This is a genomic window from Klebsiella sp. H-Nf2 (genome assembly GCF_002806645.1).
Lineage (GTDB): Bacteria > Pseudomonadota > Gammaproteobacteria > Enterobacterales > Enterobacteriaceae > Klebsiella > Klebsiella variicola.
Genome location: NZ_PIBL01000011.1, coordinates 1 through 57671 on the forward strand (window position 1 = coordinate 1; position 57671 = coordinate 57671).

The 57671-nt window shown below is 52.8% G+C and carries 43 protein-coding genes and 2 pseudogenes (1 of these 45 running past the window's edge); 16 read left to right on the plus strand and 29 right to left on the minus strand.

What is annotated here, in order from left to right:
- From rfbB to CWM58_RS21545, 15 genes are all read right to left on the minus strand, one after another.
- The coding region (gene rfbB / locus CWM58_RS21475) for a dTDP-glucose 4,6-dehydratase (RefSeq protein ID WP_100681736.1) at window positions 1-874 on the minus strand (874 nt) is incomplete at its 3' end.
- Between the two features lie 195 nt (window positions 875-1069).
- Window positions 1070-2476, minus strand: a complete 1407-nt coding sequence (gene gndA, locus CWM58_RS21480) for an NADP-dependent phosphogluconate dehydrogenase (RefSeq protein WP_000043542.1) — start codon at window positions 2474-2476, stop codon at window positions 1070-1072.
- A gap of 180 nt (window positions 2477-2656) precedes the next feature.
- Entirely contained in the window at window positions 2657-3673 is a 1017-nt protein-coding gene (locus CWM58_RS21485; RefSeq protein ID WP_100681737.1) for a polysaccharide pyruvyl transferase family protein, read from the minus strand.
- A 1-nt stretch (window position 3674) separates the two neighbouring features.
- Window positions 3675-5210 carry an MATE family efflux transporter gene (locus CWM58_RS21490; protein WP_100681738.1) on the minus strand — a complete coding sequence of 512 codons (1536 nt, stop codon included), beginning with the start codon at window positions 5208-5210 and terminating at the stop codon, window positions 3675-3677.
- 20 nt (window positions 5211-5230) lie between these two features.
- On the minus strand, window positions 5231-6322 hold the full coding sequence (locus CWM58_RS21495) for an EpsG family protein (protein WP_072042529.1): 1092 nt from the start codon (window positions 6320-6322) through the stop codon (window positions 5231-5233).
- A gap of 21 nt (window positions 6323-6343) precedes the next feature.
- Window positions 6344-7306 (minus strand): cellulase family glycosylhydrolase, encoded by a 963-nt coding sequence (locus CWM58_RS28210; RefSeq protein ID WP_133122433.1) that lies wholly within the window; start codon window positions 7304-7306, stop codon window positions 6344-6346.
- A gap of 26 nt (window positions 7307-7332) precedes the next feature.
- Window positions 7333-8283 (minus strand): glycosyltransferase family 2 protein, encoded by a 951-nt coding sequence (locus CWM58_RS21505; RefSeq protein ID WP_100681739.1) that lies wholly within the window; start codon window positions 8281-8283, stop codon window positions 7333-7335.
- Window positions 8284-8306: 23 nt separating this feature from the next.
- Window positions 8307-9428 (minus strand): glycosyltransferase family 61 protein, encoded by a 1122-nt coding sequence (locus CWM58_RS21510; RefSeq protein ID WP_100681740.1) that lies wholly within the window; start codon window positions 9426-9428, stop codon window positions 8307-8309.
- 17 nt (window positions 9429-9445) lie between these two features.
- Entirely contained in the window at window positions 9446-10465 is a 1020-nt protein-coding gene (locus CWM58_RS21515) for a glycosyltransferase (protein ID WP_165785834.1), read from the minus strand.
- A 47-nt stretch (window positions 10466-10512) separates the two neighbouring features.
- Window positions 10513-11310 carry a glycosyltransferase gene (locus tag CWM58_RS21520; RefSeq protein WP_100681742.1) on the minus strand — a complete coding sequence of 266 codons (798 nt, stop codon included), beginning with the start codon at window positions 11308-11310 and terminating at the stop codon, window positions 10513-10515.
- A gap of 50 nt (window positions 11311-11360) precedes the next feature.
- Entirely contained in the window at window positions 11361-12788 is a 1428-nt protein-coding gene (gene wbaP, locus CWM58_RS21525) for an undecaprenyl-phosphate galactose phosphotransferase WbaP (RefSeq protein WP_043520406.1), read from the minus strand.
- A gap of 106 nt (window positions 12789-12894) precedes the next feature.
- Entirely contained in the window at window positions 12895-15057 is a 2163-nt protein-coding gene (locus CWM58_RS21530) for a polysaccharide biosynthesis tyrosine autokinase (protein ID WP_100681743.1), read from the minus strand.
- A 14-nt stretch (window positions 15058-15071) separates the two neighbouring features.
- A complete protein-coding gene (locus tag CWM58_RS21535; protein ID WP_072042526.1) occupies window positions 15072-15506 on the minus strand; it encodes a protein tyrosine phosphatase in 435 nt (144 codons plus the stop codon).
- 5 nt (window positions 15507-15511) lie between these two features.
- Complete coding sequence (locus tag CWM58_RS21540) at window positions 15512-16645, minus strand: polysaccharide export protein (RefSeq protein ID WP_043520403.1); 1134 nt, start codon at window positions 16643-16645, stop codon at window positions 15512-15514.
- A gap of 144 nt (window positions 16646-16789) precedes the next feature.
- Window positions 16790-18229 (minus strand): capsule assembly Wzi family protein, encoded by a 1440-nt coding sequence (locus tag CWM58_RS21545; protein ID WP_100681744.1) that lies wholly within the window; start codon window positions 18227-18229, stop codon window positions 16790-16792.
- 330 nt (window positions 18230-18559) lie between these two features.
- On the opposite strand from CWM58_RS21545, the pseudogene CWM58_RS29345 reads away from it, so the two are divergent.
- Window positions 18560-18643: pseudogene (locus tag CWM58_RS29345) on the plus strand (hypothetical protein); the annotation flags it as partial.
- Between the two features lie 545 nt (window positions 18644-19188).
- Here CWM58_RS29345 and CWM58_RS21550 read toward each other — a convergent pair.
- Entirely contained in the window at window positions 19189-19818 is a 630-nt protein-coding gene (locus tag CWM58_RS21550; protein WP_100681745.1) for a phosphatase PAP2 family protein, read from the minus strand.
- 315 nt (window positions 19819-20133) lie between these two features.
- Window positions 20134-21108: pseudogene (gene galF / locus CWM58_RS21555) on the minus strand (GalU regulator GalF).
- A gap of 770 nt (window positions 21109-21878) precedes the next feature.
- Between galF and CWM58_RS21565 the strand changes: the two are divergent.
- A complete protein-coding gene (locus CWM58_RS21565; RefSeq protein ID WP_100681747.1) occupies window positions 21879-23462 on the plus strand; it encodes a TerC family protein in 1584 nt (527 codons plus the stop codon).
- 401 nt (window positions 23463-23863) lie between these two features.
- Here the strand turns inward: CWM58_RS21565 and asmA are convergent, their stop codons facing one another.
- The 4 genes from asmA to alkA form a co-directional block, all read right to left on the minus strand.
- The gene (asmA, locus tag CWM58_RS21570) at window positions 23864-25711 is read right to left on the minus strand and encodes an outer membrane assembly protein AsmA (protein ID WP_100681748.1); all 1848 of its coding nucleotides are present in this window, start codon (window positions 25709-25711) and stop codon (window positions 23864-23866) included.
- A 30-nt stretch (window positions 25712-25741) separates the two neighbouring features.
- The gene (dcd, locus tag CWM58_RS21575; RefSeq protein ID WP_004151145.1) at window positions 25742-26323 is read right to left on the minus strand and encodes a dCTP deaminase; all 582 of its coding nucleotides are present in this window, start codon (window positions 26321-26323) and stop codon (window positions 25742-25744) included.
- A gap of 90 nt (window positions 26324-26413) precedes the next feature.
- On the minus strand, window positions 26414-27055 hold the full coding sequence (udk, locus tag CWM58_RS21580; RefSeq protein ID WP_002912442.1) for a uridine kinase: 642 nt from the start codon (window positions 27053-27055) through the stop codon (window positions 26414-26416).
- Window positions 27056-27169: 114 nt separating this feature from the next.
- On the minus strand, window positions 27170-28018 hold the full coding sequence (alkA, locus tag CWM58_RS21585) for a DNA-3-methyladenine glycosylase 2 (protein ID WP_100681749.1): 849 nt from the start codon (window positions 28016-28018) through the stop codon (window positions 27170-27172).
- 137 nt (window positions 28019-28155) lie between these two features.
- Here alkA and yegD point away from each other — a divergent pair, with 137 nt between their 5' ends.
- The 5 genes from yegD to CWM58_RS21605 all read left to right on the plus strand — a co-directional run bounded on the left by yegD (window position 28156) and on the right by CWM58_RS21605 (window position 33475).
- Window positions 28156-29508 (plus strand): molecular chaperone, encoded by a 1353-nt coding sequence (yegD, locus tag CWM58_RS21590; RefSeq protein WP_023322982.1) that lies wholly within the window; start codon window positions 28156-28158, stop codon window positions 29506-29508.
- Window positions 29509-29797: 289 nt separating this feature from the next.
- Window positions 29798-31654, plus strand: a complete 1857-nt coding sequence (locus CWM58_RS21595) for a sensor histidine kinase (protein ID WP_100681810.1) — start codon at window positions 29798-29800, stop codon at window positions 31652-31654.
- 14 nt (window positions 31655-31668) lie between these two features.
- Window positions 31669-32370: a response regulator transcription factor gene (locus tag CWM58_RS21600; RefSeq protein WP_100681750.1), complete on the plus strand. Its 702-nt coding sequence runs from the start codon at window positions 31669-31671 to the stop codon at window positions 32368-32370.
- A 237-nt stretch (window positions 32371-32607) separates the two neighbouring features.
- Window positions 32608-32748, plus strand: a complete 141-nt coding sequence (locus CWM58_RS28830) for a small membrane protein (RefSeq protein WP_046621842.1) — start codon at window positions 32608-32610, stop codon at window positions 32746-32748.
- Window positions 32749-32863: 115 nt separating this feature from the next.
- Window positions 32864-33475, plus strand: a complete 612-nt coding sequence (locus CWM58_RS21605; protein WP_074388080.1) for a helix-turn-helix transcriptional regulator — start codon at window positions 32864-32866, stop codon at window positions 33473-33475.
- 275 nt (window positions 33476-33750) lie between these two features.
- Here the strand turns inward: CWM58_RS21605 and CWM58_RS21610 are convergent, their stop codons facing one another.
- Window positions 33751-35025 carry a dicarboxylate/amino acid:cation symporter gene (locus CWM58_RS21610; RefSeq protein WP_100676375.1) on the minus strand — a complete coding sequence of 425 codons (1275 nt, stop codon included), beginning with the start codon at window positions 35023-35025 and terminating at the stop codon, window positions 33751-33753.
- A gap of 300 nt (window positions 35026-35325) precedes the next feature.
- Between CWM58_RS21610 and CWM58_RS21615 the strand changes: the two genes are divergently transcribed.
- The 8 genes from CWM58_RS21615 to yegS all read left to right on the plus strand — a co-directional run bounded on the left by CWM58_RS21615 (window position 35326) and on the right by yegS (window position 49218).
- Window positions 35326-36564, plus strand: coding sequence for an MdtA/MuxA family multidrug efflux RND transporter periplasmic adaptor subunit (locus CWM58_RS21615; protein WP_100681751.1), 1239 nt, complete (start codon window positions 35326-35328; stop codon window positions 36562-36564).
- Window positions 36564-39686, plus strand: a complete 3123-nt coding sequence (locus CWM58_RS21620; RefSeq protein WP_100631173.1) for an MdtB/MuxB family multidrug efflux RND transporter permease subunit — start codon at window positions 36564-36566, stop codon at window positions 39684-39686. Before CWM58_RS21615 ends, CWM58_RS21620 begins: the two co-directional genes overlap by 1 nt.
- A complete protein-coding gene (gene mdtC / locus CWM58_RS21625) occupies window positions 39687-42764 on the plus strand; it encodes a multidrug efflux RND transporter permease subunit MdtC (protein WP_100681752.1) in 3078 nt (1025 codons plus the stop codon).
- A gap of 1 nt (window position 42765) precedes the next feature.
- Window positions 42766-44181 (plus strand): MFS transporter, encoded by a 1416-nt coding sequence (locus CWM58_RS21630; protein WP_100681753.1) that lies wholly within the window; start codon window positions 42766-42768, stop codon window positions 44179-44181.
- Window positions 44178-45680: a two-component system sensor histidine kinase BaeS gene (gene baeS, locus CWM58_RS21635; protein WP_061153901.1), complete on the plus strand. Its 1503-nt coding sequence runs from the start codon at window positions 44178-44180 to the stop codon at window positions 45678-45680. Before CWM58_RS21630 ends, baeS begins: the two co-directional genes overlap by 4 nt.
- On the plus strand, window positions 45677-46399 hold the full coding sequence (gene baeR / locus CWM58_RS21640) for a two-component system response regulator BaeR (RefSeq protein ID WP_004201558.1): 723 nt from the start codon (window positions 45677-45679) through the stop codon (window positions 46397-46399). Before baeS ends, baeR begins: the two co-directional genes overlap by 4 nt.
- Window positions 46400-46717: 318 nt before the next feature.
- On the plus strand, window positions 46718-48079 hold the full coding sequence (yegQ, locus tag CWM58_RS21645; RefSeq protein WP_008804076.1) for a tRNA 5-hydroxyuridine modification protein YegQ: 1362 nt from the start codon (window positions 46718-46720) through the stop codon (window positions 48077-48079).
- A 242-nt stretch (window positions 48080-48321) separates the two neighbouring features.
- Window positions 48322-49218 carry a lipid kinase YegS gene (gene yegS / locus CWM58_RS21650; RefSeq protein ID WP_165785835.1) on the plus strand — a complete coding sequence of 299 codons (897 nt, stop codon included), beginning with the start codon at window positions 48322-48324 and terminating at the stop codon, window positions 49216-49218.
- A gap of 262 nt (window positions 49219-49480) precedes the next feature.
- Here yegS and CWM58_RS21655 read toward each other — a convergent pair whose 3' ends face one another.
- The 4 genes from CWM58_RS21655 to dalD form a co-directional block, all read right to left on the minus strand.
- Complete coding sequence (locus CWM58_RS21655; protein ID WP_100681754.1) at window positions 49481-50143, minus strand: HAD family hydrolase; 663 nt, start codon at window positions 50141-50143, stop codon at window positions 49481-49483.
- 48 nt (window positions 50144-50191) lie between these two features.
- Entirely contained in the window at window positions 50192-51469 is a 1278-nt protein-coding gene (gene dalT, locus CWM58_RS21660; RefSeq protein ID WP_100681755.1) for a D-arabinitol transporter, read from the minus strand.
- 70 nt (window positions 51470-51539) lie between these two features.
- Window positions 51540-53003: a xylulokinase gene (gene xylB, locus CWM58_RS21665; protein WP_100681756.1), complete on the minus strand. Its 1464-nt coding sequence runs from the start codon at window positions 53001-53003 to the stop codon at window positions 51540-51542.
- Between the two features lie 9 nt (window positions 53004-53012).
- Window positions 53013-54380, minus strand: coding sequence for a D-arabinitol 4-dehydrogenase (gene dalD / locus CWM58_RS21670; protein WP_100681757.1), 1368 nt, complete (start codon window positions 54378-54380; stop codon window positions 53013-53015).
- Window positions 54381-54586: 206 nt separating this feature from the next.
- Between dalD and CWM58_RS21675 the strand changes: the two genes are divergently transcribed.
- Window positions 54587-55528, plus strand: a complete 942-nt coding sequence (locus CWM58_RS21675) for a sugar-binding transcriptional regulator (protein ID WP_100681758.1) — start codon at window positions 54587-54589, stop codon at window positions 55526-55528.
- Window positions 55529-55609: 81 nt separating this feature from the next.
- Here CWM58_RS21675 and fbaB read toward each other — a convergent pair whose 3' ends face one another.
- From fbaB to thiM, 3 genes are all read right to left on the minus strand, one after another.
- Entirely contained in the window at window positions 55610-56662 is a 1053-nt protein-coding gene (gene fbaB, locus CWM58_RS21680; protein WP_004201578.1) for a class I fructose-bisphosphate aldolase, read from the minus strand.
- A 147-nt stretch (window positions 56663-56809) separates the two neighbouring features.
- Window positions 56810-57610, minus strand: coding sequence for a bifunctional hydroxymethylpyrimidine kinase/phosphomethylpyrimidine kinase (gene thiD / locus CWM58_RS21685; protein ID WP_023323018.1), 801 nt, complete (start codon window positions 57608-57610; stop codon window positions 56810-56812).
- Window positions 57607-57671 carry the 3' portion of a hydroxyethylthiazole kinase gene (gene thiM, locus CWM58_RS21690; RefSeq protein ID WP_100681759.1) on the minus strand. It continues 709 nt past the right edge of the window, so the window shows 65 of its 774 coding nt (coding positions 710-774); the start codon falls outside the window, past its right edge; it ends in the stop codon at window positions 57607-57609. Before thiM ends, thiD begins: the two co-directional genes overlap by 4 nt.

Below are 57671 nucleotides of genomic sequence, written 5' to 3' on the forward strand. Positions count from 1 at the left end.
CGGTGACAAAAGTGATCAGGTCGGCGAAGTGGGCGATGTTGCCCGGCTTCTGCGCCACCACCTTGTCGAGAATGGCGCAGATGGTGCGCACCACGTCGATATTTTTACGCTCGTTATGACCGCCGATATTGTAGGTCTCGCCGCTTTTGCCTTCGGTCGCCACTTTGTACAGCGCACGGGCATGGTCCTCGACATACAGCCAGTCACGGATCTGCTCCCCGTTGCCATATACCGGCAGGGGTTTACCCGCCAGGGCGTTGAGAATGGTCAGCGGGATCAGTTTCTCCGGGAAGTGATACGGACCATAGTTGTTGGAGCAGTTGGTCACCACCACCGGCAGGCCGTAGGTGCGGTTCCAGGCGCGAACCAGATGGTCGCTGCCCGCTTTGGAGGCAGAGTACGGGCTGCTCGGGGCGTACGGGGTTTCTTCGGTGAACAGGTCATCGGTGCCGTGCAGGTCGCCGTACACCTCATCGGTGGAAATATGGTGGAAGCGGAAGGCCTGCTTCTGCGCGTCCCCAAGGCCGGACCAGTAGTGACGGGCCGCCTCCAGCAGAGTGAAGGTGCCGATCACGTTGGTCTGGATGAAGGCGGCCGGGCCATCAATGGAGCGATCCACATGGCTTTCTGCCGCCAGGTGCATCACGATATCCGGGCGGAACTCGCTGAACTGGGCCGCCACGGCAGCGGCATCGGTGATATCAGTCTGGGAAAACGAGTAGCGTTCGCTCCCGGCCACCGGCGCCAGGGATTCGAGGTTTCCGGCATAGGTCAGGCAGTCCATCACGCGGACTTCATCCCGGGTATTTTCAATGATATGACGAACCACAGCTGATCCGATGAAGCCTGCGCCCCCGGTGACAAGAATCTTCATAGTTTTATACCTTTAATTACTCGAATTAATAAAATAATAAGAAGCGTATGACATTAACACCGTTAAATAGATTTAACAGTTTATAAACGAAGAAAGAAGAATAAAAAAATGGAAGGTTACGTTAGAGCTAATTAAAAAAATAACTACTGAAGAATCAAACCCTCGGAGATATCCGAGGGTTTGATTAACATATGACTAATCTAACCACTCTGTATGGAAAACGCCTTCCTTATCTGTACGCTTATAGGTATGCGCACCAAAGTAATCACGCTGAGCCTGAATCAGGTTAGCTGGCAGAACCGCGGAACGGTAGCTGTCGTAGTAAGCAATTGCGGCAGAGAACGTCGGTACCGGTATACCATTCTGCACAGCATAGGCCACCACATCACGCAGCGCCTGCTGATAGTCATCAGCGATCTGTTTGAAGTATGGCGCCAGCAGGAGGTTAGCAATGCCGGCATTTTGTGCATAAGCATCGGTGATCTTCTGCAGGAACTGTGCACGAATGATGCAGCCCGCGCGGAAAATCTTGGCGATCTCACCATAGTTCAGATCCCAGTTGTACTCATCAGAAGCAGCACGCAGCTGGGAGAAGCCCTGAGCATAGGAAACGATTTTACCGAGGTACAACGCTCGACGAACTTTTTCGATAAATTCAGCTTTATCACCGGCAGGCTGAGCCTGCGGGCCGCTCAGCACTTTCGATGCTGCTACACGCTGGTCTTTAAGCGAAGAGATGTAACGAGCAAATACGGACTCGGTGATCAGAGACAGAGGTTCGCCGAGATCCAGTGAGCTCTGGCTGGTCCACTTGCCGGTACCTTTATTTGCGGCTTCATCAAGAATAACATCAACGAGGTATTTACCCTCTTCATCCTTCTTGGTGAAGATATCTTTGGTAATGTCGATCAGGTAGCTGCTCAGCTCGCCTTCGTTCCATTCAGTGAAGGTTTGTGCCAGCTCTTCATTGGAGAGCGCCAGACCGCCTTTCAACAGTGCATAGGCTTCGGCAATCAGCTGCATATCGCCATACTCGATGCCGTTATGAACCATCTTCACATAATGACCCGCACCGTCAGCACCGATATAGGTGACGCAAGGCTCGCCGTCTTCAGCAACCGCCGCGATCTGCTTCAGAATCGGAGCAACCAGCTCATAGGCTTCTTTCTGGCCACCGGGCATGATGGAAGGCCCTTTAAGAGCCCCCTCTTCACCACCGGAAACACCGGTGCCGATAAAGTTAAAACCTTCGGCAGACAGTTCACGGTTACGACGGATGGTGTCCTGGAAGAATGTGTTGCCACCATCAATGATGATGTCACCTTTATCGAGGTAAGGCTTGAGGGAATCGATGGCGCTGTCGGTGCCAGCCCCGGCCTTCACCATCAACAGGATACGACGTGGTGTTTCGAGGGATTCAACAAACTCTTGTACTGTGTAGTAAGGGACCAGTTTCTTGCCTGGGTTTTCGGCAATCACTTCTTCGGTCTTTTCACGGGAGCGGTTGAAAACGGAGACGGTATAACCACGGCTCTCGATGTTCAGCGCAAGATTACGCCCCATCACTGCCATACCGACAACCCCGATCTGTTGCTTGGACATTACATACTCCTGTCTGGTGTTATAACTACGATACGTTCGTAGCCTAATTACTAGTATTATTTTAACCCAAAGCTAAAAAAGTGCCTAGTACTAAAGCAAAAGTCAAGAGAATGCGATATGTTTAAGACATTCATACAACCCTCAAACTATACAAACTCAAAACAGGTGATCTATTAAAAATCATTTATGTTGCTTAAGGATATCTAACTTGGATAGTAAGCCATCGACATTATTGAAAAAAACAACATCATCGCTTAAAAAACCAGAGCTATTTTTAACTTTAATCAGACGTTCTGCTGCAGATTCAGTATAAACCAAATTTTTATTTTTTATTTCAGAATCCTTAAGAGAAGACAAGATCTTATATGGCAAATTATAAGTCAACCTTCTTGCAATGCGGCTATAAGTCGGCCATAGCTTACTGCTTTTATATTTTCTTTTAAAATAAAAATCTTTTATTGCTGATTCAGGTGAGATATCAGATAACTTATATTTCTCACCATAGTACTTTAAGGTATTACTTCTCAAACTTTCATGAAAATGTGATGGCCCAAGATCAATAGGGCTGTATGGTGTATTAATTGTGAGAGCCCAATCCAACCATTTAAATGTATTTATCTGAGGTGAGGTTATAACAGGAACCCATGGAACCCTCATAGCATCAGCTATGATTGCAGCATGCATAGCATCTGCAATTACTAATTTAGCATTTCTTATCTTATTGATAACGTCAACGGCATTCCACTGCGGACTTACATACTCTACCCCTGCCAAACGACAAACTTCCTCCCAGTTACCAACTGAGATGGCATGATGATGAGGGATAAATATCACACCACTTCGCTCATTTTCTGGTAACGGCTTAAATTCAGCTAAAGTATTTAATAATGCTGCGCCATCAGTAATATATTTATCACTTCCTAGACCTAATACTTTAGCTGATAAAGGCCCTCGCACGCTCAGTATTTTCCAGTTATCATTACCAAATCCCTCAGGTAAATGTCCATATCCCACCCCACTAGTTAAAACAAACCATTTATCAGCCTTAGGCATTACCTCGTTAATAATTGTCCCAATTACAGAGACGCGAACACTGGCATCACTATCAAAAAAATTAGGCAGTAATCGATCCCAGAGCCAACCATTAAGATCATCGCCAAAGTTGCCGACAGAATCTTTATAATAATAAATTTGCATTTTATTTATTCCTAAGTAGCTTTCTGAAAATTTTCGAAACAAAGTTATTAATCATCATTTTTTCCTTCCTATTGAAAATAAGAATGTAAAAAATAGAGATCGTAATTATATCAACACATATAGAAGATATTATAATATGAAATATACCATCATCAAGAAAAAAGCGATGACAAGAGAGAATTAATAAAGAGGAAATTGCAGCGCCAAGAAAGCATGGGATGATAGCTTTTAAATAGAGCGTTTTTTTCTTTACTGATGTCAGTAAGTCAAGCAAATGTACACGAATGCATAGAGTTAGTATTGAAGATGCAATTAAAACAACACCCAGAATATAAAGAGAAAAACCAAAATTAAACAGAAAATATATAACAGGAATTGATAGAATTGTTATTGAACTTACAATAAGTTGATAAGTTTTTATTCTTCCTGTTGCTTGTAATGCCGCCATTAAAGGAAATGAAAGACTGTCTATTAACGAAACCAGCAGCACAATAAAAGTAAGTAAATACGTATAAACTGGTGGGTTAATCAACCAAAAGGTCAATATTCCATGCAGATTAATAAAAATTGGCATACACAATAAAAAGAGGAATAAAAAAGTCAATTTCGATCCATGAATAATAAGTTGAAAATATCTATCCATATCCCCTGTTGCATATGCTTTATAAATCTGTGGTTTAATTGCAATGTTCAATGAAGTACTCAATGAATTAAGAGCACCATTAATGGAATTAGAGACAGCATAGGCAGCGTTCGCAGTTGTAGAAAAAAACAAGTTAATAATAATATTAACCCCTTGAATTCTCAAAACAGTTGAGAAATTACCCAAAACATTCCAGAATGAAAAATAGAATAATTCTTTGGCTTTATTACGATCAGCATTACCAAGGAAGATAATATTTTTAAATTTAACAAAAACAAAGATAGAATACGTGAGGAAGATAATTATACTACTTATTAACAATAGTATTGAGTAATAAAATAACTTCTCATGTGCTATTAGCGTAATACCAATACTAGCGAAAAGTTTCAATATGGATTCGAAAATTGAAACGTAGGCGTAGAATGACATTCTCTCAGCTGCAAGAACCAAAGAATTAGAAGGCGTTTGCATAACAGAAAATAAAATACCTATTACGGCGACAATATAAATATTACTTGCAACGTCTTTCTTTTCGTTCGCAATGTTCAGAAAATCAAAAATAACATAATGCCTCAATGAAAGCATAAATATAAAAAAGAATAATGCGATGAAAAAATATAAATAAATACTACTTTTAAAAAAAGCTCCTAAATCTTTATATTCTCCCCTGCCATAATGAACTGCAAAATAACGTTGAACGGATTCGTTCATTGACGTATTTATAAATGTAAATAACATTACCACGCCATATACTAGCGAAAACACCCCATAATCTTCTACACCAAGCTCCTTCAAAACTATACGCGTTGTATATAGAGTGATAAGTAAGGATATAATAGTTCGAACAACCAAAAAAAATGTATTTTTTGCTATTGCTTTATTTTTAACATCCATAAAATCTTGCCTTAAATTACTTATAACAAGTCGTTTAGATAGGGATTTACAGTGTATGGCAGCAATCCATGAGCATTTGCCACATATAACATAAATATTATAAATGAAACGCAAAATAAAATCACAAAGTAATAAGATAGAACCCTGAATGATGTTTTTAATCTTGACAGTGCAATTGGGAAAACAAAAATACTTGAATATGAAAAATAATTAATTATTCTACCTGCGCCTTCATAGCGAAGACCCAAAAATGATATGCAAAAGTTTATTACCACGCTTGTAAAAAATAAATATAAGAAGAAGGAATCTTGTAAGTCTTTTATTTTAAATTTGCAATACAATGCAATAAATATAAATAACAACATTACATTGAGGAAAAATAATTTCCCAGCCGAATCACCAGCTGAAAGATCAGCATAATTACTATAACGACTAGCTCCTGTTGCAGAACTTAATAAGACGTAGATTTGATTACTAGTATAAGAAAAACAAATTAATATAATAAATGTAAATGCATATAATACCAATGGACGCGAATTTAATATTTTTAATAATATAGGAAATGTAACTGTGCATATTGCACTGTAATGAAAAAGAGATGCAATAGCAACTACCATATAAAATTTTAAATAATTAGCTGTAAATAAGTACCGCAGAGAAAATATAACAAAAGCAACTGCCATACTTTGTCTTAATACATTGAAATGGAATATATATAAAGCACTATACGAAAGAAATATTAAAAGTGACAAAGGAATGTTTTTTGATAGTTTAAAAATAGAATTCACTATCAAATAATTAAAAATCAAAGAGAAAAAAAGAAAGAAATAGAAATAATTATCGGCACCCAGAAACTGCAATAGTTTTATAGAAGAAACAAAGGCTGGTTCAGTTCCATTACTCAACCATTCCGAATATGTCTGATGTAATGAGAAAAAACCAACATACATCTGTGAATCAGTACCGACATACTTACTTTTTATTGCGGGGAGAATAGAAAGCCCTAACACAAGAATAAATTTAAAAAGCATATGAGCTTTTTTATCTCGTGTAATAACGCTCAAAAAAGAAATAAAACTATTAAATAACATACTAAGTATGTACATTGACATAGCTGAAGTCCATATTTTAATCTATTTTAAAAACAATTGAGATATCTCTTTTTGTTTCATGTCTTGCGTCAATATACCATAATTATGTTCTGAATTACTAATTTGATTTCCATCATCAACGAGATCGTACCACCATATGCCTTGGATATAACTACGTTTAGAAGCTTCATTAATGAACCTTTTAGCAAGAGTATAAGTATATCGTTGAGTATATTTAGTTCCAATCCTATTAGGAATCCCATATTCAGTAATAAACAAAGGTACAACATTACCGTTATTGTTAGCGGTGAACGAAGCTTGCATTCTATCCATAATTACGAAACTATCCTCAGGATTAAGATCAGTATACGGATGTACTGAAATTCCGTCTATATATTTCATAATGCCCATTTTTATTAACTGACTTCCCCAATTTTGATCATTTTTATCTGTAGGGTTAAATCCTCCGGCAACTATAATGAAATTTTTACCACCATATTTTCTTATTTTTGGCGAAACAATTCTAACAAGATTATAATATGCTGTTGCAGAATCTAAATTTTTAAAGTCAGATAACTTAGGATCATAATTGTGCTTTAATGACCACTCATTCCAGATCTCAAATATTACTTTTCTATTGGAATAATGCTGAGCTATGTTTTCTGCATATTTTGCAAAAGCTAATTGTGTTTTATCATCCCAAGGCCTTCCTTTACCATAAAGATGGTTAGATCCACCCAAAATGATTAACGGTGTAATATTATTTCGAAGAGCTAACTGTAAAATATCCTCAGTAACACCTTCAAAACGATAATTGCCATAGTGAGTTTCTACATCTGACCATCTATAATCCATTCTAATAGACTTGAAATTGAACTTAGTAACCAAAGATATAATATTACTAGGATTTGTTTTCATACTATCAGGATGCACGCAGATTCCCATTGTTGCACTAGTCGCGTAAGACATCCAGAAAAATAATAATAGAGCAGAATTTTTTTTCACTCTTCACTCCTTATTATATTATAGTGCTAAACATTTTTTTTGCCTTTAAATGAACGATAGATAGAGGGAACTACAAAAGCTAAAACTAATTTTATGAGACTCTTCTTTCGTAATAATATTCTTTTCCTTTCACAAAGCAATCTTAAACCTTGGATTCGATTCCTGGATAAGAAATTATTGACGATGATATAAGTATAATTTTTATCAATCAATTGGGTAACTGAATTATTCGCAAAGAATGTGCAACGCTCGATCTGCAATAATTTTTTGACATGTATCTCGACATCTAGTGGTAATTTTGAAGATAACTGGTTGACAACACCTTTTCTATATATAACTCCTACTTGATCAAGGAACAACACTCCAGTGAGCTTTCCCAACTCAAACCAAACAAATTGGTCTTCTCCAGAATTATATCCTTCTGGAAATTGTATCTTGTTGTTAATTAGGAAATTTCTAGATATACATACTGATGTAGTATAAAAAAACTGATGCACGCTCCATGCATTAAACAAGTCTTTTATATAGTAAATATGATCAAATGCAATTTCTGACGAATCACTATTTTTCAAAAAATGATCATATGATGGGTTATTTTCTTCACTATAATTAACAGCTATTACAGGTTTTTTTATCTCTTGTTCAGCTGCATATTTTATAAATGAGATATATTTTGGTAAAATAATATCATCAGCATCAACAAAAATAACATATACTCCAGAGGCCTTGTTAAGCCCATTATTTCTAGCAGCCGATGGCCCTTGGTTTACTTGCTTATAATATTTTATAGCATTACTAGCAATATAGTCTTTAATACTCTCATAACTATTATCAGTTGATTCATCATCAACAACTATAATCTCATAACTTTTGAAGTGGTTAATCAAACATGAATTCATGATTGAATTTATTGTTTCCCTTATGTAATCCTCTTTATTATACATTGGAATTACAAATGAGATTAAAACATTTCCCATAAAAACCTCATGTTTCTATTTCATTATCTTCTAATATTTGATATAGCGCGTAAACAGCTCTTTATGAGTTTAATCATCATAAGGCTACAAAGTCGCTTTACAAAAAAACAGAATTCTTTAGCTTTATATATTATCGTTTCATTCTCGAAAACATTTTTTTTATTATTCAGGACATATAACTGCATTTCCTTTGTTAACTTCAAAATAAAAGGGCCATTGCCAAGAGATTTGACGTATCTGTCATATTTATTCGAAAAGCAATCGAAATAAACTATGTTAGGCAAGTCAAATATCTTTTGAAAATCAAAAAGATTAGTATGTGGTATCGATGATTTATTTAATACAATGAGTTCAATGTTTTTATTTCTGCAGAAACAAATGTTCAACGGAATAGTTCCGTTGATACAAGCAATAGTTTCGCATGTATTCCACATTCGTACCTGTTCTAATAAAGACATTTTCTCCGGATAGTATATTGAATAGCCATTGTTTAAAAAAAACTTCTCAATCCTTTCCTCACCATATTCTTTACTTTTTGCATCCTTAAATGACAATCTCGAAAGATAGATTTTTTTGGGAACAGCATCATTGACAATTTTATCATTTGATAGAATAGTTTTTACTATTTTATCAAAAATATGTGTAAAATCATCAGAGTATGAATAATCATTTTTTGAATATTCTGGGATAAATATAGTTTTAAATTTTGTAGGGATTCTAATAGGAATTAACCTGTCCTCATTTATACCTAAAGCTTTGAAGAACTCAATAAAATTGGAGTCCATATCCTTACTCTTAGGCACATACGCAATTTTATGATTTGTATTTTGCAGTACATACCACATCCGACTAACATTATCGACCAGAAAATGTCCCCAATGATATGTGAATATACCAAACCATATTACTTCCTCATCTTGATAAATTACAGAATCTGAATCAAATTCATATTTTCCTCCAAATGGAAACCAACCATCATAACCTGATACAGGTATATAGTTTTGATTACTATCTAATACTCCGCCTATACCCCAAACAGTATGATCTTTTCTATGTGGAAGTATGAAACCATCTTCAACTATCATTAAATCAGGTGGGTTTGTAGCTACTTTAATTTTTGAATGTTCAAAATTTTTATTTAACATCTACTATTCACTCTCACTTAATGAAGTTCATATGCTTTTTCGATTTTATCTAAAAAAATATTTTTATTAAATTTATTAACCGAATCATAGTGAGCTTGCGAGGCTAATCTATCTCTAAGATGAGTATCAGATAATACTTTATGAATTTTATCATATGCATCCTTTTCACTTCCATCAAATAGCAAACCATTTAAACCATCTTCGATGAGATCAACATTTCCATCACATGCGTTCGCGACTACGCAATTCATGCTAGCCATTGCTTCAATCATTGCTACTGGAAGACCTTCCCACTGCGATGTTGATAGGAAAATATCAGCATTTTTATAATATGCCAAAACCTGATCTTGTTGTAACCAACCAGTGACTAATGTTCCTGAGTCTGTTAATTGACGCTTTATATCTTCATCGCCATCACCTATCCAAACAAACTTTATTTTTTCACTAGACAACTTAGCAGAAAGTTTTGAAAAGAGCACTGGGTCTTTTTGAGGTCTCAAGCCACCAACATTGAGTATGGTAATATTACTCTCAGTTTTTTTTTGGTTTCTATTTATGTCAATTATTTTATCTATATCAATTCCATTTTCAATTAATATTGCATCTTCATTTAATTTGTTTCTGATAGCCAATAATTCACTTTTTGAACATGCAATATATACACTCCTCCGAACGCATGAGATTTTTTCCAGGAAAGTAAAAAATCTTTTTTTGATTACCCCAACATCCTTCCTCATAAATGAAATACAATGTGGGCTATAATATACTTTAAATTTAGGGTCAAAGAACAAGCTAATACGCCCAAGAAAACCTGCTATCGAGGAATGCAAATGAACGACATCAGGATTAATTTTTACTATTGTCTTCCTCAATAAAACTAAAGCGTTAAAACTTTTTTTGGGATTCATAGGAATGTAATGCATTTGAACACCATCAAAAAGTTCAACGATATTTTTTGGGGTATCACTACGAACAGAATATATCAAATGTACTTGATGGCCTTTTTGTAGCATTCCTTTTGCAATTGTATGAACCATAGCAAGAGTCCCTGTAGCAGTTGACTCACAAACTAGGCAAATTATCATTAACCTCTCCTAACCTTTCTTAGCAATGTTGATAATTTCCTGCTAACAAGTAACATAGCAATATTTCTTAAAAGCCCATAATATGGATATACACCATTTCTAAATAATGTGAAATTATTAATTATAATTTTGATTCTATTAATGATTTGTTTTTTTCTTTTCTTCGATGAAATACTATTGTAATCAACTGTATAGTTGACCAGTGGCATATCGATATTAGCAACTTTACCAAATTTCATTAATCTAAAAAATAAATCATAATCTTCACAAGCAGGATATTTATTACTATAATTACCAGCTTTTAATACACTATCAGTTCTCATCATAACTGACGGATGTACAAAAATATTGTTAATAAACATCTTTTTCCTAATATTTTTATCATCAATATCGGGACGATGTATAAATAGTTGATTACCCTCAGTATTTACGAAACGAGCCCAAGTGCCGACTAAGACAATATCCTTGTTATTATTCAGGAAATCTTTACATATTTGGAATCTATTTTCACTTCCATCGTCACCTATATCTAACCGTGCAATGTATTTGTATTCCTTTGCGGCAGATTCGACTCCTAACTTAAGGGCCGTTTCGATCCCAACATTTTTATCCAACCGCAAAATACTTAAATTCTCTCTTTTAATACTACATTTAATATATGTATCTTGAAAAGGAATAGCACTACCATCATCAACAATTAGAATATTTGCTTCTAATGGTGTACTAGCAAGCGTTTTCTCTATTTCATTTTGTGATGAATTGAAGGAAGGTATTAGAATGATATAATCTTTTTCCATTATATATCCGTAAAAAAATGCACAATTGTTATTAATTACGCATATATAATTTAATATGCACCGTCTCTCTTTAGTACTACGCCCACTGTTTTAAATAAAATAGCAATATCATTCCACATGGACCAGTTCTTTACATACCAAGCATCAAGATAGACCCGGGTCTCATAATCAACATCGCTCCTACCACTTACTTGCCACAAACCTGTCATACCAGGTTTACTAAGCAAATAGTAATCTACTTCGTCATTGTAACGCTCTAATTCAGCTGTAATAATTGGTCTGGGGCCAACCAAGCTCATTTCTCCTTTAAGAACATTAAATAACTGTGGTAATTCATCTAAACTTGTTCTTCTTAAAAAAGCTCCAATCTTGGTAATGCGAGGATCTTCTTTTAACTTAAATGTAGCTTCCCATTCTTTTCTAGCTTCTTCATCATTTTTTAACAATTCATCTAGAACTTCTTTAGAGTTTATTACCATAGAACGGAATTTTAAACACTTGAATGGTCGCCCACCTTTCCCTATTCGCTCATGACCATATATTGCTGGTCCTCCATCTCTTTTAACTTTTCTACATATATAGATTAATGCAGGTGATAATAAAATTATTATGGCTACTGCCCCAATAATATCAAACGCTCTTTTTAGTATTCTTGAAGACAATTTAGCCAAACTATGTTGCACACGAAATATCATGACTTCATGACTAAATATAAATGACATGTCCGTACTGTCTAGAGGCATGCCACGTAATGTTGGTATGACCGATACGTAGCGATACCCCCTGATCATGAAATTTCTTAACCACGCATTACGAATATCACCTTGATTAGATTCTACTGCAACAATGAATTGTGTTTGCTTACTTTGATTGGTTAGCCAATCAATGTCATTCGGTAATACTGGTAACCCATCAATAAAATTTTCTTTATTGCTACAACCATCTATCGAGATAAATCCAACTATTTCCAAGCCTAAGTTTCTTTCGCTTTTTATTGCTTTATATGCCTCTAGTGCATTAAGAGCATTTCCAATAATCCATGTATCTCTTCTCCAGAGTCCAAAAATATCTAATATCCATTTACTAAACATTCGAGTAATTGGTACTAATAACAACACTAACATCCAAGTTAGCACCCATAAATACTTTGGGAATGACCATGTCGTAAAAGCCATAACAGCAATTTCAATAACTGAAAAAATAACAAGTGTTCTTAATATTTCTTTCAATTCAAACCAAAAAGTTTTACGATAAAAGTAATGCCGTAATCTAATAGAGTACCATCCAACGCAGCAAAGAGCTAATGAACAATGAAGAAGCAGCCATCCTTCAAGTTGTTCCCCAGGAAATAAAAGAGCATAATCATGAATAATAAGTGAGCAAATCCCCATTGCGAGATATGCTGATATTGCAAAGCTCAGAAAATCAGAAAGTGCCAGCGTTAAGCTGACTATAATATTTCGGCCTAATGGCGTCATGATTTCCTCTCCATAATATTTTTTGAATATTATTAATATGTACTTGAGTTACATACAGAAAGGCGACTGACTCAAATCAGACGCCTTTTTTATGTTTTATTTTATTTTATTTATTATCTGTGTATGAATAACCATAGTGGTTATAACCATAGCCATAATAACTGCTAGCTTTTTTCACGACACCGTTAAGAATACATCCTTTAACCAAGACACCACTCTGTTCAAACCGTTTAATACTTACCTCAATTTCTTTAGGTGTATTAAGTTCAAATCGGGCAATAAGTAGCGTTGTGCCTGCATAGTTACCAATAATCGCCGAGTCCGTAACTGCAAGAATTGGAGGGGTATCTAATATTACAATATCATAATGATTATTAGCCCAATCAATCAATTCTCCAAAACGCTTATGCATTAGTAGTTCAGCAGGGTTTGGTGGAACTGCACCCCTGGTGATGAAATCGAATTCCACGCCATCGATTTTCTTAATGACTTTCCCTATTTCAACCCTACCTGAAAGATAGGCCGATAATCCATTTTCGTTATTCACCTTAAATATTTTGTGCGTATAACCCTTACGCATATCCGTATCTACGAAAAGAACTTTTTTCCCTGTCTGTGCAATAACACTAGCTAAATTTGAGCTAATGAAAGTCTTACCCGCATTAGGACTAGCCCCGGAAATCATGAGAACATTATTTCTTGACTCCATCATTGCAAAATGCAAACTTGTTCTAAGTCCACGTATAGCTTCTACAGCCAGATCTGCGGGATTGTCTATTGCAAGTAATGATTTTATATCATTATCTTTCGACTTAAGTTTATTCGGTTTAGAAACGTTGTTTTTCATGAACGTTTCTGCCACTGGAACACTTGCGTATACTGTGATACCCAGCTCTTCAAGTTGCTCAGGACTTTCAATTCCGCGACGCAAGAATACCCTGATGAGAACCAGCCCAGTAGAAATTAGCAATCCAAAAATAATACCTAATAATACAATTAAAACCTTTTTAGGCTTAACCGGTTTTGGTTGCGTAATTGCATTGTCAATAATCCTAACATTACCTATCGCGCTAGATTTCGCAATGTTCAATTCTTGTTGACGATTCAAGAGCTGCATATAAACGGCTTGCCCTGACTCGACATCACGGCTTAACCTTAATATTTCTTGTTGAGTCTTCGGCATCGAAGAAACTCGCTGATTTAACTTAACCTTTTCATCTTGCAAGGTTTTGCGTTTTTCCATCAGCGCTTTGTAAGTTGGGTGTTCTTTGGTGTAAAGCTGTGATATTTCTGACTCTCTAAATGTCAATTCATTAAGTTGGTTATCAACATTAACTATTTGATCAAGCACCGATTTGGCTTCAAGAGACAAATCAACCGAATCACTCTGGCGACGATACTGGTTTAATTTATCTTCTGCAATATCAAGATCATGGCGTACTTGTGGTAATTGTTGATTTAAAAAATCGAGACTTTTAGCGTCTTGCGCTGCTTGTCGAGAAATATTTTGAGCCAAATAATTATTACTGATGCTATTAATTATTTTTTCTATTTGTAATGGATTATCACCAGTCAATGATAGCGAAAGCATACCAGTATCTTTGCCAATATCTGCTACACTAAACACATCTAAAAGATCGGTAATAGCCTGGAGCCTACTAACATATGAAATAGTAAACTCTGTGCCTGGCATAGCGTTTATTTTATCAACCTTTATCGCTATGTCATTTTTATTAATTAACTCACCCACTACTCCATTGATATTATCACCATCAAATTCGATCTTGAAATGATTATCATCAATTACTGTTAAGTTAATTTTAGGCTGCTCATTTTCCCCAGCCTTCAAATAAAACCGTGATACATCAATTTCGCCCGGTACTTTCCCCATTAATCGAGATAACCCTTTACCCACCACAGGAAAGTAATTTTCTCTAATCCTTGTTTGCAAGTTTAAATCATCTACAGTTTTACCGATCACCATCCGTGATTGCAGAAGGGCTATTTCTGGTGCTGATTGTGGCTGACTGTCAGGCAACATCTGACTTAAATTGCTGAGAATGGCATTTGCCTGCTTTTGCTCTACTTGTATCAAAGCGTTTGCCTGATAAACAGGTGTAGCGAAAATCGCATAAACTAGAGCCAAAAGGGTAAACAATGATGTAACAGATATGATTAATTTTCGATGATCAATGAATTCGCCAATTAGACGTCCGAGATCAACTTGTTCTGTGTTTTCCGATGATGTTTTATTTTTCATTGAAGCCATGAGTAAATTCCTAATTATGCACCCAGCTTTTCTATCCAGCGCTGTGCTGATTGCTCGATTAATTTATAAACTGATGCAAATGCCTCATCACTTTTCCTATAAGGATCGGGGATTTCTTTTTGGTTTAACCAATGACCAAAAAGCATTGTTTTGCCACGCACCTCAGGAGCTATTTTACTCAAAAGTTCTTGATGGGATTTTTCCATTACTAATATCAAATCGAACTGACGGCCAAGAGTTGAAGTAAATTGAGTACCTTCATGCCCCTCTAGGGATAATCCGTGCTCTAAAGCAATTCTCACAGCGGAAGCATCCGCAGCATGGCCAACTAAAGCATTAGTTCCTGCAGATTTGATTATTTTACCAGGCATAACTGCTTGCAAATAGCGCTCACCTATAGGTGAGCGACAGATATTCCCAGTACATACGACTAGAATAGAGTCAAACATTACTGTCACCAAGTCCTAATAAATTTACCAGTTTCGGTCATATCATGCACCCCGGTAATAGTCGGTACTAATTGGGAAATAACACGATTCCAACGTACCAGCGGAGCAGTTGTGACATAAACAATATCATAGGGCTGTAACTGGAATTCTGTGCCCAATACCATTGCTGAAGCATCTTGAGCATTTAATTGATAAATATTAGCAATTTTACCCTGCTTGTCATCTTTTAACTGACGGATCACAAATACTCCAGTAGCGTCACTGAATGCTTGCGACATTCCTTCTGCATTGCCTAGTGCCTCTGCTACAGTCATACCGCTTCGATCCATTTTCAAAGTACTTTGTTTACCCACCTCACCCATGACAAATACTTTCAAATCATCATTTCTAGGTACAAAAAGGATATCGCCTGGATAGAGCAAGTGGTTTTGTGTTAAGTCTCCTTTTTGCATTAATGCATACAATGAGACTTTTATATCTTTTCCGTTATGTGTTAATACAACATTTCGCCAGTCAGCATCAGGTGCAAGACCGCCAGCATTATTAATCGCATCCATCACTGTCAGCGGGATATTCGTAATAGGTTGCTGCCCTGATTTTGTTACTTCTCCAGTAACATATGCTTTTTGCGAACGAAATGCAGCAATACTAACGTCTACCTGTGGGCTTTCGATATATGTGGTTAGACGGCTGGCAATATCTTGGCGCACCTGACTAAGCGTTTTACCCGCTACCTGTACCTTACCGATATAGGGATAGAAAATAGTACCATCAGCGTTGACCCAGTTGCCGGTGTCGCTGGCGCTACGATACTGGCCTGCAGGAGTAGTCAACTCCGGGTGGTCCCATACAGTAACCATAAGTACGTCACCAACGCCAATGCGATACTCATAACTACGAAGTAAGTTATCCAGCTGCGGATTTGGGCGAGCAAGAACGGTTTCCGGCCGAAGCTGATCAATAAGGCCCGGCGTCATCGGGTAAACATTGACCAATTTATCCAAATCGTAATCACTGTCTGGAAGCTCAACCACGTTCTTACGCAGACTGTTTAATCCCTGACCAGGGATGATCGTACAACCAGATAAAAACCCAATTGCCAGTGCTAATGCCGAAAATCTAACAATTTTTTTCTTCATAATGTCACATCATCAGTAAATCAAAATTTGCCAATTCCTGAGCAGCTGTCATAGCCGTTGCTTCCCTGCCGGCTTATGGAGAGATAAAGCTGACTGCGTCCTGCAGCGCTACCACCCTCTCTCCCCTGTTTTCAGCATTCAGCCTTATAAACTAAACGGTATTTCTATCCCTGCGCTGGCCCCAACGTCATCGCTATCGCTGTTGTTAGCGTTGGTGTACCACAACGAGGTATTCAGACGAACTGACTGGTAAACATCCCCGCTCCAGCCCAGCTGTACACCTTTAAGTGTGTCTGAATGAGGGAATGCTTTATTAATTGATTGATCTTTTGGGTTCACCTTGGCGTACACCAGACGCGTGCTCCAGCGCTGATTATCCTCTGTAATCAACTCCACCTTACCAGCGAGCAACTGACCATCCCCACCCATTGCATCACCAAGAGGGTAGCCCTGCTGATAGTAACCATCCGTATAAATATGGTGAGTGTAACTGTAACCAACGCTATTCATATTGGTCCGCGTGTCGTGCGCTTCAATATACCAGTTCACCGCGTCCTTACCCCAGCCGTGGTGCCCTTCCACCCCACCTAGGAACATGTTGGCCGAGGGCAGATAGCCGGACTCATCCTCGCCAATCATCTGCCCGTAGAAGCTCACCGGCCAGCCAAGGGTCGGTTCCAGTTTGAACTTAAAGTCAAAACCGGCCAGTTGGTTGCCCGGTTCATTGGGATCATTCGCGGCGGTGTTATCTTTGCCTGTTAAACCATCCCAGAAGTTGCTGAGTGATTCAGGACGCCCTTCCCCGCCCCACTGCATAATGCGCGATGCGCCTAGTTCAAGTGACTGGAAAGGAGAGAAGGTAAAGCGGCCACCAATAATTTTGGCATGCGGCACAGCGGTGTACTGATTCATCTGGCTGGCAGAGATCTGGTACTGCCATGGTCCCACCCAGCGCAGCCACCAGGTTTCCGGCGCCGCCTGCTCGGCTCGCTGCAACAGAAAGCCGGTCATCGGCCGCATCGCATCTCCGCGGATCAGGCTCCCTTCATATCCAGGCCCCCACCACTGCGGAACCTGACCAAAAGAGAGCCACTGGTTCCAGAACTTCACCGCGCCGTAGGCGCCGTTGGCATTGAAGCGCGAACCGTTGCTGATCCGCTCTCCCCCCTCAACGTTGCCCTGGAGGTGGACATCCCACCACTCGCCGCTGTTGTTGAACGCCAGGCCTAAGGAGTTATCTGCCGGCTGCGTCTGACCAAACCCCTGCGGAGTGCCCGGCTGGTCGGTTGAGGTGTAGCCGGTGACCCGAAAATCGGCTTTTAACGCTGACAGTCGCTGATTGATACGGGCCAGCACCACTTGCTCAGAAGAATAGGACGGTTTAGCTTTTTTTAACGCCCGGGTGATCTCTTCCTGGCTCAGCGGCCAGGTTGACAAGCTCAGATGGATAACCCCGCGATCGGAAAGCCAGGCAAGGTCGTTTCGCAGATCGTTATCATTTACTACTAACCCGGCCGCGTAAGCCTGGGCTCCCAGTGAGGAAAGCAAGCCCAATGTCACGGCAATGCGCGCAATTTTTATCATTGTACAAGATCCATTTTCAGCCCCGCTGTCGTATCTCAATGAGAATGAGGGGAATACCAAGATAGAAAGCGCTCGCGGCACCAGCTGACTTCACTGTGCAACACCGGCGAGGCAAGTACAGTTACCCTAAGCTGCTCGTAACCCTTATCACATCCACCCAGCTCACAATGTAGGCGAATTTTACCGTACAGGCTATCGATGAGACGGGAAAGTTGGTGTACGGGTGATATCAGCAGCCGCTCCTGACCCCTTTATGAGGATATCTGATGAGCATCATAGATATCTTATGGCGTTAATCACCCACAGTGCATCGATTTTTATAGACGTTCAGAGAAGGTATTTTGTGCAGCAACAGGTGGTTTTAGCGACGCTACCGCCCCTGGCTTAACAGCTACCAGCGCACTGACTACCTGAACGGCGTAATTAATCGGCCTGCGGGTGATAAATTGGTCAGGCCTTTATTTTTTGCGGCGTTAAGTCTACGGGATTTCGGTCACAATTGGGAGTCTTGCTGCCGAATATCTGCCAATTAATCCCATCCGCTGTTTTATTGGCGAAAAATAAGCGGCTCGCCAATGAAGATTATTTATTGTTCTCAACTATCGAACATCTGCCTGGCGCTGCCACACCAGCACAGATACAGCTAACCATTTGAAAAAACTAAAATTTCTCGCGACACTGACGTCATTCTAAAATCAGATGATGACGCCATAGTCAACTACAATTTCTAATAGTTTCTCGTTGCTGGGTTATTCATCCAAGGTGGAACAGGTGCTTTCTGAACGCATTTAAGAAACGTCTGACCACGGCTATATCCAGGAAAATTGACAATAACAATGTAGTAGCACTGCGTTATTTCATAAATATGAATTATCAATTACCTGGCATATAGTAGATTATTTTCTTATTTGTCTAATTAACCGGCGAAAACTTAATTTCCCCTGTAAAACAAATGGCAATTACCAGGCCTGCTTATGCAGATCAGTTCGAGTAAAGGGTTTATCCAACGGCCCCACCGCGGTGGCGATTTGCCCCAGCAGGGACTGAGTCGGCGCTTTATTGCCGCTATGCAACAGGATAAGAGGAACCATCACCAGGCACGCGACGCCGCCCCACGAAATACTCACGTTTTCCGAATGGGTGGTACGTTTTTGCAGCAGCAGGAACAAAGCGCTGCCAGCAGCACCGAGCAGCAGGCCAGCGATCACTTCCGAGACGGAATGCGCATGGATGGCCAGCCGTGAATAACCCACCACTGCGGCCAGAATATAGCCGGTGGCGACGGCTGCTTTTTGCAGCCCCGCAGAGAAACGGGTACTGAGCAGCCATAAGAAGATAGGCCAGAAGGCTGCGGAGAGCGCTGAATGGCCGCTGAAGCCGGTGTAATCCAGCTCGCGAATGCCCAGGCCCCAGCCCATAAAGGCCAGTTTGGAGGCGCAGACAATGGCGCCAGTGATGCCGAACAGCAAACTCCACTGCCACGCCAACAACCGCGACGTTTTACGCAGTATCAGGACAATAAACAACGCCGCTGCGCTGGGCAGCAAAACGGTGCTATCGCCAAAAAATGAGATGAGTTGCCAGTTCATATACCTGTGATCCTTCGATGATGTCCACTGCCGTGCTCAGGGATTATCCGTAATGTCTGTACCAGCTCGCATGCCAATTCATTTCACATTTTTATGCATGCAAGTGAGATGTTTAAAGCGGAAACATGATCGCAGTCAAGTTTTATTTTCTGCTGACGTTGACCGCTTTCCCTGCGCTTTAAGAATTGTCGCACTAAGTGACTATTCACAAAGCATTATTGCCGCTACTCCGACCATTGCACCACAGAGACCAGAGACAAACTACCAGAAGTCTCCGAAGCCATACGTTTCTTTACAACCGTTATAACATTCACGTTATGAATAATTTCTGCATAACGTTATGAGCGGCATGGCGAAATCCCCCTGCCCTGCCGCTCACCCTTATGCCGGCACTCAGGCCAGTAGTTTTTTAATGCTTTCGCGGAATTTGGTACCTTCTTTCAGGTTACGCATTCCGTAGGTAACGAAGGCCTGCATGTAGCCCATTTTCTTACCGCAGTCATAGCTTTCGCCGGTCATCAGCACCGCGTCAACGGACTGCTTCTTCGCCAGCTCGGCAATGGCGTCGGTTAGCTGGATACGGCCCCAGGCGCCTGGCTCGGTACGCTCCAGTTCGGCCCAGATATCTGCCGACAGCACGTAGCGGCCCACCGCCATCAGGTCAGAGTCCAGGGTCTGCGGTTCGTCCGGTTTTTCAATAAACTCGACGATACGCGCCACCTGCCCTTCGGCCACCATCGGCTCTTTGGTCTGGATCACGGAGTATTCGGAGAGGTCCCCCGGCATGCGTTTCGCCAGCACCTGGCTGCGGCCGGTCTCGTTAAAGCGGGCGACCATGGCAGCGAGGTTATAGCGCAGCGGGTCCGCAGTGCCGCCGTCGAGAATGATATCCGGCAGCACTACGACAAACGGGTTGTCCCCGACTACCGGGCGGGCGCAGAGAATGGAGTGGCCCAGACCCAGCGGCTGTGCCTGACGCACGTTCATGATGGTTACGCCCGGCGGGCAAATGGCCTGGACTTCCGCCAGCAGCTGGCGCTTCACACGCTGCTCAAGCAGGGCTTCCAGCTCGTAGGAGGTATCAAAGTGGTTTTCCACCGCATTCTTCGAGGAGTGCGTCACCAGGACAATCTCTTTGATCCCGGCGGCGACGATTTCGTCAACAATGTACTGAATCATTGGCTTATCAACGATCGGCAGCATCTCCTTAGGAATTGCCTTTGTGGCCGGCAGCATATGCATGCCTAGTCCTGCGACCGGAATAACCGCTTTCAAATTCGCCATATTCATCTTCACCTGTTTGGTTGCAAAACACGCAGCTTTGCAAAATTGTACATGTCACAAATCCATTGGAACTGATAATACACGGATACTGCCCGGGCATCTGCCCGCCAAATTCTTAAATTCACTGTCACCTAAAAGAATACACACAACTTTCTTTTATCAACAGGTCGAAGTGAGAATAATCTTATTCTCCATCAGGTTATTCAGCGGCCCGCTTCCCTGCACAGCGCGATGTCGCCGCGAGGCCCGTACATCGCGGCCTTTGGCACGCAGCCCCTGCCAGCTGCTGGCTGCGGCGTTCATATGTCCGGAAAGAATAGATATAGATAATTAATTTCTCCAGGCAATATATTTCAGCATAAACAGCCAGATATGGCAGGATAATAACCGTAAACCACAGTAGGGAACTGCGATCGGCGCTATTCTGCACTCACTTCATGATATGAATTATGCCGATTTTGTGAGCGGGCTTCGCACTTCACGCGGCGATGAGGAAGGGTGCCTACCGTGGAGAACGATGGGACTGCCCTCGTTTTTGCGCCGGGTAAAACGCAGCGGGTTATGGTTCTGATATCAGCAAGCTTATTCCAGCGCGTTCCGCCATATTGTTATTTTTCCGCTGATCTTTTCTGGAACATAATTCTTATCTGTTCACCTAATTTGCTGGAAATATATCCACCTCCGGCGGAGTGATATCCGCGTCGTTATTGCATTTTAGACTCATCTTATCCATGATCGTGGTAACACATACCGCAGTCGTACAGGTTTTAATACATATGGAATGGATTGCCGATCCGTCAATCTGGGCAGGTCTCGTCACGCTGGTGGTTATCGAACTGGTGTTGGGTATCGATAACCTGGTTTTTATCGCTATCCTCGCCGAAAAGCTGCCGCCCGCCCAGCGCGACCGCGCCCGTATCACCGGTCTGCTGCTGGCGATGGTGATGCGTCTGCTGCTACTGGCCTCTATCTCCTGGCTGGTGACCCTGACCAAACCGCTGATTGTTTTTCACGACTTCAGCTTCAGCGCCCGCGATTTAATTATGCTGTTCGGCGGCTTATTCCTGCTGTTTAAAGCCACCGTCGAACTCAACGAACGGCTGGAGGGGAAGGACAGCGATAATCCCACCCAGCGCAGAGGGGCGAAATTCTGGGCCGTGGTGGCGCAGATCGTGGTGCTCGACGCCATCTTCTCCCTCGACTCGGTGATCACCGCCGTCGGCATGGTCGATCACCTGGCGGTGATGATGGCCGCGGTGATCATCGCCATCAGCCTGATGCTGATGGCCAGCAAGGCCCTGACGCGCTTCGTTAACAGCCACCCAACCATCGTCATCCTCTGTCTGAGCTTCCTGCTGATGATCGGCTTCAGCCTGATTGCTGAAGGCTTCAGCTTTATTATCCCGAAAGGCTATCTGTACGCGGCAATTGGCTTCTCGGTCATGATTGAAGCCCTTAACCAGCTGGCGCTGTTTAACCGCCGTCGCTTCCTGTCGGCCAATCTGACGCTGCGTCAGCGCACCACCGAGGCGGTGATGAACCTGCTAAGCGGTCAGAAGGAAAAAGCTGAACTGGATGCTGACACGGCGTCGCTGGTCGCCGATCAGGACCATCATCCGCTGTTTAACCCGCAGGAACGGTTGATGATTGAGCGGGTGCTGAACCTTAATCAGCGCAGCGTCAGCAGTATTATGACGTCACGCCATGATATCGAGCGCATCAACCTCAGCGCGCCGGAGGAAGAGATCCGCAGCCTGGTGGAGAAAAATCAGCACACCCGGCTGGTGGTGACCGGCGGGAAAGATAATGAAGACCTGCTGGGAGTGGTTCACGTTATTGACCTGCTCCAGCAGTCCCTGCGCCAGGAGCCGCTGGATCTGCAGGTGCTGGTGCGGCAGCCGTTGGTCTTTCCGGAGGGGTTACCGCTCCTCTCCGCGCTTGAGCAGTTCCGTCAGGCCCGCACCCACTTCGCCTTTGTGGTCGATGAGTTCGGTTCCGTCGAGGGGATTGTGACCCTGAGCGACGTGATGGAAACCATCGCCGGTAATCTGCCCAACGAGGTGGAGGAGATCGACGCCCGGCACGATATTCAGCATCTTCAGGACGGTTCGTGGACGGTTAACGGCCATATGCCGCTGGAGGACCTGGTGCAGTACGTTCCGCTGCCGCTGGATGATAAACGGGAGTACCACACCGTTGCCGGTCTGCTGATGGAGTATCTGCAGCATGTGCCGCAGGTGGGAGAAACCATTGAGATTGATGGCTATACCCTGCGCACGCTGCAGGTCGACAGCCATCGGGTGCAGAAGGTGCAGATCGTCCCGCCGGTAAAACAGGATGAGCTGGATTATGAGGTGTAATCGGCAGGCATAAAACTGGCCCGGGGTATCTCGGGCGGTGGGACGGATAATCAAACCCATGCCTGATGGCGCTGCGCTTATCAGGCCTACATGGATGGCAATGCAGACCGGGGTATTACCCCCACCGCGCAACCCAGGCCGGGTCAGGCGCAGCCGCCACCCGGCGTCAACGGGGCTCCACACTTTGACGACATTCTCTCATCACGGGGAATTGATGCTCTACAGCAGCCACACTGCCTGATGGCGCTGCGCTTATCAGGCCTACATGGATAGCGACTCAAGCCGATGATATTGCACAAAACGTAGGCCGGGTCAGGCGTAGCCGCCACCCGGCATCAACGTGGCACACCCTTTGACGACAATCTCACAGCCCGGAAGCCCCGGGCTGCTGGCGTGGACGATTACAGCTTATCGAGCAGCTTTTTGGCGTCTTTGCTCTCTTTGCTGCCTTTATTACGTTCGACCCAGTCGTTGAGGCGCTGCTTCGCTTCATCCTGTAGCTGTTTCCGCAGGATCTGATCGACCTGCAGGCTGTAGCTCAGCGACTGCCAGTCGCCGTAGATGCGCAGCGGGATGGCGGTCTGTTTCAGGCGGTCGATAAGTTTGCCCTCCCCTTTCCAGCCGCCGAGCACGCGCACGTTAAAGCGCATATCGCAGTTCTCTTTCTTCAGATCAAGCTGACCTTCGCCGGTCATCGCCATCATGTCGGACTGCCCCTGCAGGCGGTTCAGCGTCACCACCCCGTTATCCAGCGTCAGCTGGCTGCTCACGGAATCCAGGCGGGTGGCATTGTCATAATTCTCCTGCGCCCGCACGTTGGTGCTGCGCTCCACGGCCTGCTGCACCAGCTGCTGGAAGTTCAGCCCCTCGGTACGAGTATCGGCCATCTGGAGCTGGGCCTGTCCCTGCCAGTGACGACGGAAATCATCCGCGTCAATGCGCGTTCCGGAAAACTCGCCGGTCAGCGACAGCTTGCCAGTCAGGTTTAATGAATAGTTAAAGGCTTTGATCAGCGAACCGATCTCCACATTCTGCAGCGCCGGCTGGAACGTCGCCTGCGGTGTGTCGCCACGGGCATCGAGGGTACCGGGGAGGGAAAGCTGCCCGCCGTCGAGGTTACCCTGCATTTTGCTGACCGTCAGCAGCCCCTGCTGGTTGCTGATTTCGCTCTGCACCTGGGTGAAGTTTAAACCCCGCCATTGCAGCTGGTCGGCGCTCAGGGCCATCCGGCCGTTAAAGCCGCGCAGGCTCTGGTAATCTTCGCGCTCATCGCTGTCGGCGATCACCGGGCGCAGCGGTCGCGTCTGGCTCTGGCCCTGCTGGCTGGCGCTGCTGTCGGTCGCTGGCGAGGAGGGCGCCAGCAGGCTGTCGAGATTCAGGGTGGTCGCGTGGAGATCCAGCGACCAGTCCGGGCGATCCCCCAGCACCACGCTGCCGTTGCCGGTAAGGGTGCTGCCGCTGGCCATCAGATTCAGGTTGTCAAAGCGCAGGGTTTTGCCATCTTCCTGCCAGCTGGCCTGCAGACTGCCCTGGCCATTAATACCATCAGGAGGCAGCTCGGCGCCGCGCAGCTGCCAGCTTAGCTGGCTAAAGTCGGCTTTTAAGGAGTGGGGATAGTCGCCGCCCTGCACGGTAGCGGAGAAGTTGAGTGCCAGGTCGCGCTGGTCGCGGTTGATCCGGCCGGAGAAGTCGACGGTGGCCCGGTGATTCTCATCCTGCTCCATTTGCAGGCGGATATCACGCACGGTCACCTGCTCGCCGTTCTCATGCTGGAAGAAGAGCACGCTGTCGGCCACCTGCAGCTGGCGCACGTCGTAGGACCATCCGCGGTCCTCCGGAGCCTGCGGCAGGGTGTTGTCATGAGGTACCACCGGCGCAGCGCTATCGCGAACCGCCTCGGTTTTCGGGGTCAGCTGGATCACCGCGCCCTTAAGCATCACCTGCTTCACCTGCAGCTGGTGCGAGAGCAGCGGCAGCAGCGCCACGTCGAGGCGCATGTTGTCGGCGCGGATCACCGGCTCTTCGGCGCCCCGGGCGGTCAGCGTCATGCGTCCGCTGAGAATGCTGAGCTGCGGCCAGACGTGCCAGCGCAGCGGGCCATCGAGTTCAAGCTGATAACCGCTGCGCTCTGCCACCTCATGCACCATATAGGCGCGAAAATCGTTGGGATTGACCAGCAATACCAACGAGGTAAGCCCGGCGACAATGACCGCCAGCAGGATCATCAGCGTTGTCAGTATTCGTCTCATGGCACCCTCAGCAACACCCCGTTGACGTTATCAATCCTTGTCGATTCTGCTCGCCACCGCGCCCTGCTGGTCGCGATATTTGGCGTCTTCACGGCGGTTATACGGCCGGGCCGCCGGGCCCGATAATGGCTCAAAGCTCAGCGCGCCGATAGGCATGCCCGGACGCAGCGCCAGCGGCAGTTTGCCGGAGTTGTAGAACTCAAGCACGATGCAGCCGGACCAGCCCGGGTCGATGCGGTGCGCGGTAACGTGCACCATCAGCCCCAGCCGCGCCAGTGAGGAGCGTCCGTCCAGCCAGCCCACCAGATCGGCTGGCAGAGTGACTGATTCATAGGTCACCGCCAGCGCCAGTTCGCCCGGATGCAGGAAAAAGGCCTCCCCTTCCGGCAGGACAATCTCTTCGCTCATCACGCGGTCCAGCGCGGCGCTGACCTCGGCCTTCGGTCCGCTTAAATCGATAAACGGCGCCGTGTGGCCGCGGAAGGTGCGGAATTTATTACCCAGCCGTACATCAACCGTCGCGCCATTAATACGCTCAACGGGTGGGCGCGGATTGATGGCGAGTCGCCCTTCATCCAACCAGGCTTCGATATCTCGGTCACACAGACGCATGGGCTTTCTCCTTATAAGGCTGCTTCCCGCACGCTTCGCGGCGGACAGGGCAACAGGGCTACTCTTTGCACGTTACACAATTCGGCCAGGTTATTCAAAGAACTGACTGATTTTGGCCTTCAGAATATCAATCGCGATGCGGTTTTTGCCGCCGCGCGGCACGATGATGTCGGCATACTGCTTCGACGGTTCAATAAACTGCAGGAACATCGGGCGCACGGTCTTCTGGTACTGGGCCATCACCGAGTCCATAGAACGGCCGCGCTCGTTAACGTCGCGCTTAATACGGCGCATCAGGCAAATATCGAGCGGGGTGTCGACGAAAATAGAGAAGTTAAGCTCGTTACGCAGGCGCGCGTCGGTCAGCAGCAGGATCCCTTCAAGAATGATCACCTTCTTCGGCTCGACGTGAATGGTGTTCGGCGTGCGGGTATGCTCGACGTAGCTATAGACCGGCAGTTCAATCGGCTGGCCGCTTTTCAGCATCTGCAGGTGCTGGAACAACAGACTGTGGTCCATTGAGCTCGGGTGGTCATAGTTGGTTTTGACGCGCTCTTCCATCGACAGATGACTTTGATCTTTGTAATAGCTGTCTTCCGGAATGACGCCAATATGTTCGTCGCCAACTTGTTCACGCAATTCGCGATAGAGAGTACTGGCAATAAGACTTTTGCCAGAAGCCGATGCGCCGGCGATACCTACAATGACGCACTGATGGGACATATCAGTCATAAATTTTTGCGACCTGATTAACCTGGATAGAGATGGAGGGTGGCGGCGGACCGCCAAACGCGGCAATTATAGGGATTTCAGCGTCCCGATACCAGTGGTATGCGCCCCGGACGGCTATTCCGCCGCCGGGATCCAGTCATCGGTATACCAGATATGCAACAGCGCATACGATCGCATCGGCTGCCAGCGACGGGCATAGCGGGCGATGGCGGCCGGGGTCATTCCCGGAAAGCGCTGTTTAATCAGGTAATCATCCGGCAAAAAGATATCTTTCGCCTGCCAGCCGCGCAGAGCAAAGTAGTTTGCCGTCCAGCGGCCAATGCCGGGCAGGCTCTGCAGTTGACGCAGCCCGGCGTCGATGTCCGCTGGCGCCGTCAGGGGCAGCTCGCCGCTGAGTGCCTCCCGGGCGAGGTGGATCAGCGCCTCCGCGCGCCGAAGCGGCATTCCCAGCGCCTTCAGCGCCTGCGGGTCGGCCCGGGACAGCGCCTCTGGCGTCGGGAATAACACATAGCCGGGCGCGTCCGCCAGCGGTTCGCCCCAGCCAGCCGCCACTTTGGCGGTGAGCCGGGCGGCCATCGCCACGCTCACCAGCTGGCCCAGCACCGCACGCACCGCCTGTTCGAAGGCATCCAGCGCCCCCGGCAGGCGCAGCCCCGGCCGCGCCTGGGCCAGAGAACCCAACGCCCCGGCGACCTGCCGCGGGTCACAGGCTAAATCAAACAGCTGGCCAATTCGCGCATAGCAGATCTCCGCCACCGGTTGCAGCCCCGGGGAGAGGGTCACCCGCAGGGCCTGCGCCTCTTCGTCCGGCGCCAGATGAATCAGCCCGCGATGCCCTTCAACGCCAAAGCTGCGACTATAGCCTCCTTCATCAAAGCGCTCGACGCCGGCGACGGCACGCGCCTGCAGAAAACCAACCATCCACGCCCAGTCATAAGGCGGGGTCCAGGGTAACAGCTCCATAAGCTCTCCTTTATATAGCGTTTCAATGATAGTCGCCCTTGACCGTCAGCGCCTTGCTTTTAAATTCCAGTTGTCGCCATGCCGACGATCCGCTAAAGTCGCCCCCCTTCTTCACCGGCATGGGGATTTTGCAGACGATGTTTATTGGTTTTGACTACGGCACCGCCAACTGTTCGGTGGCCGTGATGCGGGAAAACACCCCTCAGCTGTTGACGCTGGAAAACGGTAGCGCGCTGCTGCCCTCGATGCTCTGCGCGCCAACGCGCGAAGCGGTCAGCGAGTGGCTCTATCGCCATCATGACGTCCCCACCCACAGCGATGAAAACCAGGCGCTGCTGCGCCGGGCCATTGCCGCCAACCGCGACGAAGACATCGAGGTGCTGCGCAACAGCGTGCAGTTCGGTCTCGCCTCGCTGCATCAGTATGTTGAAGATCCGGAAGAGGTCTACTTCGTTAAATCGCCAAAATCCTTCCTCGGCGCCAGCGGGCTGAAGCCGCAGCAGGTGGCCCTGTTTGAAGACCTGGTCTGCGCCATGATGCTGCACATCAAACTGCAGGCTGAGAGCCAGCTGCCCGAGCAGATCGATCAGGCGGTGATTGGCCGACCGATTAACTTCCAGGGCCTCGGCGGCGATGACGCGAACGCCCAGGCGCAGGGCATCCTTGAGCGGGCGGCTCTCCGCGCCGGTTTCCGCGATGTGGTCTTCCAGTTTGAACCGGTTGCCGCCGGGCTCGATTTCGAAGCCACTCTCAATGAAGAAAAACGGGTGCTGGTCGTCGATATCGGCGGTGGGACCACCGACTGTTCCTTGCTATTGATGGGCCCGCAGTGGCGGGAGCGCGCCGACCGCCAGCAGAGCCTGCTCGGCCACAGCGGCTGCCGCATCGGCGGTAACGACCTCGACATTGCCCTGGCCTTCAAATGCCTGATGCCCCTCCTCGGCATGGGCGGCGAAACGGAGAAAGGCACCGCGCTGCCGATCCTCCCGTGGTGGAACGCGGTGGCCATCAACGACGTGCCAGCGCAGAGCGATTTCTACAGCACCGCCAACGGCCGTCTGCTTAACGATCTGCTGCGCAGCGCCCGGGATGCCGACAAGGTGGCTCTGCTGCTGAAGGTCTGGCGCCAGCGTCTCAGCTATCGTCTGGTGCGCAGCGCCGAAGAGAGCAAAATCGCCCTCTCCAGCGCCGCCAGCGTCGAAACCGCGCTGCCGTTTATTCAGGACGAGCTGGCCACCGCCATCGCCCAGCAGGGTCTGGAAGCCGCGCTGGATCAACCGTTGACCCGCATTATGGAACAGGTGCAGCTCGCGCTCGATAGCAGCCAGACCACCCCGGACGTGATCTATCTTACCGGCGGCAGCGCCCGCTCGCCGCTGATCAAAAAGGCGCTGGCCGCCCAGCTGCCGGGTATTCCGCTGGCTGGTGGCGATGATTTTGGCTCGGTAACCGCCGGGCTGGCCCGCTGGGCGCAGGTGGTTTTCCGCTAACCCCCTCCTGGCGCTGCCACACAGCAGGTCTGTCCTGATCGTGGCGCTGCAGATTACGCTGGAATATTCCTGGTCTCCCACGCAAAATGGCCTGTTCGTCCGGACAGGCCTGTCCACTTTCCCCCCCTTCCGGGGGCGTATTATCCATACCGTAGCCAGATGTCTGCGGTCTGTATCGTTGGCATGCCGCAAGGGGGCGTGATTGAAAAGGGTGTCTGCGATCTTCGCAGCGGTCCGGCGTTGCTGGCCGCAGTTCCTGGCAGGCTGGCTGGTCAGCAGTGGATTACTCTTGCTGCTGGCTGCCCCACAGGCGCAGGCAACAACGCGCCAGGTGGGCATTGATATTCCGGTCCAGTGGTACGCGGACGCCAGCGGTCAGATGACGGTCGATCGCTTCGCCGCCCTGCCCACGGACCAGCTCACCACCACCCGGCAGATCCCCTCCTTTGGTTATTCGCGAAAAACCTGGTGGCTGCGCAGCGAGCTGCCGGGAACGTGGTTTGCCGGGGAGCCGCGCTGGCTGCAGCTGGGCCCCTCTTTTGTCGACCATCTGACCATTTACTACCGGCCACTGGGCAGCGATGCCCCCTGGACACAGCGCACCTTTGGCGACCGCGACGTCGCCCGCGAGAGCGACCTGCACTACCGGGAAAGCGTGCTGATCCTCCCCCCGCCGCCGACCGCCGCCAGCTATGAGGTGGTCTTTCGCCTGCAGAGCACCAGCACCCTGATCCTGCTGGCCTCGCTCTCTTCGCCGCAGGAGTTTGTGCAGCGGGCGACCGCCGACACCGCTTTCTGGAGCTTCTATTTCGGCCTGGCCGCCGTCGCCAGCGGCGTGGCGCTGTGGCTGGCGCTGGCCCTGCGCCGGCGTCTGCTGTGGGGCATCTGTCTTTTCTCGCTCAATTATCCGCTGGTGGCCGCCCTGCACGGCTTCCCGGAGTGGTTTTTTGGCCACGCGGCGCTACCGTACCAGGACTTTATGATCAGCAGCCTCTCCCTGTTCAGCTATGCTACCGCCCTCTGGCTGCACAGCGAGATTTTTGATTTGAAGAAGAATATGCCGCGGCTTCATCAGCTACTGATCGCCGCGGTGGTGCTCAACCTGGTGCTGCAGGTCAGTATTCCGCTCGGATTTTACGGCTTCGCGATGCAGATTGAAGGGGTGATATTTATCATTATCACCCCGGTGCTGCTGTTCACTTCCTGGTGGCTGTGGCGCAAAAAAGCCATCGACCGTAACACCCTGCTGCTGGGTCTGCTGCCGCCGTTCTACGTCGCCGCCGCGGTGCTGGTGCAGTTGTCGATCCACGGGATTATCCCGTTCCATGTGGCGATCTATTCCCTCTGGCAGTATGCGCTGATCGTCCACATCATTACGGTGCTGATCATTGCCATCCTGCGGGTACGCGCTGAGAACCGGCAGCTGGAGCAGAAGCAGCGCCTGGCGCGTGAACTGCAGATTGAGCGTGAAGCCAGCTTCCACCAGCGGCAATTTATGGGCATGGTGGCGCACGAATTCCGCACGCCGCTGGCGGTGATCCAGGCGGCGCTGGAGAATCTCCGCCTCTCGGCGGCCTCGGCCAGCCAGGAGGCGCGCTTCGATCGCATCGGGCGCGCCGCCACCCGTCTGGTGCAGCTCACCGATAACTGCCTCGCCGACGCGCGTCTGGCCTCCCACGACCTGCACGTCGACCGCCAGCAGACCGCCCTGCTAACGGTGATCAACATGGCCGCCTCGGTGGTGGCCATCTCCCACGACCATTACCTGAACATTCGCCATTACGGCGCGGTGGAAAGCCCGCAGCTGCAGGCCGATGCCGGTCTGCTGTGCATCGCTATCGCCAATCTGCTGGATAACGCGGTGAAATATTCGCCCCCCGGCGAAATCGCCATCGATATCCGCTCCGATGCCGGGCACACCGAGTTGCGCATTCGCGACCACGGCCCGGGCCTGCCCGACGGGCAGGCAGAGCTGATCTTTGAGCGCTACCGTCGCGGCGAGCACACGTCGCCGGTGCCGGGCGGTACCGGTCTCGGTTTGTATGTTGCGCGTCAGATCGTGCAGGCTCATGATGGCAAACTGTGGCTGGCCGAGCATGGCCCGGACGGCTGCACCTTTATTCTTACCCTCCCCACGGTTGCTTAAGAGGAGAATGATCCATGGCTTTACGACTGGCAATAATTGAAGATAACCCCGATCTGCTGGATGAATTGCTGGCCTGGCTGGGCTATCGCGGCTTCGAGGTGTGGGGCACCCGAAGCGCTGAAGCCTTCTGGCGGCAACTGCACAGCCATCCGGTGGACATCGTGCTGATTGATATTGGCCTGCCCGGTGAAGATGGCTTCAGCGTGCTGAACTACCTGCATGAGCTGGGGAACTACGGCCTGGTGGTGGTCAGCGCCCGCGGCCAGCAGCAGGATAAACTGCAGGCGCTCAGCCTTGGGGCCGATGCATACCTGATTAAGCCGGTTAACTTCGCCCATCTTGCGGAGACCCTCACCGCCCTTGGCGCCCGCCTGCAACAGGATCGACCGGCTGTCCTCCAGCCGGAGCCAGTCAGCGCCTCGTCCTCCGCTACCACCGGCCTGTGGCGTTTGCATGAAGATAAACTGATCTCGCCCGACGCCCGGACGCTGGAGTTAACCCAGCAGGAGTACCGTCTGGTGGAGCTGTTGATGCGCAATCGCAACGAGGTGTGCAGTAAGCTGGACCTCCATGCCTGCCTGTTTTCCCACGAAAGTGAGCCTGACCTGCACCGCATCGACGTGGTGATTAGCCGCCTGCGCCATAAGGCGCGCCAGCAAGGGATCCACCTGCCCGTTCGTGCGATCTTTGGTAAGGGGCTGGCGTTTATTTCCTGATCGATGGCGCGCTCTCGCCGCTGCGCCGGATATGAATAACTCGCAAGTGTTAATTTTTCTCATTTTCTGAGAGAAATGAGAGGAATGAGACTGACGATGCGCTTAAGAACTTTCTTATAGTGCTAGCACATCAGGATGATGTCGTATGATTTTCAGTGGACAGGAAAACATATAACAAAACGTAATAGCCGTTCGCGGTAAATTCTGACAGCATACAGCACAGACAAGGTAAAAACGATGGCCATGCAAACGTGGTTAATTTTATTGCTATGCATTTTTTTCTTCAGTATCTCTGTATACAGTTTTATTTCCTATCTGAAAGACAGGAGACGGCAGAAGTTTACGTTTAACGATAAGCGTTCGACGCGTCGTAAATAATTCACTTTATAATAATAAAAAACGATTGCAGGTACTTTTATAAAATCAAAACACCGCATACGCCCGGAGGATTTGTCACAGCATGGCGTTATGTTTTGCATAAGGAAATAACGCCATGAGAAACATTAATGTCACCATCAACACCCGCAACACCTTCGTGCGCGAATCGCTGGTCGCCATGGTTAATGACCTCGCCCGCGACGATATGCGGGCCCGTTTCTCCTGGCGCAATAACGACCTGTCAGGCGAAGACATTATTATTTGCGAAGTGATCCCCGGTGAAATTTACCTGTGTAATGCCTTGATTAAAAACAGGAAAAAAGGCAGCTCCCTGATCATTCTCCACAGCTATGACCAGCTGCCGGAAGACGATTTCATGATTAATTGCCTGAAAGGGGTGATTTTTGTTTCGCTGAAAACGGCCAGTATTCCTCAACTGCTGGCAATCATCAAAAGCGAGCTACAGCATTGCATGGACCCGTCGGCCACCGACGCTGCGAGCCGGGAGCTGAGCTGCGCCAGTTGTCCGCATCGCGTCCTGTCGCGATCGCAGACCGCTGTGGTGCACGGTATTCTTGAAGGGCTGGATATGAGTAAAATCGCCGCCCTGCAGCGCGTCAGTCCCCGCACCGCGGCTTACCATAAGAATAAGATTATGGAAAAATACAGCCTGAATAATAACCATGACTTTTTCCAGTTTATGAATCTGTTACGTGAGCGCTGGTAGGCAAATAGCGAACGGAAGAGAATAAGATATTCCCGTAGTGATATTGTCGGGAATCCGAAAATAGCCGCAGGATGCTAAAAAAGCGCCAGCGCTGCCGAACATAACGTTAAACTCTGACGCTTCCTCGGTATAAAGACGTTACCGCGCGTTTTTATATAAGAAAAAAGACTATTTACGAGGAAAACTGATACTTCGTCACATTGCCCCTGGCGTGCCTGTCAGGGGCCTTTTTTTTCCGTGTGGAATAGCGCCCTCAGTGGAAGGGCGCGGCAGGATCAGGCTTCCGCTTTCTCTGCCTCCCATGCCGGTTCATTCCCCTCTTCGGCCAGCAGACCTTCGTTTTTCGACAGCATGGCGGTGGCGATGCCGTTACCCAACACGTTGATGGCGGAACGCCCCATGTCGAGGAAGTGGTCGATGCCCATCAGCAGCAGGATCCCGGCAACCGGAATATTGAAGCTGGGGATCGTGGCCGCCAGCACCACCAGCGCCGAGCGCGGCACCCCGGCGATGCCTTTCGAGGCCAGCATCAGGGTCAACATCATGACCGTAATCTCGCTAAAGCTCAGCGGTACGTTATAGGCCTGGGCGATAAACATCGCGGCGAAGGAGCAGTAGACCATCGAGCCAACGAGGTTAAACGAGTAGCCAATCGGCAGGACGAACGAGACGATATTGCGCGAGCAGCCAAACTTCACCAGGCGCTCAAGGGTTTTCGGATAGGCCGCTTCGGAGCTGCTGGTAGTAAACGCCACCAGCACCGGGTCCTTCAGCATGTTCAGCAGACGGAAGACCTCTTTCTTCAGCACCATATAGCCGACGGCAATCAGCACCGCGCTGGTCAACAGCACCGCCAGGTAGTAACCGCCAATGAATGAAGCGTAGTTGAGCAGGATCCCCAGCCCCTGCGAGGCAATCACCGAGGAAATGGCGGCGAAGATAGCCAGCGGCGCAACGTACATCACATAGCCCGTCACCTTCAGCATAATGTGCGACACCACGTTGAGCGCCGCCACCAGTGGGGCATTAAACTTCTCGCCCAGCGACGCGCCGGCGATGCCAAAGAACATCGAGAACACCACGATCTGCAGGATCTCGTTGTTGGCCATCGCCTCGGTGATGCTGGTGGGGATGGTGTGCGACAGGAATCCTTTCAGGCTCATACCGCTGACCGCCAGACCGGTATCCACCGCCTCTTTCGGCACCGCCAGGTTTAACCCTGCGCCCGGGTGCTGGAAGGTGACGATCACCAGCCCGACGAGAATGGATAATACCGAGGAGGTGATGAACCACACCATCGCCTTCCCGCCTACCCGGCCAATGGTCGCCGTCTCGCCGAGGCGCATAATGCCGACCGTCAGGGTGCTGAACACCAACGGCGCGATGACCATTTTGATCAACCGCAGAAACAGATCGGTCAGCAGCGTAATGTTGTCCGCCCAGGCGGAGATAGTGGTCGGCGTCGCGTAGGCATGGATAGCCGCGCCGGAGAGGATCCCCATCAGCATAAAGATGACGATGAAGAGCGTGAGTTTGTTTGCGTTTGCCACAGCAATGACCCCTGATTATTTAACACGTTGATTTTTAAGTGCATATTTTATTATTATGGAAATGCACTGATTTATTCACCGCATAAATCTAATTAAAGCCCTCCCGGATACAACTGTTTTTTACTTTTTTAAACTAAAAGTTGATATCACCACAGGAATCGGTTGCGAGACCGCCCGGCGTCGCGGCGGTTATCCAGACATTTCTCAACCTTCTTTTCATAATTCCTCCATTTTTACGGCCCCTTCCCTCACTAAACTAGTATCATTCAGCGAAACGCTTCAGGATGAGACCGTAAACTAATGAAAGGCAGTAACATACGTCGTTGGGGCGCCGCGCTGGCGGTAGTGATTATCGCCGGAGCCGCCTACTGGTTCTGGCACGATCGTGACACGAGCGGCAGCAGCGCTCCCGCAGCAGGACAAGGCCCGCAGGGGCCGGGCGGCGCGCGTCATGGCCGTTTCGGCGGCGCGCTGGCGCCGGTGCAGGCGGCCACCGCGACCGAACAAGCGGTGCCGCGCTATCTCACCGGGCTGGGTACCGTGACGGCGGCCAATACCGTGACCGTGCGCAGCCGGGTCGACGGCCAGCTGCTGAGCCTTCACTTCCAGGAGGGACAGCAGGTCAAAGCCGGCGACCTGCTGGCGCAGATCGACCCCAGCCAGTTTAAAGTCGCCCTCGCCCAGGCGCAGGGTCAGCTGGCGAAAGATAACGCCACCCTGGCGAACGCCCGCCGCGATCTCGCTCGTTACCAGCAGCTGGTGAAAACCAATCTCGTCTCCCGCCAGGAGCTGGACACCCAGCAGTCGCTGGTGGTGGAATCCGCCGGCACCGTGAAGGCCGATGAAGCCGCCGTCGCCAGCGCCCAGCTGCAGCTCGACTGGACGCGCATCACCGCGCCGATTGACGGCCGCGTCGGCTTAAAGCAGGTGGATATTGGCAACCAGATCTCCAGCGGGGATACCACCGGGATTGTGGTTCTCACCCAGACGCACCCGATCGACGTAGTCTTCACCCTGCCGGAAAACAGCATCGCCACGGTGGTGCAGGCGCAGAAAGCGGGCAAAGCGCTCAGCGTCGAAGCCTGGGATCGCACCAATAAACAGAAAATCAGCGTCGGCGAGCTGCTGAGTCTCGACAACCAGATCGATGCGACCACAGGGACCATTAAGCTAAAGGCGCGCTTCAGCAATCTGGACGACGCGCTGTTCCCCAACCAGTTCGTTAACGCCCGCCTGCTGGTGGATACCGAAGAGAACGCGGTGGTGATCCCCGCTGCCGCCCTGCAGATGGGCAACGAAGGGCATTTTGTGTGGGTGCTGAACGACGAGAATAAGGTCAGCAAACACAGCGTGACGCCCGGCATCCAGGACAGCCAGAAAGTGGTCATTAGCGCCGGGCTTTCCGCCGGGGATCGCGTGGTCACCGACGGGATTGACCGCCTGACCGAGGGGGCGAAGGTGGAAGTTGTCACCGCCAGCGGCAGCGAACAGGCGCAGCCCGCTCCACGCCAGAGCGGTAAACACGGAGCGCGTTCCTGATGCAGGTGTTACCCCCAGGCCGCACCGGCGGCCCGTCCCGGCTGTTTATTATGCGTCCGGTCGCCACTACCCTGCTGATGGTGGCGATCCTGTTAGCCGGGATCATCGGCTACCGCTTCCTGCCGGTCTCCGCCCTGCCGGAGGTCGATTACCCGACCATTCAGGTGGTTACCCTCTATCCGGGCGCCAGCCCGGACGTGGTGACCTCCGCTATCACCGCCCCGCTGGAGCGCCAGTTCGGCCAGATGTCCGGCCTTAAGCAGATGTCGTCGCAAAGCTCCGGCGGCGCCTCGGTAGTCACGCTGCAGTTCCAGCTGACCCTGCCGCTGGACGTCGCCGAGCAGGAAGTGCAGGCGGCCATTAACGCCGCCACCAACCTGCTGCCGAGCGATCTGCCCAACCCGCCGGTGTACAGCAAGGTGAACCCAGCGGATCCGCCGATCATGACCCTCGCCGTCACCTCCTCCGCGATCCCGATGACCCAGGTGGAGGATATGGTGGAGACGCGGGTGGCGCAGAAGATCTCCCAGGTTTCCGGCGTCGGTCTGGTGACCCTCGCCGGCGGCCAGCGCCCGGCGGTGCGGGTGAAGCTTAACGCCCAGGCCATCGCCGCCCTCGGCCTGACCAGCGAAACCGTGCGCACCGCTATCACCAGCGCCAACGTTAACTCCGCGAAAGGCAGCCTCGACGGCCCGGCCCGCGCGGTGACGCTTTCCGCTAACGATCAGATGCAGTCCGCTGAGGATTATCGCCGGCTGATTATCGCTTATCAGAACGGGGCGCCGATCCGTCTCGGCGATGTCGCCAGCGTCGAACAAGGCGCCGAGAACAGCTGGCTCGGGGCGTGGGCCAACCAGCAGCGGGCCATCGTGATGAACGTCCAGCGCCAGCCGGGGGCCAACATCATCGACACTGCCGACAGCATTCGCCAGATGCTGCCGCAGCTCACCGAGAGCCTGCCAAAATCGGTGAAGGTGCAGGTCCTCTCCGACCGGACCACCAACATTCGCGCCTCGGTGCGTGACACCCAGTTTGAGCTGATGCTGGCCATCGCCCTGGTGGTGATGATCATCTACCTGTTCCTGCGCAACGTCCCGGCGACCATTATTCCCGGCGTCGCGGTGCCGCTGTCGCTGGTGGGCACCTTCGCGGTGATGGTGTTCCTCGACTTCTCGATCAACAACCTGACGCTGATGGCCCTGACCATCGCCACCGGCTTTGTGGTGGATGACGCCATCGTGGTGATCGAGAACATCTCGCGCTATATCGAAAAAGGCGAGAAGCCGCTGGCCGCCGCACTGAAAGGCGCCGGGGAAATCGGCTTCACCATTATCTCCCTCACCTTCTCGCTGATCGCGGTGCTGATCCCGCTACTGTTTATGGGCGATATCGTCGGCCGTCTGTTCCGCGAATTCGCCGTCACCCTTGCCGTCGCTATTCTTATCTCGGCGGTGGTCTCCCTGACCCTGACGCCGATGATGTGCGCCCGCATGTTAAGCCACGAATCGCTGCGCAAGCAGAACCGTTTCTCCCGGGCCAGCGAGCGTTTCTTCGAACGGGTGATCGCCGTCTATGGCCGCGGACTGAGCCGGGTGCTGAACCATCCGTGGCTAACGCTCGGCGTCGCGCTGAGCACTCTGGCGCTGTCGATCCTCCTGTGGGTCTTTATCCCGAAAGGCTTCTTCCCGATCCAGGATAACGGCATTATTCAGGGCACCTTACAGGCGCCGCAGTCGGTCTCTTTTGCCAGCATGGCCGAGCGCCAGCAGCAGGTGGCCAGCATTATCCTTAAGGATCCGGCCGTGGAGAGCCTGACCTCGTTCGTCGGCGTCGACGGCACCAACCCGGCGCTAAACAGCGCCCGTCTGCAGATCAACCTCAAGCCGCTGGATGAACGCGATGACCGCGTCCAGACGGTGATCAGCCGCCTGCAGCAGGCGGTGGACGGCGTCCCGGGCGTGGCGCTCTACCTGCAGCCGACCCAGGATCTGACCATCGACACCACGGTGAGTCGCACCCAATACCAGTTCACCCTGCAGGCAAACTCCCTCGAGGCGCTGAGCACCTGGGTGCCGCCGCTGCTCAGCCGCCTGCAGGCCCAGCCGCAGCTGGCCGACGTCAGCAGCGACTGGCAGGACAAAGGCCTGGCCGCCTATATCAAGGTGGATCGCGACAGCGCCAGCCGTCTTGGCATCTCAATGGCCGATGTCGATAACGCGTTGTACAACGCCTTCGGCCAGCGGCTGATCTCCACCATTTACACTCAGGCGAATCAGTATCGCGTGGTGCTCGAGCAGGATACCGAGGCGACACCGGGTCTGGCGGCGCTGGATAATATCCGCCTGACCAGCAGCGACGGCGGCATCGTGCCGCTGACCGCCATCGCCACGGTGGAGCAGCGTTTTACCCCGCTGTCGGTGAACCACCTCGATCAGTTCCCGGTGACCACCATCTCGTTTAACGTCCCGGACAACTATTCGCTGGGCGAAGCGGTGGACGCGATCCTCGCCGCCGAACAGTCGCTGGATTTCCCGACCGATATCCGCACCCAGTTCCAGGGCAGCTCGCTGGCCTTCCAGTCGGCGCTCGGCAGCACCGTCTGGCTGGTGGTCGCCGCGGTGGTGGCGATGTATATCGTGCTGGGGGTGCTGTATGAGAGCTTTATCCATCCGATCACGATCCTCTCCACCCTGCCCACCGCCGGGGTCGGGGCGCTACTGGCGCTGTGGCTGGCGGGGAGCGAGCTGGATGTGATCGCCATCATCGGCATCATTCTGCTGATCGGCATCGTGAAGAAGAACGCCATCATGATGATCGACTTCGCGCTGGCCGCCGAACGCGAGCAGGGCATGCCGCCGCGGGAGGCAATCTACCAGGCCTGTCTGCTGCGTTTTCGGCCGATCCTGATGACGACCCTCGCCGCCCTGCTCGGCGCCCTGCCGCTGATGCTGAGCACCGGCGTCGGCGCGGAGCTGCGGCGTCCGCTGGGGATCGGCATGGTCGGCGGTCTGATGCTCAGCCAGGTGCTGACCCTGTTCACCACCCCGGTGATCTATCTGCTGTTCGACCGCCTGTCGCTGCACCTGAAGCGCCGCTTCCCGCGTCAGGAAGAGGAGGCGTAAGTGAAGTTTTTCGCCCTCTTCATTTACCGCCCGGTGGCGACGATCCTCATCTCGCTGGCCATCACCCTGTGCGGCATTCTCGGCTTCCGGCTGCTGCCGGTAGCCCCGCTGCCGCAGGTGGACTTCCCGGTGATCATGGTCAGCGCCTCGCTGCCGGGGGCCTCCCCGGAGACCATGGCCTCATCGGTGGCCACCCCGCTGGAACGCTCCCTGGGACGGATTGCCGGGGTCAATGAGATGACCTCCTCCAGTTCGCTGGGCAGTACGCGCATCATTCTTGAGTTTAACTTCGACCGCGATATCAACGGCGCGGCGCGCGACGTTCAGGCGGCGATCAACGCCGCGCAAAGCCTGCTGCCGAGCGGGATGCCCAGCCGGCCGACCTACCGTAAAGCCAACCCGTCGGATGCGCCAATCATGATCCTGACGCTGACTTCGGACACCTACTCCCAGGGTGAGCTGTATGATTTCGCCTCCACCCAGCTGGCGCAGACCATCGCGCAGATCGACGGCGTGGGTGATGTCGACGTCGGCGGCAGCTCCCTGCCGGCGGTGCGCGTCGACCTCAACCCGCAGGCGCTGTTCAACCAGGGCGTGTCGCTGGACGCGGTGCGCACCGCCATCAGCGACGCTAACGTGCGCAAACCGCAGGGGGCGCTGGAGGACAGCGCGCACCGCTGGCAGGTGCAGACCAACGATGAGCTGAAGACCGCCGCCGACTATCAGCCGCTGATCGTCCACTACCAGAATGGCGCCGCAGTGCGGCTGGGGGATGTCGCCAGCGTCTCGGATTCGGTGCAGGACGTACGCAACGCCGGGATGACCAACGCCAAACCAGCGATCCTGCTGATGATCCGCAAACTGCCGGAAGCCAATATTATCCAGACAGTGGACAGCATCCGCGCCCGCCTGCCGGAGCTGCAGCAGACCATTCCGGCGGCTATCGACCTGCAGATCGCCCAGGACCGCTCGCCGACCATCCGCGCTTCGCTGGAGGAGGTGGAGCAGACGCTGGTGATTTCGGTGGCGCTGGTGATCCTCGTGGTGTTCCTGTTCCTGCGCTCGGGGCGCGCCACGCTGATCCCGGCCGTCGCCGTCCCGGTTTCCTTAATCGGTACCTTCGCCGCGATGTATTTGTGCGGCTTCAGCCTCAATAACCTGTCGCTGATGGCCCTGACCATCGCCACCGGCTTCGTGGTGGATGACGCTATCGTGGTGCTGGAGAATATCTCCCGCCATCTGGAAGCGGGGATGAAGCCCCTGCAGGCGGCGCTGCAGGGGAGCCGCGAGGTCGGCTTTACCGTGCTGTCGATGAGCCTGTCGCTGGTGGCGGTGTTTCTGCCGCTGCTGCTGATGGGCGGCCTGCCCGGCCGCCTGCTGCGCGAGTTCGCCGTCACCCTGTCGGTGGCGATCGGCATCTCCCTGGCGGTCTCCCTCACCCTGACGCCGATGATGTGCGGGTGGCTGCTGAAAAGCGGTAAGCCCCACCAGCCGACGCGCAACCGCGGCTTTGGTCGGCTGCTGGTGGCCGTGCAGGGCGGCTATGGGAAATCGTTAAAATGGGTGCTGAAGCATAGCCGGCTGACCGGGCTGGTGGTGCTGGGCACCATCGCCCTCAGCGTCTGGCTCTACATTTCGATCCCGAAAACCTTCTTCCCGGAGCAGGACACCGGGGTGCTGATGGGCGGCATTCAGGCCGACCAGAGCATCTCCTTCCAGGCGATGCGCGGCAAGCTGCAGGACTTTATGAAGATTATTCGCGAAGATCCGGCGGTGGATAACGTCACCGGCTTTACCGGCGGCTCGCGGGTCAACAGCGGGATGATGTTTATCACCCTCAAGCCACGGGACCAGCGCCACGAGACGGCGCAGCAGGTGATCGACCGGCTGCGCAAAAAGCTGGCCAACGAGCCCGGGGCCAACCTGTTCCTGATGGCGGTGCAGGATATTCGCGTCGGCGGCCGGCAGTCGAACGCCAGCTATCAGTACACTCTGCTGTCCGACGACCTGTCGGCGCTGCGCGAGTGGGAGCCGAAGATCCGCAAAGCGCTGGCGGCGCTGCCTGAGCTGGCGGACGTCAACTCGGATCAGCAGGACAATGGCGCCGAAATGGACCTGGTTTATGATCGGGATACGATGTCGCGCCTCGGCATCAGCGTCCAGGACGCCAACAACCTGCTGAACAACGCCTTCGGCCAGCGGCAGATCTCCACCATCTACCAGCCGCTCAACCAGTACAAGGTAGTGATGGAGGTGGATCCGGCCTACACCCAGGACGTCAGCGCCCTCGACAAGATGTTTGTTATCAACAGCGTGGGCAAGCCAATCCCGCTGGCCTATTTCGCCAAATGGCAGCCGGCCAACGCCCCGCTGTCGGTGAACCATCAGGGGCTGTCGGCGGCGTCCACTATCTCCTTTAACCTGCCCACCGGCCGCTCGCTGTCGGAAGCCAGCGACGCCATAAACCGCACGATGACCCAGCTCGGGGTGCCGTCGAGCGTGCGCGGCTCCTTTGCCGGTACCGCTCAGGTGTTCCAGCAGACCATGAACGCGCAGGTGATCCTGATCCTCGCGGCTATCGCCACGGTCTATATCGTGCTGGGGATGCTGTATGAGAGCTATGTGCATCCGTTGACCATCCTCTCGACGCTGCCCTCCGCCGGAGTGGGCGCCCTGCTGGCGCTGGAGATATTCGATGCCCCGTTCAGCCTAATCGCCCTTATCGGGATCATGTTATTAATTGGCATCGTGAAGAAAAACGCCATCATGATGGTTGATTTTGCCCTTGAGGCGCAGCGTAACGGCAATCTGGCGCCGGAAGAGGCGATTTTCCAGGCCTGCCTGCTGCGTTTCCGGCCGATTATGATGACCACTCTGGCGGCGCTGTTCGGCGCCCTGCCGCTGGTGCTCTCCGGGGGCGATGGCTCCGAGCTGCGCCAGCCGCTGGGGATCACCATCGTCGGCGGTCTGGTGATGAGCCAGCTGTTAACGCTCTACACCACGCCGGTGGTCTATCTTTTCTTTGACCGTTTACGGCTGCGTTTTTCGCGTCACTCCTCTCAACCGGTAAGCGAATAACATGACAGACCTCCCGGCCAGCGTGCGCTGGCAGCTATGGATAGTGGCGTTCGGCTTCTTTATGCAGTCGCTGGACACCACCATCGTTAACACCGCCCTCCCCTCGATGGCCAAAAGCCTCGGGGAGAGCCCGCTGCATATGCATATGATCATCGTCTCCTATGTCCTGACGGTGGCGGTCATGCTGCCGGCCAGCGGCTGGCTGGCCGACCGGGTCGGGGTGCGCAATATCTTCTTCACCGCCATCGTGCTGTTTACCGCCGGGTCGCTGTTTTGCGCCCAGGCCAGCACCCTTGACCAGCTGGTGATGGCGCGGGTGCTTCAGGGGGTCGGCGGCGCGATGATGGTGCCGGTCGGTCGCCTGACGGTGATGAAGATCGTCCCGCGCGATCAGTACATGGCAGCGATGACTTTCGTCACCCTGCCGGGCCAGGTTGGCCCGCTGCTCGGCCCGGCGCTGGGCGGGGTGCTGGTGGAGTACGCCTCCTGGCACTGGATCTTCCTCATCAATATCCCGGTGGGGATCATCGGCGCCATCGCCACCCTCTGCCTGATGCCCAACTACACCCTGCAGACCCGGCGATTCGATCTCTCCGGCTTTCTGCTGCTGGCCGCCGGGATGGCGACCCTGACCCTGGCGCTGGACGGCCAGAAAGGGCTCGGTATATCGTCACGCTGGCTGGCGGGGCTGGTGGCCATCGGCCTCGCCGCCCTGCTGCTGTACCTGTGGCACGCCCGCGGTAACGCCCGGGCGCTGTTCAGCCTTAACCTGTTTCGTAACCGCACCTTCTCCCTCGGCCTCGGCGGCAGCTTCGCCGGACGCATCGGCAGCGGCATGCTGCCGTTTATGACTCCGGTATTTCTGCAGATCGGCCTCGGCTTTACCCCCTTCCACGCCGGGCTGATGATGATCCCGATGGTGCTAGGCAGCATGGGCATGAAGCGGATCGTGGTGCAGGTGGTTAACCGCTTTGGCTACCGCCGCGTATTGGTCGCCAGCACCCTGGGCCTGGCGGCGGTCAGTCTGCTGTTTATGTTTAGCGCCCTGGCCGGGTGGTATTACGTGTTGCCGCTGGTCCTGTTTCTGCAGGGGATGATCAACTCCAGTCGCTTCTCCTCGATGAATACCCTGACGCTGAAAGATCTCCCGGACGATCTGGCCAGCAGCGGCAACAGTCTGCTGTCGATGGTGATGCAGCTGTCGATGAGTATCGGCGTGACCATCGCCGGGCTGCTGCTGGGGTTGTATGGCCAGCAGCATATGAGCCTCGACGCCGCCAGCACCCATCAGGTCTTTCTCTATACCTATCTGAGCATGGCGACGATCATCGCCCTCCCGGCGCTCATTTTTTCCCGGGTACCGGATGACGTCGGCAGTAATACCGTCATCCGTCGACGCAACAGGAGTGGATCGTGAAATTTTGGCGCCCGGGCATTACCGGTAAGCTGTTCCTCGCTATTTTCGCCACCTGCATCGTGCTGCTGATCAGCATGCACTGGGCGGTGCGTATCAGTTTCGAACGTGGGTTTATCGACTACATCAAGCGCGGTAATGAGCAGCGGTTAACCATGCTCGGCGACGCGCTGAGTGAGCAGTATGCCCAGCATGGCAGCTGGGCGTTTCTGCGCAACAACGACCGCTTTATCTTCCAGCTGCTGCGCACCTTCGAACGGGACAATGACGACCGCTCGCCGCCAGGACACGGCATGAAGCCGGGTCCGATGGAGGGTCAGGGGCCAGATGGGCCGCCGCCGGATGGGCCGCCCGACGGCCCCAGCGACACCCCGCCGCCGAGGCCGGAAATGCCGCCCCACGGCTGGCGCACCATGTTCTGGGTGGTTGATCAGTCGGGCCGCGTGCTGGTGGGGCCCCGTGAGCGCGTACCGGAGGACGGCACCCAACGCAGCATTATGGTCAACGGCGTGGAGGTAGGCAAAGTGATCGCCTCGCCGGTCGAGCGGCTGACGCGCAATACCGATATTAACTTCGACCGGCAGCAAAAGCGCACCAGCTGGCTGATTGTCGCCCTTGCCACCCTGCTTGCCGCGCTGGCCACTTTCCCGCTGGCCCGCGGCCTGCTGGCGCCGGTGAAGCGGCTGGTGGAAGGCACCCATAAGCTGGCGGCGGGCGACTTTTCCACCCGAGTGACGGTGACCGGCGGCGACGAGCTCGGCCGCCTGGCGCAGGATTTCAACCAGCTCGCCAGCACCCTGGAGCGCAACCAGCAGATGCGTCGCGACCTGATGGCCGATATCTCCCATGAACTGCGAACCCCGCTGGCAGTGCTGCGCGGCGAGCTGGAGGCGATTCAGGACGGGGTCCGGCGTTTCACCCCCGAGTCCATCCCCTCCCTGCAGGCCGAGGTGGCTACCCTCACCAAGCTGGTGGACGACCTCCATCAGCTGTCGATGTCCGATGAGGGGGCGCTGGCCTACCAGAAAACGTCGCTGGATATCATCACCCTGCTGGAAGTGGCCGCGGGCGCTTTTCGCGAGCGCTTCGCCAGCCGGCAGCTGAGTATTCAGGTGTCGTTCCCGGAGCAGGCGATGATCTTCGGCGACCGCGACCGCCTGATGCAGCTCTTCAACAATCTGCTGGAGAACAGCCTGCGCTATACCGACAGCGGCGGCAGCCTGCTGATCACCGCCAGCCGCAGCGGCCGGATGCTGGTGATTGACTTTGCTGACAGCGCCCCCGGGGTCAGCGATGAGCAGCTGGCCCGCCTGTGCGAGCGCTTTTACCGGGCGGAAGGATCGCGCAACCGCGCCAGCGGCGGCTCCGGCCTCGGGCTGGCGATTTGCCTCAATATTGTCGCGGCCCACGGCGGTACCCTGCGTGCCGACCATTCGCCTTTTGGCGGGGTTAGCATTAAAGTTGAGTTACCTCTGGAACATGATTTACCGAGAGACGTATGACTGAATTGCCTGTAGATGAAAACACCCCACGCATTCTTATCGTGGAAGATGAACCGAAGCTCGGCCAGCTGCTGATTGATTATCTGCAAGCCGCCGGCTATGCGCCTACGCTGATTAACCACGGCGACAAGGTCCTGCCCTACGTTCGGCAGACGCCGCCGCACCTGATCCTGCTGGACCTGATGCTGCCCGGTACCGATGGTCTGACGCTGTGCCGGGAAATTCGCCGCTTCTCCGACGTTCCGGTGGTGATGGTGACGGCGAAAATCGAAGAGATCGACCGACTGCTGGGGCTGGAGATTGGCGCCGACGACTATATCTGCAAGCCCTACAGCCCGCGGGAAGTGGTCGCCCGGGTGAAAACCATCCTCCGCCGCTGCAAGCCGCAGCGCGATCTGCAGGCGCTGGACGCCCAGAGCCCGCTGATTGTCGACGAAGGTCGTTTTCAGGCCTCCTGGCGCGACAAGCTGCTGGACCTCACTCCCGCCGAGTTCCGGCTGCTGAAAACCCTCTCCCAGGAGCCGGGCAAGGTCTTCTCCCGCGAACAGTTGCTCAACCATCTGTATGACGATTATCGGGTAGTGACCGACCGCACCATCGACAGCCACATCAAAAACCTGCGGCGCAAGCTGGAGGCGCTGGACGCCGAGCAGTCGTTTATTCGCGCCGTTTACGGCGTTGGCTACCGCTGGGAAGCGGACGCCTGCCGGCTGGCGTAGTTAGCCTTTTCCCGGCTGGCGCTGCGCTTAGCCGGGCTACACGTTCACCGCCGTCTGCAATCCGTAACCCGGGTAAGGCGTTTACGCCGCAACCCGGGGAATTCCATAAAGCCTATCCCACCAGGCGTTATTAGTGCTGTCAGTGTGAGCACAGCCCAGGTTCAAAATGGCAAACCAATTAGCCATGCTGAAAGATACCCATCTGATATTTACTCCCCTTCGCCGCGGCGCTACAATGCCCGCCCTTAATGTGGGGACACTCCCCAACTCGCCGCACCAGGTGCGGCGAATCTGACCTGTCATCAGAACGAGAACACCATGTTTAAACCAGAACTCCTCTCCCCGGCGGGAACGCTGAAGAATATGCGCTACGCTTTCGCCTATGGCGCTGACGCCGTTTATGCCGGCCAGCCGCGCTACTCGCTGCGCGTGCGTAACAACGAATTCAATCACGAAAATCTGCAGCTCGGCATCAATGAAGCCCACGCGCTGGGTAAAAAATTCTATGTGGTGGTCAACATCGCCCCGCATAACGCCAAGCTGAAAACGTTTATTCGCGATCTGAAGCCGGTGGTGGAGATGGGGCCGGACGCGCTGATCATGTCCGATCCGGGTTTAATCATGCTGGTGCGGGAACACTTCCCGGAGATGCCGATCCATCTTTCAGTGCAGGCCAACGCCGTCAACTGGGCGACGGTCAAATTCTGGCAGCAGATGGGGCTGACCCGTGTGATCCTCTCCCGTGAACTGTCGCTGGATGAAATCGAAGAGATTCGCCGCCAGGTGCCGGAGATGGAGATCGAGATTTTCGTCCACGGCGCGCTGTGCATGGCCTACTCCGGCCGCTGCCTGCTCTCCGGGTATATCAACAAGCGCGACCCGAACCAGGGGACCTGCACCAACGCCTGCCGCTGGGAATACAACGTGGCGGAAGGCAAAGAGGACGACGTCGGCAACATCGTCCACAAATATGAGCCGATCCCGGTGCAGACCGTGGAGCCCACCCTCGGCATCGGCGCGCCGACCGATAAAGTCTTTATGATTGAGGAAGCCAAACGTCCGGGCGAGTACATGACCGCCTTTGAGGACGAACACGGCACCTACATCATGAACTCGAAAGATCTGCGGGCTATCGCCCACGTTGAGCGTCTGACCCAGATGGGCGTTCACTCGCTGAAGATCGAAGGCCGCACCAAATCCTTCTACTACTGCGCGCGCACCGCTCAGGTTTACCGCAAGGCCATCGACGATGCCGCCGCCGGCAAACCGTTTGATACCAGCCTGCTGGAGACCCTGGAAGGACTGGCCCACCGCGGGTACACCGAAGGCTTCCTGCGCCGCCATACCCATGACGATTACCAGAACTATGAGTACGGCTACTCCCTCTCCGAGCGCCAGCAGTTTGTCGGCGAATTCACCGGGGAGCGTAACGGCCCGCTGGCGGCCGTGGCGGTCAAAAATAAGTTCAGCGTCGGCGACAGCCTCGAGCTGATGACCCCGCAAGGTAACGTCAACTTCACCCTCGAGCATATGGAAAATGGCAAAGGTGAAGCCATGCCAGTGGCCCCGGGCGATGGCTATACCGTATGGTTGCCTGTGCCGGACGACCTGCCCCTGCAGTATGCGCTGCTGATGCGCAACTTTACTGGTCAGACAACCAGAAATCCGCACGGTAACTAGTTAATTTGCGTTATTTTTTCACGAAGTAAGGATATTAGAATCGGATCACATACCGTTTCGATCGAAACAGGTATCATCCATTTCGCTGAAAAACATAACCCATAAATGCTAGTTGTACCAGGAACCACCTCCTTAGCCTGCGTAATCTCCCTTACGCGGGCTTATTTTTTTGCCTCTCCTCCGGTCTTCGCTTTCGTCATGCGGTACACTTTATGCAACATTGCGCAATAAAGGTTCCCTTGATGATGTCTACGTTTCCTGCCAGCTTACTGATCCTTAACGGCAAAGGTGCCAATGAACCGCAGTTACGCGAGGCGGTTAACCTGTTACGCAACGAAGGGATCGATATTCACATCCGCGTCACCTGGGAAAAGGGCGATGCCGTGCGGTTTATCGATGAGGCCCTGCAGCTGAACGTTGAAACGGTGATCGCCGGCGGCGGCGACGGCACCATTAATGAAGTGGCGACCGCGCTGGTGGAGCGCGGCAGCAAGATGGCGCTGGGAATTTTACCGCTGGGCACGGCGAACGACTTTGCCACCAGCGTCGGTATTCCGCAGGATCTGGCCAGCGCCCTCAAGCTGGCGATTGTCGGCCGCGATGTGCCGATAGATATCGCCCGGGTGAATGATAAAACCGGCTTTATTAATATGGCAACCGGCGGGTTCGGCACCCGGATCACCACCGAAACGCCGGAAAAACTCAAAGCCGCGCTCGGCGGTGTCTCTTATTTAATCCATGGTCTGATGCGCATGGATACCCTGAAGCCGGACCGCTGCGAGATCCGCGGGGAGAACTTTCACTGGCAGGGCGATGCGCTGGTCATCGGCATCGGCAACGGTCGCCAGGCCGGCGGCGGCCAGCAGTTGTGCCCGGAGGCGTTGATTAACGATGGTCTGCTGCATCTGCGCATTTTCACCGGCGAAGAGCTGATCCCTGCCCTGTTCAGCACCCTGGCTAATCCGGAAAACTCGCCGAATATTGTTGACGGTGTCTCCTCATGGTTTGAGATCACCGCGCCCCATGAGATGACGTTTAACCTCGACGGCGAGCCGCTCAGCGGCAAAACCTTCCGCATGGAGCTGTTACCGGCGGCCCTGCGCTGCCGGCTGCCGCCCGACTGCCCGCTGCTGCGCTGAGGGTGACGGATGCCCATCGCCCGGCGGCGCTGCGCTTGCCGGGCCTACGGTCCACAGATCTCATGCCGCCCGGATAAGCGCCTCGCCAGCCGGTGAATCAATGTAGGCCGGGTCAGGCGGCAGCCGCCACCCGGCAAAAGACCGGTTTGGCGCCCCCCTGAACCTCTCCCGCGGATTAAGGCTATAAATGGGGCGTGAGCGCAGAAAAGAGAGTGACCGACCGTGTACATCCCGGGATTTTCTGCGCTCACGAAAGCGTAAGTTATGCGACCGCCGCTGGCTCGGCGATAAGCGCTTCCAGCAGTTCAGGTAAGGTTTGATAGCGGCCGACCGCGGCCTGATAGCGCCCCTGTCGGCTATCTTCGGCAACCACCGCCGTGGGAATACCGGCGGCCTGAGCCGCGCAAAAGCCGGTAAAGCTATCCTCAATCACCAGACACTGGCTGGCGTTGAGATTGAGCTTGCGCAGCGTCGTCAGGTACACCGCCGGGTGCGGTTTGCCGCGAGGTTCATCATCCGCGCTGGAAACCACGTCGAAAAAGTGCCAGAGCGAGAGCTTGTTCAGCACAGCGGCAATAACCTGGCGGGATGATGACGTGGCGAGCGCAATCTGATAGCCCGCCTCGCGAAAATAGCGTAACGCCTCCTGCACCCCGCACATCGGCTCGCCTTCGGTGGCGATCAGGCCGGTAATACGCTGCAATATCGCGGCTTCAAGCCGCTGTGGGGCGAGATCAAGCTGAAAATAGCGGCACCAGGTGCCGGCAATTTCGTCGAGGCGTTTGCCTTTGGTCAGGGTTTCACATTCATCCACGCTCGCCGTTGCCCCCCACTGCGCGAGGGCGTCAATCTGCGCCTGTCGCCACAGCGCCTCGGAATCAATAATCACGCCATCCATGTCAAAAATAACCGCCTGCATACTCATTCGTTCACCTCATTAAGGCTGGCATGAAGCGCATGCCAGCCGCATCACCTAAGAGAATTCAACCTGCTCGTGGGCGGGCGCTTCCTTGTGGCAGAACCCCGGCTGCTCCACGCGGATAAAGGCGCAGAGGAAAAAGGCCACCACGTACAATGCGGTGTAGGCGATCACCACCCCGATGGTGCTGAAGAACGGCAGCAGCACCACGGCAATCGCCGGCGCGAGAAAGTTCGACATCCCCGCCGACAGGTTGTAGACCGAAATGGCCGCGCCTTTGTGCTTTGGCTCCAGCGCCGGGAACACGGCGGCCAGCGGCACGAAGGCGGCGACAAAGATCCCGAGGGCGATGGCGGGGATCAGCGCCATCGCAAAACTATGGCCAAAGTGCTGAGGGATGTAGTAAAACGCCAGGCTGGAGAGCGCCATCCCGATGCAGCCGAACCAGCGCACCACCTTCATCCAGCCCAGTTTTTCCCCCAGGATCCCCCACAGCACGTTAGAGAAAATGGTGGTGAAGAAGAAGACCGCCCATACCTGGAGCCATTCTGAAGTGGTGAAGCCCAGCTCATCGACAAACATCATCGGCATAATGACCGCAAAGCCGAACAGCGAGAGGGTATTGATAATCCTGACCATGCTCGACAGCAGAATATTGCGGTTGGTATAGAGCAGCGTCGCGGCGCGTCCCAGCTCAGAAAACTTCTGGCGAGTGGTGAGATTCTGCATATGCTGCGGCGTCTGAATATGGCGCAGGGAAGCCAGGGCAATCACGCCCCCGGTGACACAGAAAGCCAGCGCCAGCCACAGTGTGCCCAGTTCGCCAATATGCGGAATAGTGAAGCTTGGAATATAGCTGCCGAACACGCCGATGCCGATGGAATACACGGCCCAGAACCAACCGATGGCCGAGCTGGCATTGTCGCTTTTTACGTTGTGAATAATGGCGACAATAAACGAGTAGAGGAACAGCGGATAGGCGAAGCCGCGGATGCCGTAGAAAATCAGGATCAGCGCATAGTTGGCATGACCGAGGCCGAAAACGAGGAACAGCACGTGGAACACGCACCACAGTACGAAGCCAATCATCATCGTTTTTAGTGGGGTGATGATTTCCGCCACCACGCCGGAAATCCATGCCGACAGCGCGGCGGCCAGGCCGTAGAGGGTAAAGGCAAAGGAGGCCTCCGCCGGAGAAAAGCCGAGCGCTTTGATATAGTGCGACAGAAAGGCTAATTCAAAACCGTCGCCGGTCATAAATACGGCAATGGCGATGTATCCCCAGAGCAGGTTCAGGGGTAAACCGAGCCACTGTTTATTATTGATAGACATAATGACCTCGTTTTCAGGGTACAGGGTGGCCGCTCCGCGACGTGCAACGAAGCGGCTGTTATGATGAAAATCAGTGCTGCCGATAATTCAGATCGTTTAAATACAGGTCTTTAAACTGCGCGTAGCGTTGCATCAGGGTGTGGTGGCGAACGGGATCCGCACGCCAGGTCTGCCAGACTTCCGGTTTTTCACACACCGCGGCAATCGGTTTGCCCGCCGCCAGGCAGGCCAGCCGCGCCGCGCCCAGCGCGCCGCCGGTCTCTCCCCCTTTATGGGTCACCACCGGCATAGCGAGTATATCGGCCAGCAGCTGGGCCCAGAACGGGCTGCGGGCGCCGCCGCCCACCAGCGAGCACTGCGCGATCGGCGTACCGCTCTCTTTCAACGCCTGCAGGCCGTCATTGATACCGAAGCTCACCCCTTCCAGCACCGCGTAGCCAAGCTGGGCGCGGAGACTGGCGTGGGTCATGCCCCAGAACATGCCGCGCGCGTCAGGATCGTTATGCGGGGTACGTTCGCCGGAGAGGTAGGGCAAGAAAAACGGGGCGTGAGCTTTCTCCTCCTCGCTGAGCTCGGCAATTTCCGCCAGCAGCGCCACCTCCGTGGTGCCGGTCAGGCGGCAGAACCACTGCAAACAGCTGGCGGCGCTCAGCATGACGCTCATCTGGTGCCACAGGTTCGGCAGCACGTGACAAAACGCATGTACCGCCGACTGCGGCGCCGGACGATAGGCGTCGGTCACCACAAACAGCACCCCGGAGGTGCCGAGCGAAATAAACGCATCCCCCGGCGAGACCGCGCCGACGCCAATGGCGCTAACCGCGTTATCCCCCCCGCCCCCGGCCACCACCACCGAGGCGTTCAGTCCCCAGCGCGCCGCCACCTGCGGATCAAGGGTGGCGGAAACCTCACAGCCTTCGACCAGCGTCGGCATTTGGCTGCGCGACAGGCCGCACTTGTCCAGCAGAGCGTCGGACCAGTCGCGCTTCGCCACGTCCAGCCACAGCGTCCCGGCGGCGTCCGACATATCGGAGACTTTCTTCCCGGTCATCCGATAGCGCAGATAATCCTTCGGCAGCAGCACCGTGGCGGTGCGCTGAAAGTGTTGCGGCTCATGACGGCGTACCCACAGCAGCTTCGGCGCGGTAAAGCCCGGCATCGCCAGGTTTCCCGCCACCTGATGCAGCTCCGGCGCCATCTCCTCCAGCTCGGTGCACTCTGCGGCGCAGCGGGTGTCGTTCCACAGAATGGCCGGACGGATCGTCTCCCCCTTTTCATCCAGCAACACCGCGCCGTGCATCTGCCCGGAGAGGCCAATCGCCTTAATGGCCGGCCAGTGCTGCGCGCATTTTTCCCGTAGCGTGTTCATCAGGTACTCCGTCGCCTCCCACCATAACTCCGGCGATTGTTCTGACCAGTGCGGATGGGGCCGCTGAATACTCAGCGGCGCGCTATGGCTGGCGATAACCTCATAGTTCTCATCAATGACCAGCGCTTTGACTTCCGATGTGCCGAGATCGATACCCAGATACATAGCCACCTCTTATTTAATCAGCGTGTAAACGGCAGCGACTTTCTCGCGCATCAGCGCCAGGAAATCCGCGTTGTTGGCCAGGTCACCAAACAGGGCTTTATCGCGGGCGTAGACAGCCACCGGATCCTGAGCCTCATACATCTCATGCACCGCCTGCGCATCCAGGATGCCGTCCTGGTACTGATACGGCAGCGTTCCCTTATGCCACTGCTCCATAAAGACGAAGAACAGCGCCGGCAGCATGGCGGTCGCCTCAGGGCGGACGCCGCGCTGATAGCACTCCTGCAGCGTGGGGGCGATCATCGCCGGAATTTTCGAGAAGCCGTCGGCGGCGACACGCTGGTTGGTGTCCTGGATATAGGGGTTGGTAAAGCGCTTAAGCACCACATCCCGGTAGGTCGGCAAATCAATGCCGTTATCGCCGAGGCAGGGAATGACATCCTCCGTGACGTAGCGGTCGGCAATGGCGTAGATAGCATCGGTGAGCGTGCTTTCATGAATATACTGCTGGCCAATTAAGGTTCCCGCCCAGGCAATGCAGCTGTGCGACGCGTTCAGAATGCGGATTTTCGCCTCTTCATACGGGATGACCGACTCCACCATCTCCACGCTGACCGCCTCGAGGTTCGGGCGGACATCGCGGAAGTGGTTTTCCACCACCCACTGGATAAAGGTCTCCCCCATCACCGGCGCTTTGTCATCAATCCCGGTTTGCGCTTTGATGCGGGCAGGCAGATCGGCCGCCGGACGCGGGGTGATGCGGTCCACCATGGTGTTCGGACAGGTGGTATTGGCCGCCATCCAGTCAATCACCGCCTGTTTGCCGGTGAGTTGCAGGAACTCCACCATGCCGTCGTGGAAACGCTCGCCGTTGTGGCGCACGTTGTCGCAATTGAGCAGGGTCAGCGGCCCGGCGTTGTCGGCCATGCGCTTCTCCAGGATCCGCGCGAGGGTGCCGTAAATGGTTTTGCACTCGCCTTTCAGGTCGGCCTGCAGATCGGGGTTACTGGTTTCCAGCTGATGGCCGGTATTCAGGTAGTACCCCCCTTCCGTCACGGTAAAGGCGATAACTTTGGTCTGCGGGTTGGCCCCTTCGTCAATCAGCGGCTGCAGCCCGGCCTGCCACGGCAACAGTTTCTGGATAGAAGTGATTTCTTCATATTCGCGCTCCCCTTCCGGGCTGACGGTCTCCAGGACGTAACGTCCTCCCTGCGCCGCCAGCGCCTGCACCACCTGCTCGGCGTCGTTACGAATATTTCCCGCCGCGATGTGCCAGCGCTTATCCCCGGACGCTATCAGACGATGCAGATACCACGCCTGATGCGCGCGATGAAAAGAACCCAGACCAATGTGAAGCCATGTGAATTGATTGTTCATGTTCTGCTCTCCTTGAGTTGATGGCGCCACTGTAATTGATCATTTGACCAAAATAAGAGCCACGGATCACAAAAGAGCAATTAACCAATTAAATTACAAATGACCAGATAAGAGCAAAAGCTTGCCAGTTATCTCAACCACGGCGAGAATGCGGGTATTCGCCGGGCCAATTGCGAGCCCTGGTTAGCAACTTAGGGCGGGAAACCATGAGTAAAGAAGACGATATCCGGTTGGATCAGAAGGTGCGTGCCGCATGGATGTACTACATCGCCGGTCAGAATCAGAGCGAGATTGCCAGCCAGCTAGGCACCTCCAGACCGGTGGTGCAACGGCTGATCGCCGCCGCGAAAGAAGAAGGGATAGTGTCGATTAATCTGCACCATCCGGTGGCCAACTGCCTCGATTATGCGCAGTTGTTGCAGGAAAAATACAGCTTGATCGAGTGCAATGTGGTCCCCGCCTTTAGCGAAGAAAGCACCCTCGACAGCGTGTCGTTTGGCTGCTATCAGCTGATGGCTCGCTATCTGCAGGATGATAAAGAGAAAATCATCGGCCTGGGCTCGGGCCTGACCCTGAAAAAAGCGCTGCAGCGCATCGATTTTGACAGCCTGAATACCCGCTGCGTGGCGCTGATCAGCGCCATGAACGCCGACGGGGAGTGCAACTATTACGATGACGTGCCCCTGCTGCTGACGCGCAAAATAAAAGCCAAGTACTATCAGTGGCCGGCGCCGCGCTACGCCCACAGCGCAGAGGAGTATGAGATGTGGTGCACCAACCGCTTATTCCGCAGCGTCTCCGGCGTCGCCCGAGAGGCGGACGTGATTTTTGTCGGCATTGGTCCCCTGGGCACGCAAAGTCCGATCTTTAAAGACGGGTTTATCAATCAGGCGCAAATGGATGAGCTGACCGCGCGCGGCGGCATCGGAGAGATCCTCGGACGGTTTATCGATGCGGAAGGCCACGTGGTAGACAGCGAGATCAACCGCATGATCACCAGCTATGATATCCGTCAGAACCACTGCCCGCGTATTGCCGCGGCGTGTGGAGAATACAAACGACCGGCGATCCTGGCGGCCCTTAAAGGCGGCTGGATCAATGGTCTGGTGACCGATGAACATACCGCCCGCTGGCTGCTGACGCGGTAACGGCGCGGCCTGAAGGCGCATAAAGAACGGTAACCCCGGTGCGCGTCGCGCCACCGGGGATCCCAACGATACTCGTGCTTATCAGGCGATAGTCACTTTCCCGTCGAGGTAGACGTCCTGCACGGCATTGATCAGCTTCACGCCGTCGGCCATCGATTTCTTAAACGCCTTCCGGCCGAGGATCAGCCCCATACCGCCGGCGCGTTTATTGATTACCGCCGTGCGCACCGCGTCGGCAAGATCGGTCTCCCCGCCCGCCGCGCCGCCGGAGTTGATCAGCCCGGCGCGCCCCATATAGCAGTTGGCCAGCTGGTAGCGCACCAGATCGATGGGGTTATCGCTGGTCAGTTTGCTGTACACCCGATCGTCGGTATAGCCGAAGTTAACCGCTTTGTAGCCGCCGTTATTCTCCGCCATTTTTTGCTTAACAATATCGGCGCCGATGGTGGCCGCCAGGTGGTTGGCCTGACCGGTCAGGTCCGCGGAAACATGATAGTCGACACCGTCTTTCTTGAATGCCGAATTGCGCAGATAGGCCCACAGCACGGTGACCAAGCCCAGCTCATGCGCCCGCTCAAAGGCGGCGGAAATCTCTTCTATCTGACGACGCGATTGTTCCGAGCCGAAATAGATCGTCGCTCCCACGGCCACCGCCCCCATATTGAACGCCTGCTCGACGCTGGCGTAGAGGGTCTGGTCGTATTCGGTGGGATAGCTCAGCGTTTCGTTATGGTTGAGCTTCACCAGGAAAGGGATGCGATGCGCGTAGCGGCGCGACACCGAGGCCAGCACGCCATAGGTCGACGCCACGCAGTTACAGCCGGCTTCGATCGCCAGCTCGACGATATTTTTCGGATCAAAGTACAGCGGGTTGGCGGCGAAGGAGGCGCCCGCCGAGTGCTCCACGCCCTGGTCAACCGGCAAAATGGAAAGGTAGCCGGTTCCCCCCAGGCGTCCGGTATTGTACAGGGTCTGCATATTGCGTAGCACCGCCGGTGGTCGGTTGTTATCCACCATCACCCGATCAACATAATCTGCCCCAGGCAGATACAGCTGGTCGGCCGGAATGGTTATACAACGGTGCTGCAACAGGCTCTCGGCATCTTTGCCCAGCAACTGCGTAATATCAGTCATAGCAATCTCCCGTAAGGCCGGCCGAAGCCGGCATGCATTATCCCAACCCAATTTTTTTGGGCAGGTTAAGCCTGGTACCGACTTAGCCTATTTTCCAGCCGGGGGGCCATTTTTTCAGGAGATTCTGCTGTCCCGTTGCGCTGCCATTTACCACCAGGCGTGGAAATGGTGCACCGGCCCGATGCCGTGGCCCACTTCCAGAGAGTCGGCCTGCGCCAGGGCCGCCGACAGCCAGGCCTTCGCCTCGGCGACGGTGGCCGCCCAGTCCGCATGACGGGGGCGCAGCGCCGCCAGCGCGGCGGAGAGCGTGCAGCCGGTGCCGTGGGTATTTTTGGTCTGCACGCGAGGCGTGGTAAACCGCTGTTCCCCTTCGCGGGTGAAGAGCCAGTCCGGGCTTTCGGCGTCGTCGAGATGGCCGCCCTTCATTAATACCGCGCCGCAGCCCAGCGCCAGCAACGCCCGCCCCTGCTCCAGCATCTCGCGCTCGGTGCGCGCATGGGGGGCATCGAGTAGCGCGGCCGCTTCCGGCAGGTTCGGGGTGATCAATGACACCTGCGGCAACAATCGTTGACGCAGGGTCTCCACCGCCGAGGCCGACAGCAGCGGATCGCCGCTTTTCGCCAGCATGACGGTATCCAGCACCACGTTGGCCACCCGGTAGCGCGCCAGCCGCTCGGCCACGGCTTCCACAATATCGGTCTCCGCCAGCATGCCGATTTTGGTGGTATCGATACGCACATCGCCGAACACCGAGTCGAGCTGCGCGGCCACAAAATCCGGTTCGATGCGATAGACCGACTGCACGCCACGGGTATTCTGCGCCACCAGGGCGGTGATCACCGAGCAGCCATAGGCCCCCAGCGCGGAGAAGGTTTTCAGATCGGCCTGGATACCGGCCCCACCGCTGGGATCGGTGCCGGCGATGGTCAGGGCGTTGATGCGTTTCATCCCTGCACCTCCTGATACAGCGCGTCGAGAAACGCCGGAATAAAGCTGCCAGGGCCTCCCT

Excerpts from the sequence above, each read along its gene's own strand:
- dcd (WP_004151145.1), bottom strand. The coding sequence starts at position 26,323 with ATGCGTCTGTGTGACCGAGATATCGAAGCCTGGTTGGATGAAGGGCGA.
- CWM58_RS21565 (WP_100681747.1), top strand. The coding sequence starts at position 21,879 with ATGGAATGGATTGCCGATCCGTCAATCTGGGCAGGTCTCGTCACGCTG.
- fbaB (WP_004201578.1), bottom strand. The coding sequence starts at position 56,662 with ATGACTGATATTACGCAGTTGCTGGGCAAAGATGCCGAGAGCCTGTTG.
- CWM58_RS21655 (WP_100681754.1), bottom strand. The coding sequence starts at position 50,143 with ATGAGTATGCAGGCGGTTATTTTTGACATGGATGGCGTGATTATTGAT.
- CWM58_RS21530 (WP_100681743.1), bottom strand. The coding sequence starts at position 15,057 with ATGGCTTCAATGAAAAATAAAACATCATCGGAAAACACAGAACAAGTT.
- baeR (WP_004201558.1), top strand. The coding sequence starts at position 45,677 with ATGACTGAATTGCCTGTAGATGAAAACACCCCACGCATTCTTATCGTG.
- CWM58_RS21495 (WP_072042529.1), bottom strand. The coding sequence starts at position 6,322 with ATGTCAATGTACATACTTAGTATGTTATTTAATAGTTTTATTTCTTTT.
- asmA (WP_100681748.1), bottom strand. The coding sequence starts at position 25,711 with ATGAGACGAATACTGACAACGCTGATGATCCTGCTGGCGGTCATTGTC.
- dalT (WP_100681755.1), bottom strand. The coding sequence starts at position 51,469 with ATGTCTATCAATAATAAACAGTGGCTCGGTTTACCCCTGAACCTGCTC.
- CWM58_RS21505 (WP_100681739.1), bottom strand. The coding sequence starts at position 8,283 with ATGGGAAATGTTTTAATCTCATTTGTAATTCCAATGTATAATAAAGAG.
- CWM58_RS21600 (WP_100681750.1), top strand. The coding sequence starts at position 31,669 with ATGGCTTTACGACTGGCAATAATTGAAGATAACCCCGATCTGCTGGAT.
- CWM58_RS21520 (WP_100681742.1), bottom strand. The coding sequence starts at position 11,310 with ATGGAAAAAGATTATATCATTCTAATACCTTCCTTCAATTCATCACAA.
- gndA (WP_000043542.1), bottom strand. The coding sequence starts at position 2,476 with ATGTCCAAGCAACAGATCGGGGTTGTCGGTATGGCAGTGATGGGGCGT.
- CWM58_RS21545 (WP_100681744.1), bottom strand. The coding sequence starts at position 18,229 with ATGATAAAAATTGCGCGCATTGCCGTGACATTGGGCTTGCTTTCCTCA.
- CWM58_RS21615 (WP_100681751.1), top strand. The coding sequence starts at position 35,326 with ATGAAAGGCAGTAACATACGTCGTTGGGGCGCCGCGCTGGCGGTAGTG.
- CWM58_RS21535 (WP_072042526.1), bottom strand. The coding sequence starts at position 15,506 with ATGTTTGACTCTATTCTAGTCGTATGTACTGGGAATATCTGTCGCTCA.
- yegQ (WP_008804076.1), top strand. The coding sequence starts at position 46,718 with ATGTTTAAACCAGAACTCCTCTCCCCGGCGGGAACGCTGAAGAATATG.
- CWM58_RS21490 (WP_100681738.1), bottom strand. The coding sequence starts at position 5,210 with ATGGATGTTAAAAATAAAGCAATAGCAAAAAATACATTTTTTTTGGTT.
- udk (WP_002912442.1), bottom strand. The coding sequence starts at position 27,055 with ATGACTGATATGTCCCATCAGTGCGTCATTGTAGGTATCGCCGGCGCA.
- CWM58_RS21510 (WP_100681740.1), bottom strand. The coding sequence starts at position 9,428 with ATGTTAAATAAAAATTTTGAACATTCAAAAATTAAAGTAGCTACAAAC.
- CWM58_RS21630 (WP_100681753.1), top strand. The coding sequence starts at position 42,766 with ATGACAGACCTCCCGGCCAGCGTGCGCTGGCAGCTATGGATAGTGGCG.
- CWM58_RS28830 (WP_046621842.1), top strand. The coding sequence starts at position 32,608 with ATGGCCATGCAAACGTGGTTAATTTTATTGCTATGCATTTTTTTCTTC.
- CWM58_RS21605 (WP_074388080.1), top strand. The coding sequence starts at position 32,864 with ATGAGAAACATTAATGTCACCATCAACACCCGCAACACCTTCGTGCGC.
- wbaP (WP_043520406.1), bottom strand. The coding sequence starts at position 12,788 with ATGACGCCATTAGGCCGAAATATTATAGTCAGCTTAACGCTGGCACTT.
- xylB (WP_100681756.1), bottom strand. The coding sequence starts at position 53,003 with ATGTATCTGGGTATCGATCTCGGCACATCGGAAGTCAAAGCGCTGGTC.
- CWM58_RS21540 (WP_043520403.1), bottom strand. The coding sequence starts at position 16,645 with ATGAAGAAAAAAATTGTTAGATTTTCGGCATTAGCACTGGCAATTGGG.
- CWM58_RS21620 (WP_100631173.1), top strand. The coding sequence starts at position 36,564 with ATGCAGGTGTTACCCCCAGGCCGCACCGGCGGCCCGTCCCGGCTGTTT.
- thiD (WP_023323018.1), bottom strand. The coding sequence starts at position 57,610 with ATGAAACGCATCAACGCCCTGACCATCGCCGGCACCGATCCCAGCGGT.
- CWM58_RS21550 (WP_100681745.1), bottom strand. The coding sequence starts at position 19,818 with ATGAACTGGCAACTCATCTCATTTTTTGGCGATAGCACCGTTTTGCTG.
- alkA (WP_100681749.1), bottom strand. The coding sequence starts at position 28,018 with ATGGAGCTGTTACCCTGGACCCCGCCTTATGACTGGGCGTGGATGGTT.
- dalD (WP_100681757.1), bottom strand. The coding sequence starts at position 54,380 with ATGAACAATCAATTCACATGGCTTCACATTGGTCTGGGTTCTTTTCAT.
- yegD (WP_023322982.1), top strand. The coding sequence starts at position 28,156 with ATGTTTATTGGTTTTGACTACGGCACCGCCAACTGTTCGGTGGCCGTG.
- yegS (WP_165785835.1), top strand. The coding sequence starts at position 48,322 with ATGATGTCTACGTTTCCTGCCAGCTTACTGATCCTTAACGGCAAAGGT.
- CWM58_RS21515 (WP_165785834.1), bottom strand. The coding sequence starts at position 10,465 with ATGGTTCATACAATTGCAAAAGGAATGCTACAAAAAGGCCATCAAGTA.
- CWM58_RS21675 (WP_100681758.1), top strand. The coding sequence starts at position 54,587 with ATGAGTAAAGAAGACGATATCCGGTTGGATCAGAAGGTGCGTGCCGCA.
- CWM58_RS21485 (WP_100681737.1), bottom strand. The coding sequence starts at position 3,673 with ATGCAAATTTATTATTATAAAGATTCTGTCGGCAACTTTGGCGATGAT.